Origin of the sequence: Methyloferula stellata AR4, from assembly GCF_000385335.1 — a bacterium.
GTDB classification, from domain to species: Bacteria; Pseudomonadota; Alphaproteobacteria; order Rhizobiales; family Beijerinckiaceae; genus Methyloferula; species Methyloferula stellata.
Genome location: NZ_ARWA01000001.1, coordinates 1,388,826 through 1,445,739, shown reverse-complemented (window position 1 = coordinate 1,445,739; position 56,914 = coordinate 1,388,826). Strand labels below are relative to the sequence as shown.

At 59.9% G+C, this 56,914-nt stretch carries 52 protein-coding genes and 1 tRNA gene (2 of these 53 only partly in view); 26 read left to right on the top strand and 27 right to left on the bottom strand.

The window, feature by feature from the left end; genetic code table 11:
• The 5 genes from A3OQ_RS0107085 to A3OQ_RS0107065 all read right to left on the bottom strand — a co-directional run.
• A protein-coding gene (locus A3OQ_RS0107085) for a glutathione S-transferase (protein ID WP_020174675.1) crosses the window boundary here: on the bottom strand, positions 1–3 show its start. 603 nt of this gene lie to the left of the window's left edge; 3 of the gene's 606 nt are visible here — the first part of the coding sequence; it begins with the start codon at positions 1–3; its stop codon lies off the left edge, out of view.
• A 160-nt stretch (positions 4–163) separates the two neighbouring features.
• Positions 164–376, bottom strand: a complete 213-nt coding sequence (locus A3OQ_RS0107080; protein WP_020174674.1) for a cold-shock protein — start codon at positions 374–376, stop codon at positions 164–166.
• Between the two features lie 197 nt (positions 377–573).
• On the bottom strand, positions 574–1,428 hold the full coding sequence (locus A3OQ_RS0107075; RefSeq protein ID WP_026595593.1) for a 23S rRNA (adenine(2030)-N(6))-methyltransferase RlmJ: 855 nt from the start codon (positions 1,426–1,428) through the stop codon (positions 574–576).
• Positions 1,429–1,489: 61 nt separating this feature from the next.
• On the bottom strand, positions 1,490–2,341 hold the full coding sequence (locus A3OQ_RS25270) for a ribonuclease T2 family protein (RefSeq protein ID WP_020174672.1): 852 nt from the start codon (positions 2,339–2,341) through the stop codon (positions 1,490–1,492).
• 16 nt (positions 2,342–2,357) lie between these two features.
• Positions 2,358–2,831, bottom strand: a complete 474-nt coding sequence (locus A3OQ_RS0107065) for a hypothetical protein (protein WP_152428348.1) — start codon at positions 2,829–2,831, stop codon at positions 2,358–2,360.
• 71 nt (positions 2,832–2,902) lie between these two features.
• On the opposite strand from A3OQ_RS0107065, the gene A3OQ_RS23440 reads away from it, so the two are divergent.
• Positions 2,903–3,982, top strand: coding sequence for a glycosyltransferase (locus A3OQ_RS23440; protein WP_020174670.1), 1,080 nt, complete (start codon positions 2,903–2,905; stop codon positions 3,980–3,982).
• Here A3OQ_RS23440 and A3OQ_RS0107050 read toward each other — a convergent pair.
• The 3 genes from A3OQ_RS0107050 to A3OQ_RS0107040 all read right to left on the bottom strand — a co-directional run bounded on the left by A3OQ_RS0107050 (position 3,954) and on the right by A3OQ_RS0107040 (position 8,939).
• Positions 3,954–5,186: a glycosyltransferase gene (locus A3OQ_RS0107050; protein WP_020174669.1), complete on the bottom strand. Its 1,233-nt coding sequence runs from the start codon at positions 5,184–5,186 to the stop codon at positions 3,954–3,956. The genes A3OQ_RS23440 and A3OQ_RS0107050 overlap by 29 nt on opposite strands.
• Positions 5,186–6,658, bottom strand: coding sequence for a lipopolysaccharide biosynthesis protein (locus A3OQ_RS0107045; RefSeq protein WP_152428347.1), 1,473 nt, complete (start codon positions 6,656–6,658; stop codon positions 5,186–5,188). Before A3OQ_RS0107045 ends, A3OQ_RS0107050 begins: the two co-directional genes overlap by 1 nt.
• 259 nt (positions 6,659–6,917) lie before the next feature.
• The gene (locus A3OQ_RS0107040) at positions 6,918–8,939 is read right to left on the bottom strand and encodes a GumC domain-containing protein (RefSeq protein ID WP_020174667.1); all 2,022 of its coding nucleotides are present in this window, start codon (positions 8,937–8,939) and stop codon (positions 6,918–6,920) included.
• 405 nt (positions 8,940–9,344) lie between these two features.
• Here A3OQ_RS0107040 and A3OQ_RS0107035 point away from each other — a divergent pair, with 405 nt between their 5' ends.
• The gene (locus A3OQ_RS0107035; protein ID WP_152428346.1) at positions 9,345–10,808 is read left to right on the top strand and encodes an exopolysaccharide biosynthesis polyprenyl glycosylphosphotransferase; all 1,464 of its coding nucleotides are present in this window, start codon (positions 9,345–9,347) and stop codon (positions 10,806–10,808) included.
• A gap of 131 nt (positions 10,809–10,939) precedes the next feature.
• Here the strand turns inward: A3OQ_RS0107035 and A3OQ_RS0107030 are convergent, their stop codons facing one another.
• Positions 10,940–12,352: a mannose-1-phosphate guanylyltransferase/mannose-6-phosphate isomerase gene (locus A3OQ_RS0107030; RefSeq protein WP_020174665.1), complete on the bottom strand. Its 1,413-nt coding sequence runs from the start codon at positions 12,350–12,352 to the stop codon at positions 10,940–10,942.
• 718 nt (positions 12,353–13,070) lie between these two features.
• On the opposite strand from A3OQ_RS0107030, the gene A3OQ_RS0107020 reads away from it, so the two are divergent.
• Both A3OQ_RS0107020 and A3OQ_RS0107015 read left to right on the top strand, forming a co-directional pair.
• Positions 13,071–14,498, top strand: coding sequence for a VpsF family polysaccharide biosynthesis protein (locus tag A3OQ_RS0107020; RefSeq protein WP_020174663.1), 1,428 nt, complete (start codon positions 13,071–13,073; stop codon positions 14,496–14,498).
• A gap of 46 nt (positions 14,499–14,544) precedes the next feature.
• Positions 14,545–16,065: a GumC family protein gene (locus tag A3OQ_RS0107015; protein ID WP_020174662.1), complete on the top strand. Its 1,521-nt coding sequence runs from the start codon at positions 14,545–14,547 to the stop codon at positions 16,063–16,065.
• 123 nt (positions 16,066–16,188) lie between these two features.
• Here A3OQ_RS0107015 and A3OQ_RS0107010 read toward each other — a convergent pair whose 3' ends face one another.
• On the bottom strand, positions 16,189–17,475 hold the full coding sequence (locus tag A3OQ_RS0107010) for an energy transducer TonB (RefSeq protein ID WP_210162190.1): 1,287 nt from the start codon (positions 17,473–17,475) through the stop codon (positions 16,189–16,191).
• A 299-nt stretch (positions 17,476–17,774) separates the two neighbouring features.
• On the opposite strand from A3OQ_RS0107010, the gene A3OQ_RS0107005 reads away from it, so the two are divergent.
• The 7 genes from A3OQ_RS0107005 to A3OQ_RS0106975 all read left to right on the top strand — a co-directional run bounded on the left by A3OQ_RS0107005 (position 17,775) and on the right by A3OQ_RS0106975 (position 27,525).
• Positions 17,775–18,668, top strand: coding sequence for a LysR family transcriptional regulator (locus A3OQ_RS0107005; protein WP_026595589.1), 894 nt, complete (start codon positions 17,775–17,777; stop codon positions 18,666–18,668).
• A gap of 322 nt (positions 18,669–18,990) precedes the next feature.
• Positions 18,991–19,464, top strand: coding sequence for a formate dehydrogenase subunit gamma (locus A3OQ_RS0107000; RefSeq protein ID WP_020174658.1), 474 nt, complete (start codon positions 18,991–18,993; stop codon positions 19,462–19,464).
• Positions 19,461–21,023, top strand: a complete 1,563-nt coding sequence (locus A3OQ_RS0106995) for a formate dehydrogenase beta subunit (RefSeq protein ID WP_020174657.1) — start codon at positions 19,461–19,463, stop codon at positions 21,021–21,023. Before A3OQ_RS0107000 ends, A3OQ_RS0106995 begins: the two co-directional genes overlap by 4 nt.
• A 12-nt stretch (positions 21,024–21,035) precedes the next feature.
• On the top strand, positions 21,036–23,894 hold the full coding sequence (fdhF, locus tag A3OQ_RS0106990) for a formate dehydrogenase subunit alpha (protein WP_020174656.1): 2,859 nt from the start codon (positions 21,036–21,038) through the stop codon (positions 23,892–23,894).
• Between the two features lie 12 nt (positions 23,895–23,906).
• A complete protein-coding gene (gene fdhD, locus A3OQ_RS0106985; protein ID WP_020174655.1) occupies positions 23,907–24,776 on the top strand; it encodes a formate dehydrogenase accessory sulfurtransferase FdhD in 870 nt (289 codons plus the stop codon).
• A complete protein-coding gene (locus A3OQ_RS0106980) occupies positions 24,763–24,987 on the top strand; it encodes a formate dehydrogenase subunit delta (protein ID WP_020174654.1) in 225 nt (74 codons plus the stop codon). The genes fdhD and A3OQ_RS0106980 overlap by 14 nt, the downstream gene beginning before the upstream one ends.
• A 216-nt stretch (positions 24,988–25,203) precedes the next feature.
• Positions 25,204–27,525, top strand: coding sequence for an efflux RND transporter permease subunit (locus tag A3OQ_RS0106975; protein WP_425280302.1), 2,322 nt, complete (start codon positions 25,204–25,206; stop codon positions 27,523–27,525).
• A gap of 51 nt (positions 27,526–27,576) precedes the next feature.
• On the opposite strand, the gene A3OQ_RS0106970 is transcribed toward A3OQ_RS0106975, so the two are convergent.
• The 3 genes from A3OQ_RS0106970 to aroA form a co-directional block, all read right to left on the bottom strand.
• The gene (locus tag A3OQ_RS0106970) at positions 27,577–28,074 is read right to left on the bottom strand and encodes a hypothetical protein (RefSeq protein ID WP_026595588.1); all 498 of its coding nucleotides are present in this window, start codon (positions 28,072–28,074) and stop codon (positions 27,577–27,579) included.
• A 461-nt stretch (positions 28,075–28,535) separates the two neighbouring features.
• On the bottom strand, positions 28,536–29,165 hold the full coding sequence (gene cmk / locus A3OQ_RS0106965; protein WP_020174651.1) for a (d)CMP kinase: 630 nt from the start codon (positions 29,163–29,165) through the stop codon (positions 28,536–28,538).
• A complete protein-coding gene (aroA, locus tag A3OQ_RS0106960) occupies positions 29,162–30,451 on the bottom strand; it encodes a 3-phosphoshikimate 1-carboxyvinyltransferase (RefSeq protein WP_425280301.1) in 1,290 nt (429 codons plus the stop codon). The genes cmk and aroA overlap by 4 nt, the downstream gene beginning before the upstream one ends.
• Before the next feature lie 217 nt (positions 30,452–30,668).
• On the opposite strand from aroA, the gene A3OQ_RS0106955 reads away from it, so the two are divergent.
• The 3 genes from A3OQ_RS0106955 (at position 30,669) to A3OQ_RS0106945 (ending at position 31,712) form a co-directional block, all read left to right on the top strand.
• Positions 30,669–31,070: a TIGR02300 family protein gene (locus A3OQ_RS0106955; RefSeq protein ID WP_020174649.1), complete on the top strand. Its 402-nt coding sequence runs from the start codon at positions 30,669–30,671 to the stop codon at positions 31,068–31,070.
• Positions 31,071–31,283: 213 nt separating this feature from the next.
• A tRNA-Ala gene (locus tag A3OQ_RS0106950) sits at positions 31,284–31,359 on the top strand.
• A 47-nt stretch (positions 31,360–31,406) separates the two neighbouring features.
• Positions 31,407–31,712, top strand: coding sequence for a hypothetical protein (locus tag A3OQ_RS0106945; protein WP_020174648.1), 306 nt, complete (start codon positions 31,407–31,409; stop codon positions 31,710–31,712).
• Positions 31,713–31,721: 9 nt separating this feature from the next.
• On the opposite strand, the gene A3OQ_RS0106940 is transcribed toward A3OQ_RS0106945, so the two are convergent.
• The 8 genes from A3OQ_RS0106940 to A3OQ_RS0106905 form a co-directional block, all read right to left on the bottom strand.
• Entirely contained in the window at positions 31,722–32,072 is a 351-nt protein-coding gene (locus A3OQ_RS0106940) for a hypothetical protein (protein WP_020174647.1), read from the bottom strand.
• Between the two features lie 77 nt (positions 32,073–32,149).
• Positions 32,150–33,547, bottom strand: coding sequence for a multicopper oxidase family protein (locus A3OQ_RS0106935; RefSeq protein WP_020174646.1), 1,398 nt, complete (start codon positions 33,545–33,547; stop codon positions 32,150–32,152).
• Between the two features lie 10 nt (positions 33,548–33,557).
• Positions 33,558–35,021 carry a TolC family protein gene (locus A3OQ_RS21580; RefSeq protein WP_152428345.1) on the bottom strand — a complete coding sequence of 488 codons (1,464 nt, stop codon included), beginning with the start codon at positions 35,019–35,021 and terminating at the stop codon, positions 33,558–33,560.
• Positions 35,018–35,254 (bottom strand): hypothetical protein, encoded by a 237-nt coding sequence (locus A3OQ_RS0106925; RefSeq protein ID WP_020174644.1) that lies wholly within the window; start codon positions 35,252–35,254, stop codon positions 35,018–35,020. The genes A3OQ_RS21580 and A3OQ_RS0106925 overlap by 4 nt, the downstream gene beginning before the upstream one ends.
• Before the next feature lie 61 nt (positions 35,255–35,315).
• Positions 35,316–35,699, bottom strand: a complete 384-nt coding sequence (locus A3OQ_RS0106920) for a hypothetical protein (protein WP_020174643.1) — start codon at positions 35,697–35,699, stop codon at positions 35,316–35,318.
• A 102-nt stretch (positions 35,700–35,801) separates the two neighbouring features.
• Positions 35,802–37,319, bottom strand: coding sequence for a CYTH and CHAD domain-containing protein (locus tag A3OQ_RS21575; RefSeq protein ID WP_210162189.1), 1,518 nt, complete (start codon positions 37,317–37,319; stop codon positions 35,802–35,804).
• Between the two features lie 75 nt (positions 37,320–37,394).
• Complete coding sequence (locus tag A3OQ_RS0106910; RefSeq protein WP_026595584.1) at positions 37,395–37,892, bottom strand: hypothetical protein; 498 nt, start codon at positions 37,890–37,892, stop codon at positions 37,395–37,397.
• Positions 37,893–37,954: 62 nt separating this feature from the next.
• Positions 37,955–38,854, bottom strand: a complete 900-nt coding sequence (locus tag A3OQ_RS0106905) for a LysR family transcriptional regulator (RefSeq protein WP_040580710.1) — start codon at positions 38,852–38,854, stop codon at positions 37,955–37,957.
• A gap of 114 nt (positions 38,855–38,968) precedes the next feature.
• Here A3OQ_RS0106905 and A3OQ_RS0106900 point away from each other — a divergent pair, with 114 nt between their 5' ends.
• A complete protein-coding gene (locus tag A3OQ_RS0106900; RefSeq protein ID WP_020174639.1) occupies positions 38,969–39,520 on the top strand; it encodes a carboxymuconolactone decarboxylase family protein in 552 nt (183 codons plus the stop codon).
• 68 nt (positions 39,521–39,588) lie between these two features.
• Positions 39,589–40,233: a pyridoxamine 5'-phosphate oxidase family protein gene (locus A3OQ_RS0106895; RefSeq protein WP_020174638.1), complete on the top strand. Its 645-nt coding sequence runs from the start codon at positions 39,589–39,591 to the stop codon at positions 40,231–40,233.
• An 8-nt stretch (positions 40,234–40,241) separates the two neighbouring features.
• On the opposite strand, the gene A3OQ_RS0106890 is transcribed toward A3OQ_RS0106895, so the two are convergent.
• Together A3OQ_RS0106890 and A3OQ_RS0106885 are read right to left on the bottom strand one after the other, a co-directional pair.
• Positions 40,242–40,403, bottom strand: a complete 162-nt coding sequence (locus A3OQ_RS0106890) for a hypothetical protein (protein WP_020174637.1) — start codon at positions 40,401–40,403, stop codon at positions 40,242–40,244.
• Between the two features lie 142 nt (positions 40,404–40,545).
• Positions 40,546–43,551, bottom strand: a complete 3,006-nt coding sequence (locus A3OQ_RS0106885; protein WP_244427104.1) for an autotransporter outer membrane beta-barrel domain-containing protein — start codon at positions 43,549–43,551, stop codon at positions 40,546–40,548.
• A 434-nt stretch (positions 43,552–43,985) separates the two neighbouring features.
• Between A3OQ_RS0106885 and ku (A3OQ_RS0106880) the strand changes: the two genes are divergently transcribed.
• Both ku (A3OQ_RS0106880) and ligD read left to right on the top strand, forming a co-directional pair.
• Positions 43,986–44,849 (top strand): non-homologous end joining protein Ku, encoded by an 864-nt coding sequence (ku, locus tag A3OQ_RS0106880; RefSeq protein ID WP_026595582.1) that lies wholly within the window; start codon positions 43,986–43,988, stop codon positions 44,847–44,849.
• Between the two features lie 3 nt (positions 44,850–44,852).
• A complete protein-coding gene (gene ligD, locus A3OQ_RS0106875) occupies positions 44,853–47,405 on the top strand; it encodes a DNA ligase D (protein ID WP_020174634.1) in 2,553 nt (850 codons plus the stop codon).
• A gap of 219 nt (positions 47,406–47,624) precedes the next feature.
• Here the strand turns inward: ligD and ku (A3OQ_RS0106870) are convergent, their stop codons facing one another.
• The 3 genes from ku (A3OQ_RS0106870) to A3OQ_RS0106860 all read right to left on the bottom strand — a co-directional run bounded on the left by ku (A3OQ_RS0106870) (position 47,625) and on the right by A3OQ_RS0106860 (position 49,192).
• Positions 47,625–48,425, bottom strand: a complete 801-nt coding sequence (gene ku / locus A3OQ_RS0106870) for a non-homologous end joining protein Ku (protein ID WP_020174633.1) — start codon at positions 48,423–48,425, stop codon at positions 47,625–47,627.
• A 42-nt stretch (positions 48,426–48,467) separates the two neighbouring features.
• Positions 48,468–48,785, bottom strand: a complete 318-nt coding sequence (locus tag A3OQ_RS0106865; RefSeq protein WP_026595581.1) for a hypothetical protein — start codon at positions 48,783–48,785, stop codon at positions 48,468–48,470.
• A gap of 119 nt (positions 48,786–48,904) precedes the next feature.
• Positions 48,905–49,192, bottom strand: coding sequence for a hypothetical protein (locus A3OQ_RS0106860; protein WP_020174631.1), 288 nt, complete (start codon positions 49,190–49,192; stop codon positions 48,905–48,907).
• A gap of 303 nt (positions 49,193–49,495) precedes the next feature.
• On the opposite strand from A3OQ_RS0106860, the gene A3OQ_RS0106855 reads away from it, so the two are divergent.
• The 4 genes from A3OQ_RS0106855 (at position 49,496) to A3OQ_RS0106840 (ending at position 51,922) form a co-directional block, all read left to right on the top strand.
• Complete coding sequence (locus A3OQ_RS0106855) at positions 49,496–49,741, top strand: DUF2188 domain-containing protein (protein WP_020174630.1); 246 nt, start codon at positions 49,496–49,498, stop codon at positions 49,739–49,741.
• 23 nt (positions 49,742–49,764) lie between these two features.
• Entirely contained in the window at positions 49,765–50,673 is a 909-nt protein-coding gene (locus A3OQ_RS0106850; RefSeq protein WP_020174629.1) for a DUF72 domain-containing protein, read from the top strand.
• 81 nt (positions 50,674–50,754) lie between these two features.
• Positions 50,755–51,318, top strand: coding sequence for a type 1 glutamine amidotransferase domain-containing protein (locus A3OQ_RS25005; protein ID WP_026595580.1), 564 nt, complete (start codon positions 50,755–50,757; stop codon positions 51,316–51,318).
• Positions 51,319–51,325: 7 nt separating this feature from the next.
• Positions 51,326–51,922: a UdgX family uracil-DNA binding protein gene (locus A3OQ_RS0106840; protein ID WP_244427103.1), complete on the top strand. Its 597-nt coding sequence runs from the start codon at positions 51,326–51,328 to the stop codon at positions 51,920–51,922.
• Between the two features lie 10 nt (positions 51,923–51,932).
• Here the strand turns inward: A3OQ_RS0106840 and A3OQ_RS0106835 are convergent, their stop codons facing one another.
• A complete protein-coding gene (locus A3OQ_RS0106835) occupies positions 51,933–52,808 on the bottom strand; it encodes a dienelactone hydrolase family protein (RefSeq protein WP_020174626.1) in 876 nt (291 codons plus the stop codon).
• Positions 52,809–52,908: 100 nt separating this feature from the next.
• On the opposite strand from A3OQ_RS0106835, the gene A3OQ_RS0106830 reads away from it, so the two are divergent.
• The 4 genes from A3OQ_RS0106830 to A3OQ_RS0106810 all read left to right on the top strand — a co-directional run.
• A complete protein-coding gene (locus A3OQ_RS0106830) occupies positions 52,909–53,556 on the top strand; it encodes a 50S ribosomal protein L11 methyltransferase (protein ID WP_020174625.1) in 648 nt (215 codons plus the stop codon).
• Positions 53,557–54,084: 528 nt separating this feature from the next.
• Positions 54,085–54,807, top strand: coding sequence for a response regulator transcription factor (locus A3OQ_RS0106820; protein ID WP_020174623.1), 723 nt, complete (start codon positions 54,085–54,087; stop codon positions 54,805–54,807).
• On the top strand, positions 54,794–56,260 hold the full coding sequence (locus tag A3OQ_RS0106815; protein WP_020174622.1) for a sensor histidine kinase: 1,467 nt from the start codon (positions 54,794–54,796) through the stop codon (positions 56,258–56,260). Before A3OQ_RS0106820 ends, A3OQ_RS0106815 begins: the two co-directional genes overlap by 14 nt.
• Positions 56,261–56,353: 93 nt before the next feature.
• A protein-coding gene (locus A3OQ_RS0106810) for a putative 2OG-Fe(II) oxygenase (protein WP_020174621.1) crosses the window boundary here: on the top strand, positions 56,354–56,914 show its 5' portion. 99 nt of this gene lie beyond the right edge of the window; the window shows 561 of its 660 coding nt (coding positions 1–561); the start codon lies at positions 56,354–56,356; its stop codon lies beyond the right edge, outside the window.

The following is a 56,914-nucleotide window of genomic DNA, read 5'->3' as shown; positions in this document are numbered from 1 at the left end:
CATGAGCGACGAATTGTCCGGGAGAGCGGGGCAAAGACATCGCCATGATAACGAAGATTCAATTCCCTGAGGAGTCTAACGAGCGGCCGCTCATTTGCGCATCGGATGATCCAAAAGCCGCGAAGTGCCAGCTTCGGGGCCGATGCTCCGGCCGCAGCGTCCCTCAGTCGGCTTTGAGATCGACGGCCTTCGGGCCTTTCCCCTTTTTATCGGGCTCGATCTCGAAAGTGATGCGCTGGCCTTCGTTCAAGGAGCGCAATCCGGCCTGTTCAACGGCCGTGATATGGACGAAAATGTCCCTTCCACCGTCATCCGGCTTGATAAACCCATAGCCTTTGTCGGCGTTGAAAAACTTCACTACACCCTGTTGCGGCATCCAAGTCGTCCCTGCAAATTCCCTTTCGGCGAAGTCTGATGGCTCCGGTGACGTTTACCGGAGACGAACAAACCCGCGACGCTGAGTTCATCAAAGAGCATTCATGATTAACTAAGCGCTTTGGACAAACTGGGGCAGAGACAAGCTTTGACAAGCTCCAATGGCACAGATTGAAGACCGGTCTTTTCCGGGCTTTGTCATTCGCCCGCCAGCCATTCGATGCGATGGCCCGCCCCGGCATCTTCACCCATCGCCTGGCTGAGAAACGGCAGGATGATTTCGGCCTCGCCTGCGAGCGGAAATGGCGGATTGACGATCAGGAGCCCGTTCGCGGCCAATGGCCCGACCGGCGTCGGCTCGGAGATCTGCAACTCAAGCCGCAAAATACGTTTGATCTTACCGTCGCTGAGCCGTTTAAGCGACGATTCGACCTCTCTTCGATCCTTGATCGGATACCAGAGAAGAAAAATACCGGTACCCCATTTCCGCCAGGCGGATTCAAGCACATCAAGGCTGCGATCAAGATCGTCTCTCGCCTCGAAGGCCGGGTCGATCAAAGCCACGCCACGGCGTTCGACTGGCGGGACAAAAGCATTCAGGCCGGTAAATCCGTCGATCTCGATGATTTTAGCACGCCGGTCGCGGCCAAGGTAGCTTTGCAGCTCTTGCGCGGCTTTCGGATGCAATTCGCAGCAGATCATCCGGTCTTGCCGGCGCAAAAGCGCCGCGGCAATCGCCGGCGAGCCCGGATAAAAGTGCCGCGGATCCGCGGCCTCTTCAACCGCGGGCGCCGCCAATCGCAGATAGGGATCAATCAGTTCGCGCGCGGAAGCTGACGCTTCGGCAGCTATCACCTTGCCAAGCCCGGCGCGCCACTCCGCGGTTTTCCCGGCTTCCACTCCGAAGAGATCGTAAAAGCCGCTGCCGGCATGGGTATCGATATACCGAAACGCTGTCTCCTTCCTCAGGAGATGAAGCAGAATGCGGGTCAAGATGATGTGTTTGAAAACGTCGGCGAAATTGCCGGCGTGAAAATCGTGCCGATAATTCATTGTGACCACGTCAAGAGCGCGATAGCCGGTCCCATCTTCGAGCAACGGCCCGGCCGGCGCTCTACCTCATCGGCGGTACGGCGATATTCGATCCGTGGCAATCATGGCTCACGACTTCCGGACAGGCTTGAAACTCGCGCAGATCCTTGGAGAAGCAGATCCGCACTTCCTCCAGCGTGCCGCGCCGGCAGGCGACCGCCAGCATGCCGGGCCTCAGGCGCGGATTGGCGGCGATGAAGGCCCGCTCGATATCGACCGGCACCCAGGATTGCTGTTGGCTGGCGGTTTGGAACGCCGGCGGGATCGTGATCGCCTCGCGGGCGCGCCGCACATCGGCGAAATAATCGGTCGGACTTTTGCCCGAACAGGTCCCGTGCCTGCGCCATTCATAGCGGGCCAGCCCATCGTCCGGATAAAGGCCGTGCGTGGATTCAACCGCGGCCCGCGATGGAAATTGCGCCGACGTGCGGCAATCCGACGGAAATCCATGCTCATATTGCGGCCAAAGGCCATGGACGACGAAACCGAGATTGGCGCCGCTCTCGCACTGCGTATAGCTGCGCCCGCTACTGGTCGCGCAAAACCCGGGCGACCAGGAGAGCGACAGCACATAGAAGTCGAAACTGCCGGGCCGGCTCGGGCCGCGCGGCTGCGCCGAATCCGGCTCGGCCGCCGTCTGCTGCGGCTCGATGTCATTCACCGGATCCGGCTTGGCCGCAACGGGCTTTTGCTCGTTGGGCTTTGGTTGCGGAACGGGTTTGGGGCCCGGTTCCTTCTGATCGGCGCAATGATCGAGGATGCAATCCTCATCCTCGGCGCTCAGCGCCGCATCATTGATGCAAACCGAGACTCCAAAGGCAAGAACAGCGCCTGCCGTGGCGGCTAAGACTCGTCGGCAACCGGCAAGGCGCATTCCAAACTCCGATCGGTCAGGGCCGCGCCATCTTGCAATTCGGCGCATAGGCTTTCTCGCGATCGAGACCGGCGACGCACCATTCGACACCGAAGCCGAACCAGCCGATAATGCCGAGATCTTGTCCGATCGAGTAAGACACGGTGCGCAATTTCTGATCGTTCATGACGGCCTGTGCCACGCAATAGCGCCTTGGGATATAATCCACGCCGTTGCTGCGGTAGCCGATTTCATCGACCTGGTCGAAGCCGAGGATCGCTAGTCCGGAATGCCAATATTCGTCTTCGGCCTGACTGAATGTCGATTGAATGCGCGAAACGACGTTGGGATCGCCGCAATCCGGCAGGTTCGCAGCATAGGGATAACGGCGCGCCTCCGCGGGAGTCAGCGGGCGCGCCTGAACGGCCGCGAGGCCGATCACGTTCACTGTGAGGAGAGCGGCGAAGCTCAATATCGAAAACCGCTTCACTCGGTCACATAAAACTTGCATTCATAAACATCCTGCTGATGGCTCGAGCCGACGATGCTTCGGACAGGCGGAAGCGTCAAGAGGGGTCATCCATGACGCCAAGAAAACTCCTGTTCTATACGCATGCCTTGGCGGGCGGTGGCGCCGAGCGGGTTTTTGCCTCTTTGGCGAGCGGTATGGCCGCACGCGGTCACGACGTGTTGTTCGCCGTCGATTTCGAGGCGGAAGAGAATAGGCCCTATCTGTCGCCGGAGGTCCGGCTTGTTGTGCTAGGCCGCAATCATGCAAAGGCCGTGACGGGCTTGGCCAGGCTTCTGCGTCAGGAAAAGCCGGATGTCTCGCTTTCCGCCCTCAGTATTTCCAACCTGAAACATGTGCTGGCCGCGCTTCTCACCGGACGCCTCAAACGCAGCATCCTCTCTTATCACGGCTATTGGGTCAGCGAACCGCAGTTTTTAAGCCGCGTGTCCTATGCTCTGACGCCGCTTCTGACATGGCTCGCGGCACGCACGGTCTGTGTCTCGGCCGGATTGAAGAACTATCTCATTTTCCATTTCGCCTCGGTGCCGAGCCGCACGGTCACGATTTACAATCCGGTGCTTACGGGTCCGTTGGCGCCGCCCTCAAGCGCGCGTGAACTTTTATCGCGACCGCCTGTCCTTCTGGCGAGCGGACGTATGGTGTCCTACAAGAACCTGCCGCTTCTCATCCGCGCCTTCGCGCGCATGAACCGGAGCGATGCCGAGCTTTTGATCCTCGGCGACGGCCCGGAACGGCCGGCCATCGAGGCTGAAATCGCCCGCCAGCATGTCGCCGATCGCGTCAAATTGCTCGGCTATATTGCCGAACCTTGGGCGATCTACGCGCGCGCCCGCTGCTTCGTGCTGTCGTCCGATAGCGAAGCCTTCGGCCTCGTCGTGGCCGAAGCTCTGGCCAATGGCCTCAGCGTGGTTTCAACCAATTGTGATGGGCCGCGCGAGATTCTGGATCGCGGCCGCTACGGCTGGCTCGTGCCGGCGGGCGACGAAAAGGCCCTGGCGGTCGCCCTCGAGGCCGCCCTCGACGATCCGGGCGAGCCCGGCCCCCGGATCGAGCGGGCCAAAAGCTTTTCGCTCGACAAGGCGCTGACCTCTTATGAAACGCTCATCGAAGAGGTGCTGGCGCGACCCTGATCCGCTCGTGCTGCAAGGCGCGATGGCAGGCAAAAAGCCGCGTCATTTGATTTTCGACCGAATAAGGCTCGACGCAGGCATGGATGCGGCTTGGATCCAACGTTCCGGCGCGGATCTTGTCCCAGAGCGCGGCGAAAGCATCGACCAATGCGCTCTTGCAGGCATCGGCCGGATCGGTGCGGGCGACAAGGCTTCCGCTGATCCCTTCGATGATCAAGGGCTCATATTGCGGCAGGCGGATCGCAGCCACGGGACGCCCGGTCGATAGACATTCCAGAAGATAACAGGGCATGCCTTCGAAATGGGATGTGAGAATGCCGGCATGGCATTGCGCCATGATCGAAGCCACTTCCGCGGATGTGCGCGAGCCATGCAGCACGCTGAAGGGTTCGATCGCCGCGAACTCCGCATAGCGGTGCGGATCGGTCGGGCCGACATAATGAAAGGCGAGCCGCCCATCGAGGCGCGCGTGAAGATCGCGCAGGACCGTAAACATCAAGGGCGGGTCCTTGAAGGCATCGAGGCGGCCGGCAAAGACGATCTTGAAAATGCCGTCGCTGCAATCGAAAGGGCGCGCCGCGAAACGCTGCGTATCGATTGAAACGGTCATCATCTCGATTTTCCGCGCCGCCGACGGATAGAGCCGCTTGATACGCTCGACGATATTCGGATTCACGCCAAAGATATGACCGGCCAATCTCACCGCTATGCGCTCATTCAACAGATGGATGAACCAATAGCGTTTGAGAAGACTGTCCATTGCATCGTTTTTCGACCCCTCATTATGGATCATCAAAACGAAAGGCAGGCCGAGCAGTTTCGCCAACACGGCAAATTCATAGCGTTGCAGGTCCGCCGACGCCGAGCTCCCCTTGAGCAAGCTTTTGATGCGCGGCAGATAACGCAAGACGCCGAGCGCATAGCGCAGCGTGAGCGAACCGAGGATCGTTTTGCTGGCAAGATTGATCTTGTCTTCGGACATATTGATCACCGGCAGGAAGGCGATTTTTCTGGTGCCGATCGTCAGTTCCGTCACTTCGCCAAGCCGGCAATCGCCGCGTTCATCGACACCGACGAAGAGGATCGAGAAATCGCCCGGGTGTGCCGACAGGATCAAACGGACATGGGTTTCGATCCCGCCGAGCTTCGTGCCGCGCGGATCCATCGGATGGAAAAGGCACGTCCGATAGGCGTGACTGCGCATCAGGTCACGGCGCCCCCAAAAACGCTCAGATGCCGCAATGAGCGTCTGAACGACGGATAAAGTACGAACAGAGTGACCGCATAGGCAATGATCCCATCCCCCACCTTTAGGACGAGGGGAAGGATGGACGCGTTGTCACGATCCGGCGTCAGCACAACAACGAGCGCCATGACGGCCGTCGCAATCGTGATACGGGCGACGTGGCCCCAGGGAATGATGAGACCGAAGCGAAGACGCGAAAGGCTCATGCCGGCGATCGCACCCAGAAACGAACCGGCGAGGCATCCCGCCGCCGCGCCGACAATGCCATCGACAGCCAGCCCGATTAGACAGAATAGGATCACGGCAACGGCTTCGAATCCATTGACCCAGGTGGCAAGATCGGTGCGCTCGAACAGGAGAAAAGCCTGATCGCTGAAATGCAGGCGCATATTGCGAAGCGACCCGGCGATGACCGCTATGGGCAAGACCGCCACAGTGACGGCCTGGAAGGGCTTCGCGATCGTCAGCGCGATCAGATGCGGCGTGACCAGCACGAGGCCGACCGAGGTCGGCAGCAAAAGCGCGAACAGAAGTGCGCCGGAATTCGCCAATTGCCGCAGCGATTCTTCGCGCGATCCGTCATGCAGATGCTTGACTGCGAGCGGGAACGCCGCGGCCGTCACAAGCATCGCCATGGTCACCGCCAATCGCTGCCCGAGGCTCCAGCCGACGGAAACAAGACCCATGGCTTCCGCGCCTCTCGTCTCATTGATGATCACGCGAATGCCGTTCACGCTGATCCAGCCGACCACGCCTGCGATCACAAGCGGGATACCGAAACGCAGCGCCCGTTCCAGGGTTTCGCGGTCGAGCGTTCTGCTGCCGAACGAGAGATGCATCGCTCGTCCGAGAAAGAGCAGCGAAATCGCCTGTGCGATGGCAAAACCGAACAGCGCGTTTTCCGCTGTGGGTGCGATGAAGACAATGGCCGAGAAGGCCAATACGAAGCCGAGCGCCGGCCCCGCTGTTTGCGCAAAAGTGTAAAGCTCGATGCGGCTGCTGGCCCGGGCCCGTTCGCTCAGATGAGCGATCGCGGAACGCGTCAACGTGTAGAGAACAGTCGCCGCGATCAGTTCCGGCGTCACTTTGATGGATAGAGTCGCGAGGACCAGCACAGCCAGGATCGTTTGAACGATCGAGGTCATGGCGAGAACCGAGCCTTCCGAGGCGAGATAGCGGCGTTGCCCTTCGGCATCGCCGACGGCGCCGAGATAGCGCAACGTATAATACGACCACCAGGAAAGGCAGATCACGGAGATGAGTTCCTGGCCTGCGATCAGGAACAGCAAGGCGCCATAGGCATCCGGCGTCAGCCAATGCGTCCATATAACCGCCGCGAAGAGTTGCAGCGCGGGCCCTATCAATTGCGCCGGCAAATAAAGGAGGGTTTGACGGATCAGCATGGGATCGGCGGACCATCTTGACGACATGAACCGGCGATCAAGCCAAAGAGGATCGAGACGCTTCGCCGAGAGATTATATAGAGCCAAGGGAACATATAAGAGAGCATGCGGGTAGCTCTCTCACATCGCCAAAAGGGCAACAATCCGCTTCCTTGCCGCATCGTAAAAAAACTCATGCAAAATAGCCGGAGTTTTCGCGGCTTTTCGAGCTAGAGCCTTGCGTCTCGTCGAGAGGCATTGCATCCGCGGCGCCCCATAAAGCTTGAACGAAGCCGAGACGGATGTCTCAGACCCTTGATCCGAAAGCCTTCCCGCCCGGCTTGCATTCGATCCCCTGGGGCGTGAGAAGAAAAACGCGGTTAACGGCCCCGGCCATATCCATCATCTCGTCATCGTCTTGAACAAACCGGCCGCCATCGAGAATGACGACATCGAAATGCCCGCCTATGCCCTTGATGATGTGATGCGCGCGCGCCTTCAGAAGGCTTTCGGTCTCCTCGTCGAAAAGCGGAATAACCGAAAGCCTCGGGCGCAATTGGCAGATGATGCGCTTCGCTCCATTGAGTTCGATTAAATTCACACGAACGTTGGGGCTTATCAATGAGGCCAAAACGGGGCGCCGCCGATTGGCCTCGATCAACAAGACGCGCCGGCCAGCCTTCGCCGCCACATGGGCAAAGTTCACCGCGATGGTCGTCGCGCCCAATTTGTCTTCTTTCGAGACACATAGAACCTTCATCGTGCGGCTCGAGACGGCATTCGTTTCAAGCTCGAACAAATGTTCGATCGCGCGGCTGAAATCCGACCGGGGCCGGTCCATGACTTCCTGGCAGGCGGCATCGAGCGGCGGCTTCAGTTTCAGCCTCTCCCAAATCCACTCGCGCCTGATGCGCGGGATAGGAAAGACGCCGGGAGCGGCGTCCGGCGCTTTCTTCTTATCTGCCTTCTTATCTGTCTCCTTGACCGCCGGCTGACGCGGCCTGCTGAGCCAGCCCTTCGCCAATGTACGTCCGGCGCCGAACATGGAGCCAAGCATCAGCACGGCGCCCAAGGCAAAGCCGCGCGGATCATGCGTCGTGGATTGCGGAACTTGCGCCCGCATCATGCTCCAATTCGGCTGACTCTCCGCAGACCTTTCCGCTTTGGCTTGCAGCTCCAAGGTATGTTCGTAATCGCCGCGCGCCAGATCCACGTCCGTCTGCAGTTTTTCGATCGGTGCCTGAAGGGCATTGGGTCCGGTGTCGGAGGCCGCCCGCGTCTCGCGGCCGAAAGCCAGCAGACGGGCCTGCGCCAAGCGATAGTTGCGGTTCGCGCTATCGGCAGCCTTCTGCCATTGGCCATGAATCTCCTTTTGCAAAGCGCGAAGCTGGCCTTCGAGCGCGACGAGTTCCGGGTGCTTGTCACCCAAGGTCAATTTGCGTTTTTCGAATTGCTGCCGGAGTTCGTCATATTGAGCCGCCAAGCGATCGAGGTCCGGCGTCGGAAAATGGAGGTCGTTGAGGCCCGCGGTTTGCCCTGTCGCCAGCGCGTGCGCAATTCTATCGACGTCACCTTTTGCCTCAGCGACGACCGCCGCCGCATCGCCCGGCGCGCGGGTGCCAATCGATGCGGTCATATCGCCGTCTTGATCTTGCTGGCTTTGGGCATTCGCCAGCCTCTGTTGGGCCGTTTGCAGACGGGTCCCAAAATCGGCCACTGCATCGGCCACGGCCTTTCGGCTTTGCGTTGCTTTTTCAGCCGCCTGCTCTTTTTGGTCTTCGACCAGAGCCTCGGCCAAGGAATCTGCGATACGCGCGGCCTTGCCGGCCTCGATCGAGGCGACGGCAACTTCCAGCCCCTCTTGCGGCAGCGGCTTCAAACTGACGGCGCGTTCCAAGGACGATACGGCATGGCCCAGATTGGCATCGTTGCCAGAAGTGAAATTGTTCCATCCGAAAACAAGTCCAGCGCGCGCGATCCATTTCCATTGCTGCGGGACAAATTCCGGGTCGTCGGCGAGGCCTTCCGCCTCAACGACCCTCTGCAAAACCAGCTCCGGCACTTTTGAAAGAAATGGCGGTGCGCCAGGATGGGATTGCGCTGCATCGGGTGCGAGGATGATCGCCTTGGCGACGAACCTATCCTCTCGCATGGCGGCTGCGACGCTCAAAACGCCGAGGCAGAAAAAGCCCGCAGAGGCGATATAAATCCAGGACCGGCGGGATCGCTCGAGACGCCGGTTGCGAAACGCCCGTATTCCTTCGCTATCGGGAACCAGACGCTGAAGGTCTATTCGGCCGAAGTCCATGTCGATGCAGCTATTTGCCATGCGCTTACCCTGGCAAGAGCGGGATGAGGAAAAGCGGAAAGCGGTTTCCGCCCGCATTCCCCTCTGAATCTTTAGAATCGATCACTTCATGAAGTGATCCGGGACGCATGGTTCTTTAGCTAGACGCGGTTCGACGCGTGACCGTCATTCCCGCACGTCCGCTCGAAACACGATTGAAGAACCGAGGCGCCCCTAACCCGTGCCGCCGCCAGCGTTGCAAGAGCGCGGCATATCGGTCGTTCAGGCAAACTACCAAGGAGAGATTAAGCAAATCTTTACTATGAAAATCGCCGCCGTAATAAAGTTACATAGGCACGCGGGTTGCTCCACCTCCCCGAGAGGAGCTGATCGCCCCGGCAAGACGCTTCTTTTGCAACACCTCTGTTTCAAATCGAGACCTAACGCTTGTCCAGCCGCCATCAAACGATGGGCTTCTCGTCTCGTCAGGGCTTCGGGCCGCTGCCGCGTCTCGGCTGGGCTCTGAATCCCCGGATCAATACCAGTTTGATCCGAGGCGGTTTCGCACTGCTCGCCGTCCTGAGCGATCTCGGCGCGATCGGCGTCGCCGCGATGGCGACACGGCTTTTATGTTCCCCGGGGTCTGAGGCCGCAGGCGCGGCGCACTCCGGCCTGCCGCTGACATTGATCGTCACCATATTCTTCCTCGCCTCGAACATGATGCGAAGCGAATATAAAATCGTGCATTACCTGGCCTATAAGGACTGCACGCAGCGCGTCTTCCTGCCTTGGAACATCGCGTTTCTATGTGTCTTCGCGATCAGTTTCTGGACGCGCACGGCCCTCGACCATTCGCTTTTTCAAGCCGCCGTCTTTTACGGCGCCAGCCTGTTCCACCTCATTCTCGCCCGCGCGCTGCTCGTCAAATGGGTGCGCTGGCGCGCCGAAGCGGGCAGTATCGCGACAAGGCGCGTGCTGCTCGTCGGCTTCGAAGATGAGGTCACGCAATTCTCGGAAGATTACGAACCCTGGCGCCTCGGCATGCATGTCAGCGCCGCGTCGGTCCTGCGCGGCCGGGAGCATTTGAAGGAAGATTTGGCGCTCGCAAGCGCCTATGCGCGCATTTTGCGGCCTGACGATATTTTCATCCTGGTTCCTTGGTCGCATAAGGAAACGATCGATGAATGCATCAATGCCTTTTTGCGCATACCGGCCTCGATCCACCTCGGCCCGGAGCGCGTGCTCGATCGTTTCATGGATGCACAGGTGTGCAAGATCGGGCAGATGGTCAGTCTCAATCTCGTCCACCGCCCGCTGTCGCCGGCCGAGGTGTTCGTCAAACGCGCCCTCGATGTGACGCTGGCCGGCATGGCATGTCTCGCTCTCTTGCCGTTTTTTTTGGCCGTCGCGATCGCCATTAAATGCGATAGTCCCGGCCCCGTCATTTTCCGGCAGCGCCGTTACGGCTTCAATCAGGAGCCGTTTCGCATCTTCAAGTTTCGCTCGATGACCACGCTCGAAGACGGCGCCAATGTGAAACAGGCGACGCAAAACGATAGTCGCGTGACGCGCCTCGGACGTTTCATGCGCCGCTTCAATATCGATGAACTGCCGCAATTATTGAACGTGCTGCGCGGTGAAATGTCCCTCGTCGGCCCGCGCCCTCACGCGCTGGCGCATGACCAGCTTTTCGAGCCCTTCATCGGGCTTTATGCCAGACGCCACAATGTGAAGCCCGGCATCACGGGATGGGCGCAGGTGAATGGATTTCGCGGCGCCTTCACGGACGAAAAAATCCGGCAGAGAATAGCCTACGATCTCTACTATATCGACAATTGGTCTTTGCTGTTCGACATCCAGATTCTCTGGCTGACCGTTACGTCGAAAAAGGCCTATAGCAACGCCTATTGAGGTCAGAACCCAATTATTTCGACGTCATTGCGAGCGAAGCGAAGCAATCCAGAACCGGCTCCTTCACCCCTGGATTGCTTCGTCGCTTTGCTCCTCGCAATGACGGGCCGACGGTAGGTTCTGACCCTCATTCAACCGCGATTATAAACATCCTCGATGCGGATGATATCGTCTTCGCCAAGGTAGGACCCGGTCTGAACCTCGATCAGTTCGAGATCGATCTTGCCGGGATTGGCCATGCGATGCGTCGAGCCGATCGGCAGATAGATCGATTCATTCTCATGCACGAGATGCAGCTCGTTGTTGCGGGTCACCTCGGCGATGCCCTTGACGACGATCCAATGTTCGGCGCGATGGAAATGCTTTTGCAGGGATAGACGCTCGCCGGGCTTCACGACGATCCGCTTGACCTGGTAGCGCGCGCCTTCATCGACCGATTGATAATAGCCCCATGGCCGGTAGGAGCGCTTATGCTCGAAAACCTCGCGGCGGTTCTCGCATTTCAACTGGTCGACAAGCTGTTTGACCTCATTGGCGCGGTCCTTGTCGAGAACGAGCACGGCATCCTGCGTCGTCACCACGATAATATTATCGACGCCGACGACGGTCGTCAGAAGCTCTTCGGAGCGAATATGCACATTGTTCGCGTTCATGACGACGCCGCGGCCACGGATCGAATTGCCGATTTCATTGCGTTCCGAAAGCTCCCAAACGGCCGACCATGTGCCGACATCCGACCAGCCGATATCGGCCGGGATGACTGCGGCCTTATCGGTATGTTCCATGACGGCATAATCGATCGATTTCTGCGTCGCCTGGGCGAAGGCGCCCAAGTCGAGAACCGTGAAATCGAGATCTCTTTGCGCCTTGTCCACCGCCTCGGCGGCCGCCTCGATCATCCGCGGCTCGTAATGCTGCAGTTCGGCTTGCATGACATCGGCGCGGAAAAAGAAATTGCCGGAGTTCCAAAGGTAGTTCTCGTCGACATAGCGTTTTGCCGTGGCCGCATCCGGCTTTTCGACGAAGCCCTCAACCTTCAATACGCTGCCGTCGGCGAAAATCGGCTTGCCCGTCTTGATATAGCCATAGCCCGTCGCCGCTTCGCGCGGTTTGATCCCGAGCGTCACGATGAAGCCCGCGGCAGCCGCGACCGCCGCTTCTTTGCACAAAGCCACAAAGCCGGCGCGGTCCTGCACCACATGGTCGGCGGCTAAAACGGCGACGATCGTGTCGGGCGACATCCGCGCCGCGAGTTCCGCCGCGACGGCGACGGCTGGACCTGAATCACGGCGTACGGGCTCGAGAATGATTTGCGCGGACCGGCCGATGAGCTGCAATTGTTCGGCTGCGAGAAAGCGGTAATCGCGATTGGAAATCACGATCGGCGTTTCGAACACCGGATCGGCGAGATTTTCGACGCTCATCTGAAAGGTGGAGCTGCTGCCGACGAGCGGAATGAATTGCTTGGGCAGACTTTCGCGCGACTCCGGCCAAACCCTGGTTCCCGTTCCACCGCACATGATCACCGGAAGAATTTTAAGCACGTTCTCTTGACCTCGATAGGCATTGACGCGGGAATGCGTGCCTCAACCTGGATAAATCGGCAGTGCGCGCCGATCAGCGAGACGATCAACTCCCTGCATCGATATCACACCCTTTTTGCGAAGCGGGAATGCCTTTTTCCAAAGAGACCCGTCGGCTGATGCAATCTATCGCCGAAATCCTAAATGCCCTTTCAAAAAAGCGCGGAACGCCACGATCGACCCAAGTTCCATGCAGTCTGTTTAACGGATCGACGCCGTGCGGCTCCGCAAAACCCATGCGTAAGGGCGTCGGATCGGATCGCATCCGGCAGCAAGGCCAGCAAAGCTGCTCATCTTTGATAGGAACACTCAAATAAGCCTGCAAAACAGGACAATAAATAATGGCAAGTGGCTCAATGCCTTAGCAATAGAGGAAGGAGCCTTCCCGTCTAAGCTGGACCGATCAAGGACTCTATTTCCACAAATTAATTGGAAACAGTCAAACATTCGTGTCTGACTATCCAAAATAGCCATAATCACGCCTTCAGTCTTTGACTGTTACATCCTGAGCAAATTTCTGGATGGGCCTTAGACTGAGACGAACTTCCCCGCTTTCATCAAATCTTTTGAAAGCGGCTTAAAATAAAGTGATCGAAGCGATCCCCCTGATGGAAGCCGCCGCGCGGCTCTTCGCGGACGGATCGAGATGGTTGCGAGGCGTGTTGAAAGACCTGACGGCGTGAACATTCTCCAGGACAGCCATCTCGCGATCGCGCCGAGCGGCCGCCTGCCCTCGCTGAGGCAGCCCGTCGTCGCGCGCCTCCTGCGTCTTGGCGCCTATCTCATGACCATGCTGTCGATCGTCGTTTTCTTCACCATATCGCCGCTCGTTTTGGCCAAGTTCGGGATCAATTACGAGACGGCCGGCGGATCGCCGTTCGAAAAAATGCATCCGGGCACTCTCCTCGCCATGCTGGCCCTGGCGCTGCGTTTGGCCTCTTCCGGCGAGCCGCTCAAACTGCTTTGGCATTTGCTGACGAATCGGATGGGTCTTTTTCTGTTTGCCGGCTCCTATCTCGTCGCGACCGTCTATACCGTGCTGTTTCTCAAAGTGCCGTTCACGCCGATGGTCGACACGTTTCTTTTGCCGATCATCTTCGCGCTTCTTCTGCAGGATCTCGATGAACGCGCAGCCAGACTTCTGGCCTTGGTGCTCGGTCTCGTGCTTTGCGCCAACGCCTTCATTGCGCTTGCCGAATATCTCTTGAACTGGCGGCTGGTGGCGTTCAACCTGCCGGAAGGCGTGACCGGCGATCCGTCACGCACGGATCTCATCTTCGACTGGCGCGCGGCGCTCGAGTTGGAGTGGCGCGCCACGGCGCTGCTCGGCCATCCGCTGCAAAATGGTCTGATCATCGGTTCCTTCATTCTCATTCTCGCGTCGCCTGGGGCCGGCTGGATTCCCAATATCGTGCGGCTGCCTTTGCTGCTTATCGAACTCGCCTCCATGGTGACGTTCGGAAGCCGCGTTTCGCTGATTTTGACGATCCTCTTCGGCAGCCTGCTGCTCGTGCGTCGCTTTGCCGTCTTTTTGCTGCAGCGCGAACGCGTGAGCCGCAATGCTGCGATCGCCGCGGTCTTATGCGTACCGGTCTTCGCCGGCTTTTGCGCCTACCTTGCTGAGGCCGGGTTTTTCGATCGCCTGATCGAGCGTTTCAGCAGCGACGCAGGCAGCGCGGCGACGCGCGTGACGATGTTTGAAATGTTTCGCCCCATCTCCTTCTACGATCTGCTGTTCGGACCGGATCAGGCTCTGACCGCAACTTGGCAAAGGATGGAAGGACTGGAATTCGGCATCGAAAGCTTCTGGGTCGGCATGCCTTTGATCTATGGCGCACTCATCAGCGCCGTCATCTTCATCGGCCTCGCTTGCTTCTGTCATGCCATGGTCAAAATGAGTGGGCGCGGTACAGCCTTGATCCTACTAACCTTTTTCCTCACGGCCAGCACCTCCGCTTCGCTGGCAGGTAAGACGCCAGCGCTCGGCATGGAAACCGTCATGATCCTGCTCTTCCTGCGCAAGGACAGGTCGGGTGCAACTGGCGGCCCCGGTCGCCGGTCCCAACCGGTAAAAGAATTTGGTAAACAATCGCGTGCGATAAGTTAAAATGCACCCGATATCGCACCACGCCACGTTGCGGGCGGATTAACCAATGGCGGCGCAGAGCTTCGGCCTCAGCGAATTTTCCGAAAAACACCTTCCCTCCAAAGCCTGGGAAGACGATCACGCGTCGAATGATTTCGATCTCCGCGCGTTTTTCAGGACCCTTCGCCGGCGCAAATTGACGATGCTGATCGCGTTCCTCGCTATCATTGGCTTGGCGCTTCTTTATCTCGTAATCGCACCCTCGCATTATTATGCTTCGGCATCGATCCTCATCGATCCGCGCTTAGGGCGCGGGCTGAGCGTCGATCCGTCTCAGCCAAATACAAGCTCCACCGATGCGAGCACGATCGACAGCCAGGTCAAACTTCTGACCTCGCAGGAGGTCTTGCTCCGCGTGGTCAAATCGCAAAACCTCGAACATGATTCCGAATTCGGATTGAAGCCGCCGGGACTGCTGGCCAGGCTTTTCGGCCGCGCCAAGGATCCGTCGAAGGAGGATCTCACACCTGTCTTGAAGGCGCTCGACGAAGCCATCACCATCAAGCGCCCGGAGCGGACCTATCTCGTCGAAATCCAGGTCAGCTCGGTCGATCCCGTGAAGGCGGCGAATATCGCCAATGCCATCGCCCATGCCTATATCGACAACCAAGTCGAAAACCGCATCGAATCCGCCACAAGCGATTTGAAATGGGTGCGCGAGCGGATGGATACGCTGCAAACGCAGATCCAGGCCGCGAGCGACAAAGTCGAAGCCTATAAGAGCGAAAACCATATCGTCACGACCGAAGGTCTCGCTTCGAACGAACAGCAGATATCCGACCTCACGAAAGAATTGGGCTTTGCCCGCGGCCGGGAGTCCGAGGCCAAAGCCAAATTGGATCAGATCCGCCGCGCGGCGCGCTCCAATCAGCTCGATGCGCAATCTGGAGCTTTGAACTCGGCGACGATCGAAAGGCTGCGCTCCGAGCAAGCTATGGCGGAACGCGACGTCGCACGATTGTCGAACACGCTCGGGAGCCGCCATCCCGCCCTGTTGGAAGCCGAGGCCTCGGCGGCGAAAGTCAAGCAGCTCATCGCCAATGAGTTGCAGCGCATCCAAATCGGCGCCGCCGACGATTACGCCGCGGCTCACGCCAATGAAATTCAGCTCGAAGCGCGTATCGATCAATTGAAAGCGCAGTCGAACACGGAGAGCATGAACCTCGTTCCATTGCGTCAATTGGAACGCGAAGTCGATGCGCTGCGCGGTTCCTACGAACGCTTCGCCAAAATCAGAGACAATCTGAACGAACAGGAAGCCGAAAGCCCGCCGGCACGGATCGTCACCGTGGCGCGGCCGCCGCTCAACCCGTCGAGCCCGCGCAAGTCGATCATACTTTTTCTCGGCGTCGGTGGCGGCCTTTTCACCGCGATGGCTGCCGCTCTTATTCACGAAAACCTCGCTGGTGAAAGGCCGATCTCGGGTGCCCCGCCAATTCCGGCCAAAGCCGCGCCGCCGCGCAAGGGCTTTCGCAAACGCCGCTACCTTGATGAGACGAGCGACGATTTGGACGAGACCCGCTGGTGAGGCAAACACGCAGCGACTGTCTCGCGCTGCTTGGTGCCGGTCTTCTTCCTTTTAAAGCAGCCGCCGCCGCTGGGGGCGCCAGCCCTTCGCGAACGCGAGATCTGACAGGCGGGCCAGGCCGGTTTACGAGCCGCCAAATCCGACGTCGATGGCGAAGTCGCGTTGCGCCCCCGCCGGCGGAACCGGGTAAGGCGCGGCCCGAGCGACCATTGCAAGGCCTTCGGCATCGAGATCCGCCTCGCCGCTCGACCGGAGCATCTCGATAGATTGGGGCTGCCCATTGTCGTCGATCGAGAAGGAGATGACGACATGTCCCGTCGCGTGACGCGCGCGCGCGCTTTGCGGATATTCCTTGACGCGCTCGAGCATCCCGAAGACGACGAGCTTATAAGGCACCGCCTCCGAGTCTGCCTCGTCGGTCGGCATCGGCGCTGGAATGGCGAGAGAGAGCTTGTCCTCGGGCTGATAGAATTTCGGCATGGACGCGGCCTGCTGCTGTTGTTCGGCCGGTTGCGGCGCCGGTTGGCTTTGCGGCGGCTGTTCGGGAAGGATACCCGCGGCCTCCAAGGCCCGGCGCGCCTCCTCGCGTGATTGCATCGGAGCTTGCGCTTGCTGCGGCTGCGCGGGCTGCCGCTGCGGCTGAGGCGAGGGTTTCGGCGCGGCTGCTTGCGCCTTGGGTTCTGCCGGTTTCGGCGGCTCAGGCGCAGGCGCCGGCGGCTTTTGAGCAACGTCCTTCTGCGCCGGCTCGGGCTTGGTTTCGGCCGCCGTCGATTTACTTTCCGGCGATTTACTTTCGGGCGGCTTATTCTCCGCCGGCTTTTTCTCTTCCGGCTTTTTCTCTTCTGACTTTGATTCTTGCGGCTTCCGGTCTTCCGGCTTTTTGTCCTCTGCCTTATTTTCAGCCGGCTTGTCGTCAGGCGCCTTGGCCTGTTGCACTGGCGGCTCAGCCGGTTTTTCTGCCTGTGGCTGCTGAGGTTTTTCCGCCTGCGGTTGAGGCTTTTCAGTCTGGGGCTCTTGCGGCTTTGGCTCTTGCGGCTTGGCCTCAGCCCCACCGGGAGCCCCGCCCGGCTTGTCGTTGGAGGCCGCCTGCTTTGCCGGGTCGGGCTTCCCGGCGCCTTCCGGGGGTGAACCGCCGCCAGACTTTTGATCTTGCTGCGCAGGCGCCTTGGCCTCGGAGGCGGGCTGACCCGAACCGCCCTTCGGCCCGGTCTGATCCTCGCTCACGAGCTCGACGGGAATTTCGACGGCCTGCGTCGACAATTGCCGTGTCGGATCGAAAAGGACCACGAACGAGATCAAGCCAATGTGAAAAACCAGCGAACAGGCGATAAAAATGACAAAGAAGTGACGCTGACTCCAGGACCGCGCCGGCTGGGGCAGGCCTTCATCCTCGGCCAGAATCCGGGACATGTCGGGGTCTTCCGGATCCTTGGACTGAATTTCCTCGGACGGAAGATCTTTGGCCTGAAGATCTCGGGACTCGCGAACAGACGTCATGGAGAGACCGTATCGTCCTGCCTGCCTGATTTACTCACTCATCCTCCGATGACCCGGCAAGACGGCATCTTGTCATAGACCGGATGCCAAGCGAGGCAGAACAGCCTATCCCGAGTTTCGCCGCCAAACCATATTGCCTGTCGATCCTCGCGCGCATTTGCTTTTTTAGGCAGGATTTCGTCAATTCGGCATATGACGTTAAAATCGATTCTATGATCGACAAGCTTGAATTTCTTCTGGCCTTGGCGCGCGAGCGTCATTTCGGCCGCGCCGCGGAAGCCTGCGGCGTCACCCAGCCGACCATGTCCGCCGCCATAAAGCAGCTCGAGGAGAGCTTGGGCGTCCTTCTCGTGCAGCGAGGCTCGCGGTTTATCGGGCTGACGCCCGAGGGCGAACATGTGCTCGAATGGGCGAAGCGCATCGTCGGCGACACGCGGGCGATGCGCCAGGAGATCAGCTCGCTCAAACGCGGCCTCTCCGGCCATTTGCGGATCGCCTCCATTCCGACGGCGCTCGGCATGGTGGCGGCGTTGACCGCACCCTTTTGCGCGCGCCACCCGGACGTCAAATTCACGATCCTCTCGCGCCGGTCGCACGAGGTTTTGACCCTGCTCGACCAGCTCGAAATCCATGCCGGCATCACCTATCTCGACAATGAGCCGCTCGGCCATGTGAACACCGTGCCGCTTTATCACGAGCATTATTGCCTCTTCATCGCGCCAGATCAGCCTTTGGCGAAGAAGGAGCGGGTAACATGGGAGGAAATCGGCGCGCTGCAATTCTGCCTGCTGACGCCCGACATGCAGAATCGCCGCATCATCGACCGGCGTCTTGGACACGCCGGCTTCAAGGCGGTTTCGACGCTCGAATCGGATTCGATGCTTGCTCTTTACGCCCATGTGAAAACCGGCCATTGGGCGAGCATCATGCCGGCCAAGTTCGCCGAAACCATCGGCGTCACCGACTCGATCCGAGTGATTCCAATCGCCGAAACCGAAGCGGCCAACCTCGTCGGCCTCGTCGTGCCGCATCGCGAGCCCATGACGCCGCTGACCGCGGCCCTTGTCGAAACCGCCAAGAAAATAGGCCCCAATCTCGATGGCTGATTGGGCATGCCCGGCGTAGCTTTGCCATTTCCGGACGCCTCCGCCGCGCTCATCGCCCTGCGATCGAAAAAATCACAACGGGCAAAAAATTTTTCCCCGAAGACCTGAAGCGTTTCGGCTTTGGTCTCTGCTCGCCCCGTACGCCGGTGTCTACCGAGGTAACAGTGGCATACAAGCTATATTTCTTGATATATAGCTGGCCCTTATACTCAAAGTGCACATATCCTGAGCGATAGATGTTCGCTATTGCTCAACGGATTAGCTTTATTGATACGCCCGTGGGCAGCGGTCAGATTGCCGCAGCAAAAAAACGGGCAAACCCATGAATCCTTACGAACCTTGGAGCGAAACGCGGGCCTCGGCCATCATTGCCGGGCAATTGGGGCGCGAAGGCCCCATGCTGCCGATCCTCCACGCTTTACAACATGCTTTCGGTTATGTGCCGGACGAAGCCATTCCGCTGATCGCCACGGCGCTCAACGAAACCGGCGCCGAAGTCTATGGCGTCGTGACCTTCTATCATGATTTCAAACGCTCGATGCCGGGCCGTCATGTGCTGAAACTCTGTCAGGCCGAAGCCTGCCAGGCCTGCGGCAGCGACGAGCTCGCAGCGCGGGCCAAAGCGGCGCTCGGCATCGGCTTCGGCGAGACGACGCCCGACGGCCGTGTCACGCTCGAACCCATCTATTGCCTTGGTCTTTGCTCTCTGTCGCCCTCCGCCATGCTCGACGGCGAGATCGTGGCGCGGATCGACTCCGCAAGGCTCGACGAACTTCTCGCGGAGACAGATCAATGAGCATCCGCATTTATGTTCCGCGCGATGCGGCAGCTATCGCGGTCGGCGCCGAAAAACTCGTGGCGGCGATCGAGAAGGAAGCCGCCGCCCGCAAGATCGACGTCGAGATCGTCCGCAACGGCTCACGCGGCATGCATTGGCTCGAGCCTCTGGTCGAAGTCGTCACGCCGCAAGGCCGCGTCGGCTATGGCCCCGTCGCCGCGCGCGACGTGCCGGGCCTTTTCGACGCCAAATTCCATGAGGGCGCGGCGGCCCATGCCCTCCATCAAGGTCTCGTCGAACAGATCCCCTTTTTCGCCAAGCAGACGCGGCTCACTTTCGCGCGCTGCGGCCTCATCGATCCGCGTTCGCTCGACGATTATCGCGCGCATGGCGGCTATGTCGGGCTTGAAAAGGCTTTGACCGCGGGCCCCGTCTCGATCGTCGATCAGGTCTTCAAATCGGGCCTGCGCGGACGCGGCGGCGCCGGCTTTCCGACCGGAATCAAATGGAAAACCGTCGCGGAAGCCAAGGGCAGCCAAAAATATATCGTCTGCAACGCGGATGAAGGCGACAGCGGCACATTCGCCGACCGCATGATCATGGAAGGCGATCCCTTCCTCTTGGTCGAAGGCATGACGATCGCGGGTCTCGCGGTCGGCGCGACGCGCGGCTATATCTATCTGCGCTCCGAATATCCGCATGCGAAAGTCGCACTCGAAGCCGCGATCGAAGCGGCGAGCCGCGCAGGCTATCTCGGCGACACGATCCTGGGCTTTCCGCAAGCCTTCCATCTCGAAGTGCGCGTCGGCGCCGGGGCCTATGTCTGCGGCGAGGAAACCTCGCTGCTCGAAAGCCTCGAAGGCAAGCGCGGCCTCGTGCGCGCCAAGCCGCCCTTGCCCGCGCATGTCGGGCTTTTCGGCAAGCCGACCGTCATCAACAATGTCTTGTCGCTCGCGGCCGTGCCTTTCATTCTGGCGGAAGGGCCGGAGGCCTATGCGGCTTTCGGCATGGGGCGCTCGCGCGGCACCATGCCGATCCAGCTTGCCGGAAACCTGAAATATGGCGGGCTTTTCGAAGTCGCGTTCGGCATCACGCTCGGCGAACTTGTCGATGAGATCGGTGGCGGCCCGTTCACCGGACGGCCGGTGAAGGCCGTGCAGGTCGGTGGCCCGCTCGGAGCTTACTTCCCGCGCGCTTTGTTCGACACGCCCTTCGATTATGAATCCTTCGCCGCGAAGGACGGCCTCATCGGCCATGGCGGCGTCGTCGTCTTCGACGATTCAGCCGACATGCTGAAACAGGCGCGCTTTGCCTTCGAATTCTGCTCGCATGAAAGCTGCGGCAAGTGCACGCCCTGCCGGATCGGCTCGACGCGCGGCCATGAGGTTCTGGACAAGGTCATCGAGGGCAAGAGCCCCGAAAGCAACATGGCTCTGGTCGAAGACCTCTGCCAGACGATGAAGCTCGGCTCGCTCTGCGCGCTCGGCGGCTTCACGCCCTATCCCGTTTTGAGTGCGATCACCCATTTTCCCGAGGATTTCGCCCCTAAAAAGCGTCACCTCGAGCCAGCCGAATGAGGAAACGGTTCCATGGCCTATCACGCTGCAGATGATTTCGGGACGCCGGCGTCCAAATCCGAAAAGACGGTAACGCTCACCATCGACGGTCAGTCGATCACCGTGCCGGAAGGCACCTCCATCATGCGTGCCGCCGCCATGATGGATACGCAGATCCCGAAACTCTGCGCGACCGACTCTCTCGACAGCTATGGCTCCTGCCGCCTCTGCCTTGTCGAGATCGAAGGCCGCAACGGAACGCCCGCCTCCTGCACCACGCCCGTCGCGCCGAACATCGTCGTTCACACGCAGAGCCCGCGCCTGAAGCAGCTCCGCCGCGGCGTGATGGAACTCTATATTTCCGACCATCCGCTCGATTGCCTGACCTGCGCCGCCAATGGCGATTGCGAATTGCAGGATATGGCGGGCGCCGTCGGCCTGCGCGAAGTACGCTACGGCTATAATGGCGACAACCATTTCAAGCCGGACAGCCATTTGGCCCTGCCGAAGGACGAGTCGAACCCCTATTTCACCTATGATCCGGCGAAATGCATCGTCTGCTCGCGCTGCGTGCGCGCCTGCGAGGAAGTGCAAGGCACTTTCGCTCTGACGATCGAGGGCCGCGGCTTCGACAGCCGCGTCTCCGTCGGCCAGACGGGCGAATTCCTGACCTCCTCCTGCGTCTCCTGCGGTGCCTGCGTGCAGGCCTGCCCGACCGCGACCTTGTCGGAAAAGGCGCTGATCGAAATCGGCACGCCGGAACATTCGAAAGTCACGACCTGCGCCTATTGCGGCGTCGGCTGCACCTTCAACGCCGAGATGCGCGGCGAAGAACTGGTCCGCATGGTGCCCTATAAGGACGGCAAGGCCAATCACGGCCATTCCTGCGTCAAGGGCCGCTTCGCCTGGGGTTATGCGACCCACAGAGACCGCATTACCCAGCCGATGATCCGCGAATCGATCCATGAACCCTGGCGCGAAGTCTCCTGGGAAGAGGCCATCGGCCGCGTGGTTTCGGAGTTTTCCCGCATCCAGAAGGCCTATGGCGCGCGCTCCGTCGGCGGCATCACCTCGTCGCGCTGCACCAATGAAGAGAGCTTTCTGGTCCAGAAGCTGATCCGCGCCGGCTTTGGGGTGAATAATGTCGACACTTGCGCCCGCGTCTGCCATTCGCCCACGGGCTATGGCTTGAAGACCGCTTTTGGCGAGTCGGCAGGAACGCAGGATTTCGACTCGGTCGAACATTCGGACGTGATCATGGTCGTCGGCGCCAATCCGACGGACGGTCATCCGGTCTTCGGCTCACGCATGAAGAAGCGCCTGCGCGAAGGCGCCAAGCTCATCGTACTCGATCCGCGCCGCATCGATCTCGTCCGCTCGCCCCATATCGAGGCGGCCTATCATCTGCCCTTGAAGCCCGGCACCAATGTCGCCGTCTTGACCTCGATCGCGCATGTGATCGTCACCGAAGGCCTCACCAACGAGGACTTCGTGAAGACCCGCTGCGATGTGCATGAATTCGAGGATTGGAAGGCTTTCGTCTCCGAGCCGCGCCATGCCCCGGAAGAGGTCGAGAAGGTCTCCGGCGTTCCGGCGCATCTGATCTATGAGGCAGCACGCCTCTTTGCGACGGGCGGCAACGCGGCGATCTATTATGGCCTCGGCGTCACCGAACATAGCCAGGGTTCGACCACCGTCATGGCGATTGCCAATCTCGCCATGGCGACCGGAAATCTCGGGCGCCCCGGCGTCGGCGTGAACCCGCTGCGCGGCCAGAACAATGTGCAAGGCGCCTGCGACATGGGCTCCTTCCCGCATGAGCTTCCGGGCTATCGGCACATCTCCGATGCGGTCACCCGCGCCTTGTTCGAGTCCGCCTGGGGCCGTCCGCTCGACAGCGAACCCGGCCTGCGCATCCCGAACATGCTCGATGCCGCCGTCGAAGGCACGTTCAAGGCGATCTATATCCAGGGCGAAGATATTCTGCAGTCGGACCCAGACACGCATCACGTCTCGTCCGGCCTTGCTGCCATGGAATGCGTCGTCGTGCAGGATCTCTTCCTGAACGAGACCGCCAATTACGCGCATGTGTTCCTGCCGGGCTGCACCTTCCTCGAAAAGGACGGCACCTTCACCAATGCCGAGCGCCGCATTCAACCGGTCCGGAAAGTGATGGCGCCGAAGAACGGCTATGGCGACTGGGAAATCACACAGTTGATCGCCAGAGGGCTCGGTCTCGATTGGCATTACAATCATCCGAGCGAGATCATGGACGAGATCGCGCGGCTGACGCCGACCTTCACCGGCGTCTCCTATGCCAAACTCGATGAACTCGGCTCCGTGCAATGGCCCTGCAATGACGAGGCGCCGGAAGGCACCCCGATCATGCACATCGAAGAGTTCACCCGCGGCAAGGGCAAGTTCGTCATCACCGAATATATCGCGACGGACGAGAAGAGCGGCCCGCGCTTCCCGCTTCTGCTGACGACCGGGCGCATCCTGTCGCATTACAATGTCGGCGCGCAGACAAGGCGCACCGAAAACGTCGCCTGGCATCATGAGGACCGGCTCGAAATCCATCCGCACGATGCCGAACAGCGCGGCGTCAAGGATGGCGATTGGGTCAAGATCGCGAGCCGCGCGGGCGAGACGACGCTGCGCGCGCTCGTCACCGACCGCGTCGCGCCGGGCGTCGTCTATACGACGTTCCATCATCCTTCGACGCAGGTGAATGTCGTGACCACCGACTTCTCGGACTGGGCAACGAACTGCCCCGAGTTCAAGGTGACGGCCGTACAGATCTCGGCCTCGAACGGGCCGACCGAATGGCAGGAGGAATATGAGGCTCTGTCGCGCGAAAGCCGCCGCATTGCCGCCGTGGCCGCGGAGTAATAGATATCGTTCATGAACGATGATCTGCCCGCGGATGACCTGCCTCCGCCCGCGCCTGCGTGCCCTGTCGCGACCCTTGCCTTTCGAGGCGGGGCCGTGGAGGAGCGCGTGCGGGTGGCGCCGGAGGAAACCGCGCTTGCGCTCACCTATGAAGGCGGGTCCTACGCGGTGATGATGGGGACGCCCTCCGACTTGGAGGATTTCGCGGTCGGCTTCAGCCTCAACGAAGGCATTATCGCCAAGCCTGCCGACATCACGAGCTTCGAAGTCATCACTCATGCGGAAGGGCTTGAGCTTCGCATGTGGCTCGGCCCGGTCGAGGGCGATGCTTTGAAGCGCCGGCGGCGGCAGAAGGCAGGCCCGGTCGGCTGCGGACTTTGCGGAATCGAAAGCCTGGAAGAGGCCGTCGCGCCGCCGAAACCTGTTTTGGGCGATCTGCACATCGACGCCGCCACCGTTCATGCGGCGATCGACGCCTTGGCCGGCGCACAAGTCCTGAACCGCGAGACGCGCGCCGTGCATGCGGCCGGCTTCTACGTTCCAGGGCAAGGCCTAATCGCGGCGAAGGAAGATGTCGGGCGCCATAATGCGCTCGATAAGCTCGCAGGCGCGCTCGCCCGCGCCGATGTGCCGGGGGCCAGTGGCGTCGTTGCCGTGACGAGCCGCCTCTCCGTCGAGATGGTTCAAAAGGCGGCCGTGATCGGTTCGCCCATCCTCGTTGCCGTCTCGGCGCCGACGGCGCTCGCCATCCGCATGGCTGAAGCCGCGGGCATCACGCTTGCCGGTATCGTGCGCGGCGACGGATTTGAAGTTTTCACGCATAGGCACCGGATCACATCCGGCGCGGACATACCCAAGGAAGTACGCCATGTCATCGCCTGACAAGTTGGTCTATATGGCCAACCAAATCGGCAGTTTCTTCGCGACCCAGCGTTCGGAAGACCCAAGAGCCGGGATTGCCAATCACATCCAGAAATTCTGGGAACCGCGCATGCGCGAGGCGATCTTCGCCTATATCGACCATGGCGGCACGGGCCTGCAGGAGATCGTGCGCGACGCGCTTATCGATCTCAAAGCCAAGCAGCAGGCCTGATTTTAGCGAGGCTTCGCCGTTTGCGCGGTGGAATTGCGTCTTTTTTGCGTTATCCTGCTACAAATGACGTGAAAACCGTGCCGTCCCTTCCCTGCCCTCCCGCTCTAGGCTAGACCCTGCGGCGGGGATGAGAACAGTCAGGCGGAGAACGGCGTGGCGAGAAGCCCATTCGATCAAAAACCGAACAGCCTTACCGGCGATCAAGCCCTAAAGCGCCTGAGTTTCAAGCTGGCGCTCGGGGCTGAAAGATTCGGCCTCGTCTCGCTGCGTTTCCCCCGGGTCATGCTGGCCGTCTTCATCGCTTTGGCGATCACCGCCGCCTTCGGCGTCGGCCGCATCAAGGTCGACGACTCGCTCAGCCAATTGTTCCGCTCGGACACCCCGCAGTTCAAGCAATATGAAGAGGTGACGAAGCGTTTTCCCTCGAGCGAATTCGACGTGCTCGTGGTTGTCGAAGGCCCCAATCTTCTTGAACGCTCCTCGCTCGAGAAGATGCGCGATCTCGTCACCGACCTGCAGCTCGTCGATGGGACGCGCGGCATCATCTCTCTGTTTTCGGCGCGCGAGGCGCCGGTCGGCGATCATTTGCCGGCACCTTTGTTTCCGGAACCGTTGCCGGAAGGCGACGCCTATAAAAAGCTGATCGACCGTGTGATGAGCAATGACATCATCCACGGCAAGCTTCTCTCCGACGACGGTACGCTCGCGCTGATCGTCCTGGCGCTCGATCCAAAAGTGGTCGAAAGTAAAAGCCTCAGTCAGGTGGTCGGCGAAGTCCGAAAGACCATGGACGAGGATCTCGCCGGCACAGGGCTCATCGCGCAGCTCTCCGGCGTGCCGGTGATGCAGCTTGAAATCCGCAATGCCGTCGAGAAGGATGCCCTCGTCTATAACGCGATCGGATTTATCGCTGGCTGCGCCATCGCCATTCTCTTCTTCCGCCGCGTCTCCTTCATGATCATCGCGGCCGGGCCGCCGCTCGTCGCCATTCTTCTGGTGCTTGGCTGTCTCGGCTGGGCCGATTTCCGGCTGAACATGTTCCTCAACGTGATGACCCCGCTCATCATGGTCATCAGCTTTTCGGATTCGATGCAGCTCACCTTTGCCGCGCGGGACCGCCTCATAGCAGGCGAAAGCAAGGCGACGGCCCTGCGCGAGGCGATTCTGATCGTCGGCCCGGCCTGCGTTCTGACCCATGCGACGGCAGGGCTCTCCTTCGTCGCGCTGATGTTCACGCAGTCGGACCTGATTCGAAGCTTCGGCGAGGCGGGGCTCATCGCGACGGTGATCGCACTCGCCACAGTGCTGACGCTTGTGCCCTTGTTCGGCATGTTGCTTCTGCGCAAGGAAGCGGCTTTCGCGGCCAAGTTCCAGGGCGGCGACTTCGCGGTCGATCTTTTGCGCCGCTTCTGCGGCTGGATCGCGGGCGCCATGGTGAAACGCCCCGGCATCTACAGCCTGATCGGCGTCGCCGTCGTTGCGAGTCTCGCCTTCGTCTACAGCAATCTCGAACCGCGCTACCGTCTCGCCGATCAGGTGCCGGACAAGGAACAGGCGGTCGAGGCGAGCGGACGGCTCGATGCCAAGCTCACCGGCGCCAACCCGGTCGATGTTCTCATTCAATTCCCCAAGGGCGCCTCGCTTTATGCGCCGGAGACGCTCGATACGATCGCCGAAGTCCATCAGGTCGTCGAGGACACGGCGGGCCTCGGCAATGTATGGTCGGTCGAAACCTTGCGCCGCTGGCTCGCGACGAAACTCGGCAAATCCGATGTCACGACCCTCAAACAATATGTCGATGTTCTGCCAGCCTATCTGACCCGCCGCTTCATCTCGGCCGATCAGGATGCCGTCATCGTCAATGGCCGCATCCCGGATAAGGACGCGAGCCAATTGCTGCCGATCGTCGATAGGCTCGACGCGGCGCTCAATGCGGTCAGGGCCAAGCATCCGCAATATCAGATCGCCGTCACCGGGCTTGCCGTGATCGCCGCGCGTAACAGCGCCGATATGATCAACAAGCTCAATCGCGGGCTGACGATCGAGATCGTCTTCGTCGCGGCCTTCATCGGCCTCGCCTTTCGGTCCTTCATCGTGATGCTGGTCGCGATCCCGCCAGGCATTTTTCCGGTCGTCGCCTCCGGCACTTTGCTCTGGTTCATGGGACAAGGCTTGCAATTTTCGAGCGTCGTCGCGCTCACGGTCTCATTCGGGCTGGGCTTAAGTGCCACGATCCATTTCTTGAACCGCATGCGGCTTGAGGAAAATCCAGATGAAGATCCGGGCGAGAGCGTTCAGCGGGCGACGATTCTCGTCGGACCGGCCTTGATCCTGACCTCGGTGGTGCTTGCCTGCGGATTGGCCGTCACGGTCTTCTCGGACCTGCCGTCGCTGCGGCTCTTCGGCTGGCTCTGCGCCTTTGCCATGCTCGCGGCGCTCGTCGCCGATCTTTTGATCCTGCGCCCGACGGTGATGTTTCTGCGCCGCCTCACCTACCGGCCGAAGGCCACCCAGCCAAAACCGCAGCCCGCGGATTGAAATCGTCTCGCCACGCAAGAGCACATGGCGAGACGCATGTTGAAAAACCGATCAGCTCTTGCGCATCGTGATCGTCACATCGCGAATGTCGGTGCCGCCTGTCGGCCGGATCGTAACCGACTGCGTTCTACCGTGAGTCGTGAGCGAAAGTCCGGCAGTAAAGCCAACACCGACGATCGTGCCGCTGACCCGGCCGTCACTGATGCGGCCCTGAATATTGCCGGTAGCGTTGCGCGTAGCTTCGCTCCATGAACCGGAAACCGTGCCGCCGGACACCATGACATTGCTGGAGATTTCGAGCTTATAGCTGTCGCTGGCGCAGCGCAGGGTTTGGTTGAGCGCGTTACCGCTCGCGTCGACGGCGTAGGTCGCCTTGCAGCGGATGCGTTCGTTGGCGCCGTTTGCCACGGCGATCGTGCCTTCACCGGACCAATAGCCGGCATAGTCCGCAAAAGGTCCGCCAGCGGCCGAGGCCGTGCAGGTGAGACCGGCGAGGACCACGAGCGGTCCCAATACGGAAATAGTGGATTTAGAGTTCAAAATAGACATGGGACCCTCGTAAATGTCGGCATTCCTCGTCGCCCGCATTGGTCAAGGTGTAAGACCAATGCGGATAGTTTCGAACCGGCCTAGCTGCAAGCCGGTGGCGGCTTTTCGATTAAAACTCACAATTTTGCCGTGCCTCATGGCACATGTTAGCGCATTTTGAGCTGTGTGGGGCATCGCGCAGTCCCGATCTTGGCATAGCCGCGACCGGTCCCAGCGATGATCAAATCGAGCCAGCCCGGTTTGATGCGCCAAACGCTTTTGCTATTTGGTGGTTGGACGCCGGATATACCCGGTGCCTCATGACAATTTGATTTCACCTCTTAGATCCACCCGCGAGAACCTGCGCTGCGTGGCAAGACGCATGGCTTTTGCGGCCGGTTCCTTCCAAGATCGCTGGAGATTTGTAAAGGCCTCGCGGCCTTGCGGGAGCGCTTTCGCCGGGAAAATAGGTTGAAGAATGCCTATTTTGCGCCGACATGGCTTTCCACGATGGCCAAGGCCGCGGCGAAAGCGGCGTCGACATCGAGCTTCGACGTGTCGAGACGATATGCGTCTTCGGCCTGTTTCAAGGGTGCGATCGGCCGGCTCGCGTCCAAGGCGTCGCGCTGGCGGATATCGGCCAGAATGCTCTCGTAATCGACCTTCTCGCCGCGCTCCTTGAGCTCCAAAGCCCGGCGCGTCGCGCGCGTCTCGGGATTGGCCGTCACGAAAATCTTCACATCGGCTTCAGGGCAGATCACCGTGCCTATGTCGCGGCCGTCGAGAACGGCGCCACCGGGACGATGAGCGAAAGCCCTCTGCATCTCGAAGAGCGCCGCGCGGACTTCCGGGATGGCCCCGACGAGGGAGGCACCGGCGCCGACGTCGCGGCCCCGCAAAGTCTCTTCCTTGAAATCGGTCAGCGCCAGACCGCGCGCAGCGGAAATGGCCGCCGCCGTGTCGGAGAGATTATATCCTTGATCGATCAAGGCCCGCGCGGTTGCGCGATAAAGCAAGCCGGTGTCCAGATGCGGAAGGCCGTAATGCGTGGCAAGCCGGCGCGCCAACGTGCCCTTGCCGGAGGCCGCGGGACCGTCAAGCGCGATGATCATGAAAATCGCGCTCCGAGATTTTCCATCAGAGCACGGAAGCCTGGAAAGCTCGTCATGATCATCCTGTCGTCGTCGACCGCCATCGGGGCTTCCGCCGCCAGCCCAAGGCACAGAAAACTCATCGCGATGCGGTGATCGAGATGGGTCTCGACGAGGCCGCCGCCGCGCACAAGGCCTGCCTGTCCTTGGACGATCAGATCGTCGCCTTCTATCGCCACCTCGACGCCTGCCTGACGTAGACCTTCGGCCACGGCGGCGAGGCGATCCGATTCCTTGACGCGCAGCTCATGCAGCCCGCGCATGCGCGTCTCGCCTTCTGCAAAAGCCGCGGCGACGGCCAGAATCGGATATTCGTCGATCATGGACGGGGCGCGGGCGGCAGGCACATCGACGCCGCGCAGCGCGGAGGCGCGCACGCGCAGATCCGCTACCTCTTCGCCGCCCTCGATTCGGCGGTCGAGGACCTCGATATCGGCGCCCATTTCGCACAATGTCGTGAGGAGACCGGTCCGTAAAGGGTTCATCATCATGGCTTCAATGATGATTTCGGATTCGGGCACGATCAGAGCGGCCACGAGCGGAAAGGCCGCCGAGGACGGATCGGCGGGAATGATCACCTCCGCCGGCATGAGCTTCGGCCGGCCTTTCAGGATGATTTTGCGGCCATGCTTGCCGTAAGCCTCGCTTTGCACCTCGGCACCGAAATGCAGCAGCATTTTTTCGGTGTGATCGCGGCTGGCTTCCTGTTCGATCACCGTCGTGGAGCCCGGCGAATTCAGGCCGGCCAGCAGAACGGCCGATTTGATTTGAGCCGAAGCAACGGGCGTTTGATAGGTGATCGGGCTCGGCTCATTCGTGCCGGCGAGTTCGATCGGGCAACAGCCGCCCGGAGCTTCCGAAACGACATTTGCCCCCATCAGCGTGAGCGGATCGAGAATCCGCCGCATCGGGCGTTTGCGGAGCGACGAATCACCATCGAATCGCGCAAATATGCCGTGGCCGCCGACAACCCCCATCATCAGCCGGGACCCAGTGCCGGCATTGCCGAAGTCGAGCGTATCGCGCGGCGCGAGCAATGAGCCGAGCCCGGCGCCCCAGACCGTCCATTGGCCGGGGGCCAGCCTTTCGACCTTGGCACCCAGCGCCCGGCAGGCCGCGGCCGTGTGTAAAACATCTTCCCCTTCGAGCAGTCCTTCTATATGGGTCCGGCCGATGCAAAGAAGCCCGAAAATCAAAGCACGGTGGGACATGGATTTGTCCCCAGGCGGTTTCAGGCTGCCGCGCAGAGGGCCGCACGGCAGAGCCGTAAGCTTAGCTGGAACAGAGGCGAGAGACGTGCTTTGAGATGGAGACAAATCGAGCTTAGCCTTTCCCAGGATCTTTGCGCTGGTAACATGCCGAAGAAAAGGTTGTCATCAAAGACAGCCTCGCCTGCAACTTCCATTTGACAGCGGGGCCCGGCATCACTAACCGAGCCCGGATGTTTTTCAAGAAAGGCGCCATATGGCACGCCCTCAGCCGATTCTAGAGGCCAATACCGTGACGAAACCCGAGCTCGGCAACAAGCATCAATGTCAAAACTGCGGCACTAAATTTTTCGATTTGAATAAAAACCCGATTACCTGCCCCAAATGCGGAACGGTCTTCCATGCTGTCGCACTGTCACGCGTGGTTCAACGCGCCACAGTCGTCGACGACGACGAGGTCGATCCGGAGGCAGCAGCCGATATCGTGTCCTTGCAGGACGTCGAGGCCGGCGAAGACAAGGTCGCGGCAGACGTTGATGACGAAGTCGAACTCGAGGATGAGGAAGCCGATGAGACCTTCCTCGCCGAGGAAGAGGAAGACAATGACGATGTCTCGGACCTCATCGACGGCGATCTAGAGGACGACGAAGACCGCTGATCGCCAGCTTGAGCGGGCACGCTGCGAGGTGGTGCTTGTGAAGCGCCGCCGTTGCGGTTATATCACGCCCGAATGACGGTCGCGCTCGGGCAGAAACCTGCGGGCGATGTTGTCTGGGCATGGGTCACGGATAGTTTAGGTCCGAGACGGGTGCCGTCTGAAATGAAGACGTCAGGTTCCACCCAAAGAACCTGACCGGCGGAAAATGAGTTCGGGGTCATAGCTCAGTTGGGAGAGCGCTTCAATGGCATTGAAGAGGTCGGCGGTTCGATTCCGCCTGGCTCCACCACCCACTCGATTTCTCCCGTCAGGGAAGCTAGCGATTGGCTGAACGCCATGATTTCACCGCATACGCCGCCCGGCACGAAAATCGTCTGCATCAACGACAAGCGTGCGATCGCGCCGATTAAAAAGAACGCGGTCTATACGGTCGCCGAAATCGTTCCGGTCGAGAAATCGCCAAGCAAGTTTCACGTCATTCTGGTCGAGATCGATATCGACATCACCTGGCAGACGATGACCGATGCCAAGGGGTTTTCGCTTCACCGCTTCCGCTATCTCGATTTGCCGCGCAGCATCACGGATCTTTTGAACGTTCAGCCGGTGAAGGACGATGCCGACCTGGAAGAAACCATCGTTTAAAATGCCGATCTACAGATAATCATTATCCTGATCTTCTTCTTCATCATCGACGTCGACCTGGGCGGCTGGATCGCCCTTCAGACTTTCCTCCAAGGCCAGGCAACGATCGAAGTATTCTTCGTTCTCGTCCTCTGTGACGGCGCCCTGCTCATCCGGTTTCATCGCGGCGCGAATGGCATAGGCAAGACAAGCTCCATTGCTCGCGAGGGCGCCATTTTCAATGATCGCCATGCTCCAGACCTGGGTCTTGAGATTGAGGAGGCTGAGGACGGCGCGCTCGCCATCGCTCAGGACTTCCGCGTGAAATCCAACTTCCTCCGCCTGCTTAGGGCCTGTCGCCCCCTTAAACGTGTCCGCCATCGATCCAATCCGAGACTATCCCATTTTCTGGTGACATATCACGATGGTTGCATCCGGTGAACCGGGCAATCATCGCCTCACTCATGGCCAAAATGGCGCCGGGCACGGCGGGGATCGACCGCTTGATAATCGGCATGTTGCGCCCCTGGCGGCTTGCCGGTCGCGGGCTCGGGCAATGCGGCCTCTTTCCACTCATAGGCGACGGTGCCTTGCGGATGCTGGTACCAGCCGGGATCGGCGTAATCGCCTTTCGCGAGACCCTGCCTGATCTTCAAGACGGTGAACATGCCGCCCATTTCGATCGCGCCGAACGGCCCGTCGCCCGACATCATCGGCAAAGTATTTTCGGGCAATCGCATCTGCATATCGGCCATGGCGCTGCCGGTCCCCATCGGCATATAGCCCGGCACATACTTTTGGATGCTCTTCGCCGTGCGATTGAGATCGACGCCGATATAATTTCTGACCTGATGCCCCATCGCATTCATCGTGTGATGCGACTTGTGGCAATGCACCGCCCAATCGCCCGGCGCCTCCGCCACAAATTCGATGGCGCGCATCTGACCGACCGCGCAATCGACCGCGACTTCCGGCCAGGAGGCCGCCGGATCGACCCAGCCGCCATCCGTGCCGGTGACACGGAAACTCGTGCCATGAATATGGATCGGATGGTTGGTCATCGTGAGATTGCCATAGCGCAGGCGGACCTTGTCGCCTTGCGCGGCAACGAGCGGATCGATGCCCGGAAACACCCGCGCATTGAAGGTCCAGATGTTGAAATCCGTCATCTCATTGACCTTTGGCGTATAGGCGCCAGGCTCTATATCATAGGCGCTCATGAGGAAGACGAAATCGCGATCCACCCGGCGGAACTCCGGGTCGCGCGGATGCACGATGAAAGATCCCATCATGCCCATCGCCATCTGGACCATCTCGTCCGAATGCGGGTGATACATGAAGGTGCCGGAGCGCTTCAGCACGAATTCATAGACGAAGGTCTTGCCCGGCGGCACGGCTGGCTGCGTGAGGCCGGCGACTCCATCCATGCCATTCGGCAGGACCTGTCCGTGCCAGTGAATGGTCGTTGCCTCCGGCAGATGATTGGTGAGGAAGATGCGCACCTTCTCGCCTTCGACCGCCTCGATGGTCGGGCCTGGGCTTTGGCCATTATAGCCCCAAAGATGCGCGCTCATGCCGGGCGCGATCTCGCGCACCACCGGCTCGGCAAGAAGATGGAACTCCTTCCAATCGCCATTCATCCGGAACGGCAGAGCCCAGCCGTTGAGCGTTGCGACGGGATGATAGTCGGGCCCGCTCGACGGCGCGACGGGCGGCTGCATCTTGGCGTCGCGCATGATCGGCGCCTCCGGCAGAGCCGCCGCCTGCGCGCGGCCGCTGATCATCGCCGCCTGTGCCAGCACAAGGCCGCCGGTGCCAAGAAGGCCGCGTCGCGTGGGTTGTTCGAAGAGCGCCATGGTTTTCCTCCTAATTCGCCGCGTCGGCGACCGCCGGTACCGGCGCGCCTTCGGACTGAGGCGCCGCATCCGGCCCATTGCCGACGAGCGCCGCTTTGAGTTCTGCTTCCGCGATGAAGAAATCGCGCCGCGCATTGAGCGCATTGATGCTGCTCGCGATGCGGTCGCGCGCGTCGATGATGAGCTGCGGAATATCCACCAGCATCCCGTTATATTGCAGCGACGATTGGTCGAGTATCGTCTGGCGCAAAGGCAGCACGCGCTCCGCGTAATAGCGCGCGAGATCATATTTGCCGCGCGCGCGCATGTAGGCTTCGCGCGCTTGCGAACGGACGTCGATCGCGCGCTGCGCCAGCCGGTTCGCGGCGGCGAGATAGGTCGCGCGCGCGTCGCGGACCTTGCTCTCACCGAAATCATAGATCGGAATCGTGAAATTGACGGTGAAGCTGCCGCGATCGAGCTTGCTGTTCGGCGGGGTTCCGAGCTTCGATCCGCCATTAGGGCCGGCCCATTCCACATCGTCGCCGGCCGCGAGGCTGACATCACTGACATAACGCGTCGCGCGCGTCAGCCCCAACCTGCCCGCGAGCGCATCGAGATCGTGACGGGCGGCCTTGAGATCGACGCGCTCGGCCAAAGCCGTCGCCTCGACATCGTGTTCCGTCACGATGCGCTTCGGCAAAGGCGGAAGATCCTTGGCCAATCTGAATGAAATATCCTGGCCCCAAAGACCCATGAGCCGCGTAAGCTTTTCACGCTCGGCTTGCGCGGTCAGCCGCGCGTCCGCGAGCTTCGCGCCGAGCTCGGTGTAGAAAGCATCCTCGCGCGCTTGTTCGAGCTTGTTCAGATTGCCGGCTTCACCAAGCTGCTTTCCAAGCTCGGCCGAGGCTTGCGCCGCGGCGACCGATTTTTCGAGGAGCGCGGCTTCGTTCCGCGCCGCGACAGTCATGAAATATTGACGGTTGACCTGCCGCGCCAAAGTCATGACTTGGCCCGCGGCCCGCCATTGCGCCGATCTGAAGCGCTCCGTCGCGATCTCCTGACGTTCCGGCAATGTCGCCAAGGCATAAAGGCTGATCATGATCTGCCGCACGACTTCGACATCGCCCTCGCCGGCGAGCCGTTCGATCGAGACCTGCGGTTCGGGCGGCAGGCTTGCCGCGACGAAACGGGCCTCGGAGACGCCGAGATCGTTGAAAGCAGCTTGCAGGTCCTTGTTGCGCAAAAGCGCGACCTCGACGGCCGCGTCGACCGTGAGCGGCCTGCCCAAGAGCTTGGCGACCCGCGCCTGTGCATTCGCTTCGTCTTCGTCCGAACCGATCTTGACGATGGTCTTGCCCAGCCTTTCGGCGGCGACATCGGCCGCGGGCGCGAGGCCGCCGTCCGGCGAAAAGCCGACGCAGCCGCCAAGCGAGAGCATGGAGATCGCAATGCTCGCACTATGAAGGCAGCGCATGAACGAGCGGCACCTCATTTTTCGCCTCCCATTCCATTCATGCCGCCGCCCGGCATCGCGTCACGGTTCAAGCCGCGCCAATCCTTCGGATCGACGGGTGCGAGCCGTTTCAATCCCGCTACCGGGGACGGCGGCGGCCGCCAGCCTGTCGCAATACGCGGATCGTCCGGCGCAAGCAGCAAGGAGGGCCCATCCGGCGCACAGCCGGACGCGGCAAGCCCGATGAGGGCGGCCAAAGTAACGGGGCACATGTCAGCCTCGGTAAAATGATGTGAATAAAGCTTCGGCGAAGCGGATCTTGCCCGCGGCGGCTCAAAGCAAACGCGGCGGCCGCTCGAGCAGGCCGGCGCGGCTTTCGCCGGCCTTCGCATCCAAAGGCAAAGGAAGCGCTGTCTGGTGCAGAGAGACGCGCAGCGGCAATCCATAGGCGCGCGCATCGAGGAACCCGGAGCAACAGGCGCCAAGGCAGCCGTCGGCGCATCCATGACCGGCCTGATGGCCGTGCCGATCGGCATGGGAGATAGGGCCAGCCATCGCAGGATGACCAGCATTCGCAGTCACCATGGCATGGTGATGGTCGTGATGATCTTGCACCGCTTGGCCGGACCCATGACAGGCTGATGCGGAAACGGCGGCCGGAACGGCGGCCATCGCCAAGATCAGAATGATTGCAATGAGATCGCGAAGGGCTCGCAAGATCCGAAGACTCCGCCAGGATCGACAGGTTCGATTATAGAGATCGGCCTTGGATTCCGCAATCTAACGCGGTCAAGCTGTCAACCGCATCCTTTTGGCCCGTCAGCTCCAAAATCGCTTTTGCTTCAAGAGTTGCGTCTGCGCGGTCTCCGCCGTTTTGATCAAATCCCCTTCCGACGCCTCCGCCTCTGCCAGCCGCGCGGCATCTGGGTCATGCGTCACGCCGGTCCATTGGGCGAGCTTCTGCTGCATGAACACACGATCATTGAGCTGGCCCAGCGCGTCCTGGAGATCTTCGGTCAGCTTGGACATATCGCGTTTGCGATGCCGCGCCTTAGGGCCATTGAAAAGATCGCCAAAGAATTCGCAGGCATAACGAAGTTTCTTCGCCTGGATGCGAAGCTTATGGCGTTTCTCCGCTTCGAGATGCGACGCCGCGTTGAATTTGCGCATCTTCTTGCGTTGGCGTTTCAAGATAAGAGCGGCGTGCGAGCTCAGCTTTTCGGCGCCGCGCGTCTTTCGACCGGCCTTCATCCAAGAGCCACATTCGACAAAGTTCAGAAGGTCGAGCATGGTCAGACAAAAGGGCTGCGACCGCAGCAAGGCCATCAAACGCTCATAGGCCGCGTCGCGCTCCTGCTGGATTTGCGTCAGAATGGCCGCCGACGCATGCAGGCCTTCGTCCGTCCGCAAAGCCGCCAGGAGGACATCGAGATCGCGCGCCGTGCCAAGGCTTTTGAAGAGCCGGCCTATCTCGACGCGAAGCGGGCCGATCTCTTCGGCAGGCAGCATATCGTCGAAAAAAGACATCAGCGAACGCAGCCTGCGAATGGCAACGCGCATCTGATGCAGGGCTTCAGGCATGCCTGTCGCGAGAAAGACCCTTTCATTCGCAGCGAAGTGGTGAATGCAAAGCGAAGCGACCGTCTGAAATCCGGTCGCCGCCGAAGCCTTGCGATCGAGCTTGATCGCGCCGGCTTTTTCGATCTGCGGACCGTCGCCCTCAATGAGATGATAGCCGCGAGCCGCCTTGGTCATGACTTCGAGCCGCAAGGGCACGGTCGCTGCCAATTGCCGCGCGAGGCCGAAGGCATCTTCGATCCGGCCGCGCCCCAATTCGATTTCGATCTCTTCGATGGGCTCGCCACGGGACTCGGTCTTGATCAAACCTTCGTCGAGCGCGACGCTCAGCGTGCTCTCTTCCCATCGGGCGAGCCATTCTGTTCTTTGCACTTCGACGCGGAAGACAGGCACCAGAGGGAATTGAAGCTTTTCATATAGGCTCGGCGGGCAATGCAGGCGCAGATGATCGAGGTCGGGCGTATCGCCTGCAACCTCGGTTTCATATTCGCCGCGCGCGAACAATCCGTCCGAGCGCCCGTCCGGAAATTTCAGCGTCTGGACCGTATGATCTTTGAAAGCGCGCAGGCGCAGCGAAAATCGGGCTTTGCTAAGTACATGATCTGGCGTGTCGAAATAGGTTGAAACGAAGGGTTTGACGTCAGGCTTGATCGAAGCCAGCAAGGGATGCGCCTTGAGCCGCGCGGCGTCGCCGGGCTCCAAGGCAAATTTCAATTCGCGTTCCAATGCATCGGAACTCTGATGCGAAATGGCGTCCATCATCACTCAACCACTTGACTTAACCACTCGGGACCAAAAGCGTTCGCAAACTTAGCCGCTCGATCGGCGCGACATTTACGCCGGCTTGATTGGCGGGTGAAACCGCCGCAAGGCGAGAAAGCCGAGAAGCACGAATAAGATCAGCACCGCGCCTTGCGCTATGGCAAAGGGCGGCTCGGATTGGGTCGGTGCCAACGGCTTTAGAAACGCCAGTTTCTGAAAGCTTTGCACCACGCCGACGAAGGCATTGAGATAAAGCGCCATGACGGCCGCAACGACATAGACCGGACGCCAGATGCCGGCCAAACGCAAGGCGTAAAGCGACAGAACCGCGATCACCAGCAGCACAAGCGAGATGGTACCGACGACAAGCGCCGGATCGAACGTCTTGAACGGAAAGAGAAACCCCGTGACGCTGGTTGCAATCGTCGTGACAAGAAACAGAGCGGTCCAGGCTGGGGCGCGTTTGTTATCTATCATGGCAGCCAAAACGATGAGGCCCGATGCGATGCCGATCAGGCTTAAGACGACATGAAATGTGGTAAAGGCTGAAAGCGACATCCCCAAGATCATGACGGTCTCCACCCGGCTTTTTTATCGCTGTCGCGACGATCTTCGGCCAATCCGGTGTCAGGTCAAGCTGCCGGTGGCAGTCTTGTTTTGAGACGCGGCACGGCAAAATCGAGGAATGCGCGTAGTTTCAACGGCAGAAGGCCCTGCGCCGCGTAGACGAGACTGACCGGCCGCGGTTCGGGCTCGAAACCTTTGAGTACGACGACGAGTTCGCCGGCCGCGATCGCTTGCGCCGCCTGATAGGAGAGGACACGCGTCAGGCCGATACCTGCAATGGCCGCATCTATGGCCGCCTCGCCGGTATTGATGCTCAATCGGGGACGGGTTTGGATCGCGATTTCGGATTTGCCCGAACCGAACGTCCAGATGGATGACGCCAAACCTTCACGGGTCACGCAATCGTGACGCGTGAGGTCGGCCGGCGTTTTGGGCGTACCCCGCTCTGCGAGATAGGCGGGGCTCGCGCAGATGATATGCCGGATGAAGCCGATCCGCGTTGCGAGAAGGCCGCTGTCTGGAAGCGGAGCGATCCTGACGGCGAGATCGATATGATCTTCCAGAAGCTGAACCAGATGATCGGCCAGGACCAGCCTGACATTGATCTCGGGATAGGCACTGAGAAATTCCGAAACGACCGGCAAGACGTGGAGCCGCCCGAACACGATCGGCGCCGTTATGATGAGGTCGCCCTTCGGCGCGCTATATTCGCCGGTCGCAGCACGTTCGGCTTCGTCCACCTCCTCAAGAATGCGCTTGCAGGCCGCGACATAAGAGCGTCCCGCATCGGTAAGGCTGAGCTGCCGCGTCGTGCGCGTCAGCAGCTTCGTTTTGAGATGCGCCTCAAGGTCCGACACTTTCCGGCTGATGGTCGCGAGCGGCATGCCGAGGCGCCGGCCGGCTGCCGAGAGGCTGCCCGCCTCGACCGCCGCCACAAGGAGGGACATGGCCTCGAACCGATCCATCGATCCTTCCATAATTTGAGAGGATATATATCAAATATGCCACCTACTGCCTCTTAATGGAAGAACATAAATCCCCCGCGCAGGCCGATCCGGCCGCGATCCGAGGGAGAGCCAATGTCACGTATCGAAATCCCTGCCACCGTCGAGGCCGCCCCGGCCAAGTCCCAGGCGATGCTGGAGGCCGTGAAGAAAATGCTCGGCAGCGTGCCGAATCTATTTCGCCTTGTATCGGTGAGCCCCGCCGCGCTCGAAGGCTATCTCGGCCTCTTCGGCGCATTGAACAAAGGCGCCTTGCCCGCGCCGACGCGCGAGCGCATCGCGCTCGCAATCGCCGAGATCAATGGCTGCGACTATTGCCTGTCGGCCCACACCTATCTCGGCAAGAACCTCGCGAAGCTTGACGATGCCGAGATCACCGCCAATCGCAGCGGTTTTTCCAATGATCCGAAAGCCGATGCGGCCGTGCGTTTCGCGGTCAAGGTCGCGAAGGCACATGGTCACGTCAGCGACGAAGACGTCCAAGCCGTCAAGGGCGCGGGCTATGACGACGCGCAAGTGATCGAGATCGTGCAGCACGTCGCCCTGAACGTCTGGACCAATTATGTCAACGAGGTCGCCAAGACCGATATCGATTTCCCGGTCATCACCGCGCGTAAGGCCGCGTGAAGAACTCGGCCGCCGCCCGGAGGATCATCCGGGCTTGAACGATGTCGGACTCTAGAAGGAACAGGCTCATGGAAACAATTCGGACCTATCCAAGGCAAGTCTACCCGAGCGACGTCGCTTTCACGCCTACCGTCAAATCGGTGCAGACCCGAAAGGGCACGCGTCACGGTTACGAGGCCATGGAAACAATGCGAGGCTGGGAGACCAGCATTACGCCGGATCTCGCCGACTTCATCGCCGATCAGACGAGCGTTTTTCTCGCCACGGCAAATGATGAAGAGCAGCCCTATATTCAGCATCGCGGCGGGCCGCCCGGTTTCCTGCGCGTGCTCGACGACAAAACGATCGCCTTTGCCGATTTCGCCGGCAACGGGCAATATATCACGCAGGGCAATCTCTCAGACAATGCGAAGGCGTTTCTGTTTCTGATCGATTATGAACATCGCCGCCGCGTCAAAATCTGGGGCGAGGCGCGTGTCGTCGAAAACGATCCCGCGCTTATGTCAAAGCTCATGCCGCGCGGCTACAGAGCCCGCCCCGAGCAAGTGATCCTGTTCACGGTCGGTGCCTGGGACACGAATTGTCCGCAGCATATTCCGCAGCTTCTCGCGGCGACCGATGTTGCCGCGGCGCTTGCGGAACGTGACAAGCGCATCGAAGCGCTCGAAGCGGAGGTGAGGCAGTTGCGCGAAGCCGCCAAAGTTTCGGCCTGACGGGCGCCTCAGGATAGATGGACGAATTGCAGCAGGGCGCCGAAAACCACAATGGCGACGAGGCCGCCGAAAAAAATGATCCGCTGCGTCCGCGTCCGCAGAATAATTTCGCCCTGCCGCGCTTTTTCGGCCGAAACGGTCGGCTGCGTGGAATAGTTTCTGTCGGTCATGGCTCTCCTCCATTTTAGGAGGAAAACCCAGGTTCGGCGCGAATGTTCCGAACCTCTGCTTGTGCAAATGGTCGAAAGGCGAGCCGGGAGCTTCCGAGGGCCGCAAGGAAGCTCCCAGCTCTTTCTGAGGTTCGGTGGCGCCTCAGAAATCCACTCTGGCGCGCAGCATCCCCACTTGTTCGACATAGCTCTGCCGCACGATCGCATTGTAGCTTACCGAGAGAGAGTCGCCGATGCGGGGCAGAGACAGGCGCAAGGCCGCGCCGAGATCGGCCATGTCGCGGGTCGGCGTCGGTCCGGTGGTAAGGAAGCTGCCGTCGCCGCCGACAAATCCAGCCGAGATGCTCTGCGCCGTATTTTCGAATTCATGCTGCCAGACGGCGCGGGTCTCGAGCGCGGCGCCGAACGTCGCCGAAGCATAGAAAGGAAAGATCGCCTTGAGGCCAAGGCCCGAGCGGACGGAGTCCGTCGATTGCTTGGCGATCGTGAGGCCAGAGCCTGCAGCGCTCAATTCCGTGTAGGCGTCCTGATCGACATGCGCATAAGTGACCGCGGCGACGGGAACGAAAATGCCGAGCGAGGTGACCACCGGATAGCCGGCATCGAGCCGTCCCGAATAGATCATACCGCCATAGGAGGCTGAGGCCACATCGGCGAAGCCGGGGAAATTGATGGTTCTCTTCGTGTTATATTCCAAGTTGCCCACACCGAAGGAACCGTTGACATAGCCCTGCGGCAGCACGAGCTGGCCGTAGACCAGCCCCTGATAGGTTTGCAGGGACTCGCGGTTGCCGAGCAATACACTATTGTTGATTTCACTGGTCGCATAGCCGAAGGCACCCCCAAGCCGGATGGTGTTTTGGAAAAGCCTGTCATAGCCGGCAATGAAGCCGCCCGTATCCGCCCTATATCCGGCGACAGCATCGACCGTGTGCTGCTGCGTGTTCGCGCCGAGGCCGTTCACCCATACGCCATTGTAAGGCTCGATGATCACCGGCGCGCGCGGCGGCGAATAATCGGCCGAACGGCCCTGCTGCGCCGCGAGCGCGCCGAAGAAGAGCGAATCGAGACGGCTGCCGATCTGCGATTGAAACGCATAGGTAATGTCGATCGGCACCTGGATCGTGGCACCGCTGACATCCGGACGCAATTGTTCGCCGGCGTTGCGGACATCATTCAGCGAGGTGAGGCTTTCGACCGCGCCGCCGAGCGCCTGCAAGGCCGGATTGCTGCCGGAAGAGCCCAAGAGATTGGCCAGCGTCGCGCCACCCGCTTTGGAAATGCCGGGCACGGCAGCGGGATTCATGACCGAGGCGTCGAGCAGCAGGGCGCCGGTCGATGTGTCTGCCCTCATGTTCACCAAGGCGCTCGTGTTCTGCACAGTGATCGGCCCGGCGGAATCGACGGAGGACGCGAGTTGATAGACGTCACCGTTGCGCGCTATGCCCGCGAAGGTCGGGACAATCGTCGTCGCGCCTTGCAAGGTGAGCGTGTTGGAGGCGTTGCCTCCGACAAAGGCCAGCGACCCGAGATTGGTCGAGGGCGCCGCGGTCGTGCCGCCCGCGCCGAAGATCGTCGTTCCCAAAGTGGCGCCGTCGACAAGCGAAACACCTTGCGTGACGGTGGTCGCGTTCGGGGTGACGGTCACCTGCGAGGTGGTCAGATCGAGGAAGCTGAAATTATTGACGCTGGCGAGATTGCTCACGCCACTCAAGACAAGCGAATTGGAGCCGGTACCGTTCAGCGCGATGATATTGCCGCTGAACCCGGTGTCCGTCAGCGTGATGGAATTCACCGAGGTTGGCTGATCATTGATTATAATGTCGCCGTTCAGCGTGCCTTCATTGGTCAAGGTAAAGGATTGCCCGCCGACGAAGGTTGCGAGCACATTATGCGTCCCCGCGCAGCCTGGATTCGTTGTGTCCTGGCCGGCCGTCGGACAGGCATTGCCGTTGAAATCGGTCCCTCCTTGGCTGAGGTAGGTTCCTGCGGCGCTGCCCGCGTTCGGCGTCGCAAAGGACGCCTGACTGGCGCGCTGGTCGACATTGAAATTGCCGTTGATCGTGGCGCCCTGCGCATTGTCGATGACATGAGTGCCCGAGCCGAGATAAAAATTGCCGTCGATCTCGCCGAAGTTTTGGATATTGGTGTCGCGCGGACCGGCATTGCTGCCGCTGATCGCGAGCGGGAAAGTCGCGCCGCTCGCGATGCCTGCCGCGTAGACCGTAGGCGTGATGTCGAGCGCGAGAATGTCGCCCTTGATGACGCCGGTTTTATTGTTCGTGATGGTCGTCGCGGACGTATCCTGGATCGTGACGCTTCCATCGCTGTTCAAGAGAACGACGGTGCTGTCCGGGTTCGTGTTGGGCGCGGTTACGTAATCGGTGCCAGCCCAGGTGGCGATGGCCCAATGGCCGGTTCCGATCGTGTCGCTCGGCGTCCAGGACGTATTGGCGATCGTTCCCGAATTGGTGATCGTCGTATCGGCACGGCCGTAATAGACCGTGGCGTAATTGCCCGTTGCGAGCAGCTGGCCCGAGGCTGCGTTATTGATCACGAATTCGCTGGTATTATCATCGCTGTAGAGCGCCGCCATGTCGTTTAGCGTGGCGCCGCTGTATTTCGCTGCATAGGTCGCAGGCGAACCGCTCGACGTCACCGACAAATTGGAGGTGTTGAAGGTCCCGAAGAAATTCTGTGTGACGGAAATAGTGCCCGTATTGTTGACGGTAAAGGTATTGACTTGACTGTCGGCTACGATCGTTTCCAACCGGCTCGATGAGATCTGCGAGGTCGTAAGGCCGATCGATCCCGCGTTGTTGAGCACGACATTATTGACCGCTGGATTTTCCGTATTCGAAAAATTCGCTGCGACCATGCCGCGGTCGGCGAGCGAAGCGCTGGAATTCGTCGTGATGTTGAAGACAGTCGTATTGTCGAAATTGAGCGTGACCGTCGGCGGGTTCGGATCGTAGCCCGGGTTATTCGGGTTGCTGGCGGCGGGAAAAGCCGGGTTTACCGGCGTATAACTATTGCTGCCATTAACCGGCTGAAACGCTGCGGCCGGATCATAGACTGTAATAGGCGTCGTCAGCGTTCCGCTGCAATTCAGAGTCAGCAGATCGGCTGAAGATGTGCAAGCCGCCATGGCGTCGTCCGCAAGCACCGCGCACCAGACTGGCACGCTCAGCATCAAAGACAAACGCAACGGCAAAGATGGAGAGATTCCCCGATAAACTGAAAAACGCATTGCAAGCCCCCCGGCCACTCTTTTTCTTAGGATTTGATAATATATATTTGCGAAATAGCCGCACAAGGTAAGTACTTCATCTAGTCATTAGAATATATCTTACTTATACTTGGAAAAATTCCTGGTTTCTTTCCTTGTCGCCTCTCGATTCATGCTGACGAGAAGTTGAGGGTCGAAGGTGGGCTATTACCGTTTCGCGGATGACTGTGATCTTAAAGACACAAACTCCCCCGCCATTTCATGTCGCCTTCGCCCCCCGTTTTCGTTTGATCGCCTGTCTGGAACGCTTCAGACTTGGCTGGCGTTATCGGGAGCCGGAATGGAGTTTGAGCGTGGCGCCGCGTGCGATTTGGAAGGGCTATCTGAAGGTCGGCGAGCTCGTCTGCCCCGTGGCACTTCACACCGCGGTCTCGGCTTCCGAGCGCGTTTCCCTACACATGCTGAATCGCGAGACCGGCCATCGGCTCCAGCGGCAATTCGTCGATCGCGATACCGGCAAGGAGGTCGAGCGCGACGAACAGGTAAAGGGCTATGAGGTCGGCCCGGAGGATTACGTCACCCTCGAACCCGACGAGATCGCCGCCGCCATTCCCGAAAGCGACAAGACGCTTGCCGTCGATTCCTTTATCCCTTGCGATCAGGTCGACGATCTTTATTTCGACCGGCCCTATTATCTGAGCCCGTCCGGCGCGGGCGCCGACAAAGCCTATGCGGTCCTGCGCGAGGGCTTGCGCAAGAAGAAAGTCGTGGCTCTTGCGAGCGCCATTCTCTTCCGCCGCGTCCGCACCGTGCTCATCCGTGCTCATGATCAGGGCCTTGTCGCGACCACGCTGAATTTCGATTATGAAGTGCGATCGGCGGCGGAGGCCTTCGACACCGTTCCTGCGATCAAGATCAAGAAAGACATGCTCGATCTCGCGCGCCATATTATCGAAACCAAGAAGGGCACATTCGATCCCTCAACCTTCGACGACAAATACGAGGTCGCTTTGGTTGAGCTCGTGCATGCCAAAATGGAAGGCCGCGAGATCAAGGCACCGAAGGCACCGCCGCGCGGCAAAGTAATCGACCTCATGGAAGCTTTGCGCCAAAGCGCCGGAGCGAAAGCCAAGACCAGCACGAAGACGGCGGCAAAGAAAAAGACGGCGCAACGCAAGACCGCCACGCGGAAAGCGGCGCAGCGCAAGGCAAGCTGACACATGGCGCTCGAAACCTATCGCAAGAAGCGCAATTTCGAGGTGACCAGCGAGCCGCGCGGCCACAAGGCGCGGGCTGCCGGTCATCACTATCTCATTCAAAAACACGCGGCGCGCAGGCTTCACTATGATCTGCGCCTTGAAATGGATGGCGTGTTGAAGAGCTGGGCCGTCACGCGCGGCCCAAGCCTCGTGCCGGGCGAAAAGCGGCTCGCCGTGCATGTCGAAGATCATCCGCTAGACTATGGCAGCTTCGAAGGCACGATCCCGAAAGGCGAATATGGCGGCGGCACGGTGCTGCTCTGGGACAAGGGAAGCTGGACGCCGATCGGCGACGAACATAAAGCCTATCAGAAGGGCCATCTCGAATTCGAACTCCACGGCGAAAAACTGCATGGCCGTTGGCATCTCGTGCGCATGCATGGCAAGCCGGGCGAGAAGCACGAGAACTGGCTCTTGATCAAAGGCGAGGATGCCGAGGCGCGGACCGAGAAGGACCCGGATATTCTGGAAGAGCATCCGGAATCGGTGAAGACCGGCCGCGATCTCGCCGACATTTCGACAGAAGCGCCCGGCTGGTCGTCGAAGACTGGCAAGATCGCGAAGCCGCGTGCCCGCAAGCCGGCGCAGGCGAAAGCCGCCGCGGCTGCTCCCGCGAAGCGAACGCGTAAAGCGGCTGAGCCCATGGAGGGTGCAAGGCCCGCCCCCCTGCCCGAATTCGTCGAGCCTGCGCTCGCGACGCTCGTCGGCAAGGCGCCGGCCGGCAAACGCTATGTGCATGAGATCAAATTCGACGGCTATCGTCTTCAGGTGCGGATCGACAAAGGCAAGGTGAAACTTCTGACCCGCAGCGGGCTCGATTGGACCACGCGTTTTGGCAAAAAGCTGCTCGACGCTTTCAAGGCATTGCCTGTCTCCACTGCCTTGATCGACGGCGAGCTTGTCGTCGAAAACGACTCCGGCGCTTCGAGCTTTTCCTTGCTGCAGGCCGATCTCGCCGACAAGAAATCCGATCGCTTCATCTTCTATGCCTTCGATCTTCTCTATCTCGATGGGCAGGATCTGCGCGCCGCGCCGCTCATCGCGCGCAAAGAGGCTCTGCAAACAATCATCGCCAGCGGCTCTGACCCTTTGCGCTTCAGCGAGAATTTCGAAGCCGAAGGCGAGACGATTCTGCGCCACGCCTGCCGGCTCAGTCTCGAAGGCCTCGTCTCGAAATTACGCGATGCGCCCTATCATTCCGGCCGCTCGAAGGATTGGCTGAAATCCAAATGCACGGCGCGGCAGGAATTCGTCATCGGCGGCTATGTGGTCTCGACCACTTCGTCAAAGGCCATCGGCTCGCTGGTCCTCGGGCTTTTCGAGGACGGCAAACTGCGGCATGTCGGGCGTGTCGGCACGGGTTTTTCGGCGCGCGTCGCGGCCGATCTCTTTAAAAAACTCGCCGCTTTGAAGCAGGATAAAAGCCCCTTTGCCGGAAAGCTTTCCGCGGATGCGGTGCGTGGCGTGCAATTCGTTAAGCCCACTTTGGTCGCCGAAATCGAATTCCGTGCCTGGACGGGCGACGGCAATCTACGTCACGCTTCGTTCCGAGGCCTGCGCGAGGATAAGCCCGCCACCGAAGTGGTGAAAGAAGATGCGGCGCAGGCAACGCCGCCGCCGCGCCGGAACAGCAGCGTGGTACTGACCCATCCTGACCGGCTCTATTGGCCCGAGGAGGGCATCACCAAGGAAGGGCTCGCGAACTATTATTCCGAAGTCTGGCCGCGCATCGCACCCTTTATCGCAGCGCGACCGCTTTCTTTGCTGCGCTGTCCGGATGGCGTCGGCAAGGCCTGTTTCTTTCAAAAGCACGCGTGGCGCGGCATCAACAAATCGATCAAGCTGATGCAGGACCCGATGGACGCCAAGGCCGAACCCTTTCTCGTCATCGACGATCTCGACGGATTGATCGCGCTCGTGCAAGCCGGCGTGCTCGAAATTCATCCTTGGGGCGCGCCGCTGGCCGCGCTCGAGACGCCCGACACGATGATCTTCGATCTCGATCCGGCCGAAGGTGTCTCTTGGGAAGACATCATCGCCGCCGCGCGCGAGATCAAGGATCGATTGGCAACGGTTGGCCTGCCCTCTTTCGTCAAAACTTCCGGCGGCAAGGGCCTGCATGTCTATGTCCCTTTAAAGCCAAAGGCGGGTTGGGACGAGATGAAAGGCTTCGCCAAAGCGCTGGCCGAATCAATGGCGAGAGACGATCCAGACAAATTCATCTCTGTTGCGACCAAGGCGAAGCGCAAGGGGCTGATCTTCGTCGATTATCTGCGCAATGGGCGGGGCTCGACCGCGGTCGCGCCTTATTCGACGCGCGCGCGTCCCGGTGCCGCGGTCTCCATGCCGCTTGCCTGGACCGAGCTCAGTGAGACGATCGGTCCGGCCTATTTCACCATTGAAAACGCGCCGGTGCGTCTTGCCAATCTGAAGAGCGATCCGTGGGGCGGATTTCGCGCGGCCGAAATGCCGCTGCCGGTGGCGCCGAAGGCCAAGGGAAAACGGGCGGCTTAAGCATCCTCCGTCCCGTGCTTACGCCCAACTGTCAAAACAGGTCGCCCTCGTCCTTCGAGACGCGGGCTGCGCCCGCTCCTCAGGATGAGGGCTAAAGGCCATATCTTCAATCCCCTCATCCTGAGGAGCTTGCATCCATTTTCGGTTTACCAAAATGGATGCAAGCGTCTCGAAGGACGAGGGATCGTATCCGGTTAATCCCACGTCCCGTAAACGCTGCTAATGCCGCTTCGCCTTTTCGGCCGCCATGCTTTTCTTCAAAGCATCCATGATGTTGATGATATTGCTCGCGGGCACCGGCTCCTTGGCCTTTTTCTTCGGCGCCGCTTTGCCTTTCTTTTTCGCCGCGATGATGGCTTGCAGATTTTCCTGCACCGGATCGCGGACCAATTCCGGGCTCCAATCTTGCGTACGTTTGTCGATCAGAGCCGTCACCAGCGACAGAAGTTCAGGCTCGACTTTTTCGGGCTTGATATCGGCGAAATAATTTTCGGGGTCACGGACCTCGTCGCCATAGCGCAAAGTCCATAGAACGATGCCCCGGTCGCGCGGCTGCAGCATCACCGCGCGCTCGCGCCGGTAGAGCACAAGGCGCGACAGACCAACCATGCCGGTCGCAGCCATCGCCTCGCGGATCACCGTGAAAGCCTCCTCGCCGACAGGATCGTCCGGCACGAGATAATGCGGCTTGTCGTACCAAAGCCAGGAGATCGAATCCTTCGGCACGAACATGTCGATATCGATGGTGCGGGTGCTTTCAAGCGCGACGGCGCGCAGCTCGTCATCTTCGAGCATCACGTAATGCTCGGCGTCTTGCTGGTAGCCCTTGACCTCGTCGTCGTCTTCGACCGGCTCGCCTGTCTCAGCGTCCACATAACGCGCCTCGATCCGATTGCCGGTCGCGCGGTTCAACGTGTGGAAGCGGATCTTCTCCGAGTCGGAAGTCGCAGGCATCATGGCGACCGGACAGGTGACCAGCGACAGCTTCAGATAGCCTTTCCAGAAGCTGCGCTGCGCCACCTGCTCGTCTCCTGTTCAGGATGCAATTTCTCAGGAATGATATCAGTGCGCGTGATGTTCGGCATTACGCTTGCGCGTCGCAGCCGCCTTTTTCGCGGCGGCGGAGCGCGCGGCTGCCGGACGGGCCGCCGCGGCCTTGCCGCCAATCGCACCGCCGCGATGGGCTGCCGGATGGCTGGTCGACTTGCCCCGGCCTGAGCCGCCCTCTTTCTTGCCGCCGCCATCGTCCTTGTTGACGGTCGCCCAGGCACGCCGCTCGGCTTCCTTCTCGGACAGGCCGTGCTTCTCATAGCCCTCGGCGATATGGTCGGCCTTGCGTTCCTGCTTGCCGGTATATTTGGACTTGTCCCCGCGTGGCATGGCATCCTCCATCTTACCTTTGCCGCCTCAACGACAAGCGCGGCACGCCGGTTCCTTGGAGGATTGATTTGTGAGCGGTATCCGCGCCGGACTCGCCAGCGCGGATTTTTGCAGCAGCCCTAGTGGGCGTAATAATGGCCCCAGTGCGCCTGCGCCCGAGCCGAGCACTCGATGCCGCAGGGCGTGCCATTAACGTCGCGCGTGAAATCGGAGAGGGAATCATAGGTTCCATCCGGCTCCTGATAGGAGCTGCCCAGAAAGCGAATGTCCGGCGCGGCATAGCCATAAAACTGCGATGGCCCGACCGCTTCCGGGACAGGCGCACCGCGCGCCGCAGACGGTTCGACCGCCGCGGCAAGGAAACCGCCCGCGATCGCGAGCAGAGCAAGTGTTTTTCGAACGTTCATTGGAAACACTCCTTTTGGATTTTTTTCGGCACATGCTGCTGGAGCATGTTCGCTTTCAAAACCCGCATGGAGCGCAACTGGTTTCGTATATCTCGTCTTTGTGAAAGTATATGAAATGCGCTTTATTGTTCTTGAGCTTAATTGCGTTGCCAAGAACCACGATAATCACTGCATCAATATTTCATTTGTACAGTCGATTATTTCAATCGTCATATTCGAACGATAAATCTCGTTACTCCGGCGAGACTGCCACCCAGGAACCTTCGCCTGCGGCAACGGTTAAGGACCAACGGGAGAAATGCCATGACACATGTCCACTATCACATCGTCCAACATGCCGAAGGCTGGGCCTATAAACTCGGCGATGTCTTCTCGGAAACCTTCCCATCGCATGAGGCGGCGTTGAACGCCGCGCGCGCCGTGGCGGCCCGCCAGGAGATCGGTGGCACGACGCAAGTCATCACCTATGAAGACAAAGACGGTGTGTGGCACGAGGAAATTGCCTCGGGCGGAGACCGGCCGGAAGCCGACGTGATCGATACGCCTTAAGGACGGCCTGCCCTACCGACCCCATGAAACAGTCTGGCTCGATCAGCATCGGGATTTCCGGCTGGACCTATGCGCCCTGGCGCGGCTCGTTTTACCCGAAAGGTCTGCCGCAAAGCCAAGAGCTTGCCTATGCGAGCCGGCTGTTTCGCGCTATCGAGATCAATGGGACATTTTACGGCCTGCAAACGCCGGAGGCTTTTCACCGCTGGGCCGAAGAAACACCGGAGGATTTCACCTTCGCGGTGAAGGCGCCGCGCTTCATTACCCATATCCGCCGCTTGAACGAACCAGCCGTGCCGCTCGCAAATTTCATGGCGTCGGGCATTTTGCGGCCCGGTCCGAAGCTCGGACCGATCCTCTGGCAATTTCCGCCGAACTTCCGTTTCGATGCGGAGAAGCTTGAGGCTTTCCTCAAGCTTTTGCCGCACGACTCCGAAGCAGCCGCGGCTTGCGCCAAGCGCCATGACAATAGACTCAAGGCCCGGGCCTTTGCGCGCATCGATGCCAAAAGGCGGCTGCGTCATGCGATCGAAATCCGCCACGAGAGTTTCCGCGACAAGGCCTTCATAAATCTGCTGCGCCAATATGATGTTGCGCTTGTTTGCGCCGATACAGTCGAATGGCCGCGTTTGATGGATCTCACATCAGATTTCGTCCATTGCCGCCTGCATGGATCGCAGGAGCTTTATCGCAGCGGTTATGGCGATAAGGCGCTCGATGATTGGGCCGCGCGTGTCCGCGCCTGGTCGCAAGGCAAGCCTATGCATGACGGTTGTTTCGCCGAAACCAAGCGGGTCAAGGCCATGAAGCGCGACCTGTATCTCTTCTTCGACAATACCGACAAATTGCGCGCGACGCGCGACGCGAAAACCTTGATGAAGAAGCTCGACCTTTTCGAAGAAGATGAAAAGCGTCACGCGCATGCGATTTGATCAAGCTGCTCGGAACTCCATCTGAAGCAAGGGCGTTCGCAGGTGGGGCTGTCCTTGCATCATTTCAAATGGAGCACGACCATGCCGAATATCCGTGACGCACGTTTTCTCATCCTCGCCGCCAATGGCTTCGAACAAAGCGAATTGATGACCCCGCGCGACGAATTGCGCAAGGCTGGCGCGAAAGTCGATGTCGCAACGCCTGACGGCAAGAAGATCCGCGGCTGGAAGATGACGGACTGGGGCGATATGGTGGACGCCGATCTCAAGATCGCCGATGCGAAGCCCGCCGATTACGACATGCTGGTTCTGCCCGGCGGGCAGATCAACCCGGATCTTTTGCGCGTCAATCCCGACGCGATGAAGATCGTGCGCACCTTCGTCGAAAGCGGCAAGCCGATCGCCGCCATCTGCCACGGGCCTTGGCTGCTCGTCGAAGCCGATGCTTTGCGCGGTAAGACGGTCACGTCCTATAAATCGATCAAAACCGACGTCAAAAACGCCGGCGCGAATTGGGTCGATCAAGACGTTGTCTTCGATGGCGGCATCATCACCAGCCGCAATCCGGACGATCTCAAGGCCTTCGTCGGCAAGATCAAGGAAGTGGTCGAGAGCGGGCAATCCCCGCAACGCCGCGTCGCCTAAGGCGCGCGTGAAGACCAACGCAGCTTTGACGCAGCTCGCCGCGGAGGCGGCGGGCTGCGAGCGTTGCCCGCTTTATAAAGATGCCACACAAACGGTTTTCGGCGAAGGTCCGGCATCGGCATCGATCATGATGGTCGGCGAACAGCCGGGCGATCAGGAAGACCGCACTGGGCATCCTTTTGTCGGGCCCGCCGGTCAAATCCTCGACCGTGCGCTCGGCGAAGCAGGCCTTGCACGCGAGACGATCTATGTCACCAATGTCTTGAAGCACTTCAAGCACGAAATGCGCGGCAAACGCCGACTGCACAAACGGCCAAACCAGGACGAGATCAAGAAATGCCGCTGGTGGCTCGACAAGGAAATCGCCATCGTCCAGCTGAAATTGATTGTCGCGCTCGGCGTAACGGCCGCGCAGGCCTTGACCGGCCGCAAGCTGACGCTGACACGCGAACGCGGCAAGACTTTGGATCTCTGGGACGGCCAACAAGGCATGCTGACCGTGCATCCCTCATCGATCCTTCGAATGCCGGACGAGAGCGCGCGGCACGAGGCTTTTGCGGGACTCGTCGCCGATCTTGCGCGGGTCTCCGAGATTGCCGGGTAGGCCAATCGATCTAACGCGCCAAAAATCCCAAGACCTGCTCGATCGCATCCTTCCGCGCCGCCTCATTGGTGCCGGTATGCGCCGAGCCGCCGCCCGACGCGGTGAAAGCGAGATGTTCGACGACGTGCACCGGCAGGTTCGGGTGGTCGAAATCGTGATAGGCGTCGGGATAGGTCTTGATTTGCACCTTTTCGCCTTGCGCCGCGGCCTCTTCCGCCAATGTCTTGCAAGGCGCGACGGGCGTCCAATCGTCCGCTTCGCCCATCAGAATCAAGAGCGGCAGCCGCGCATGCCAGCGGCCATTCTCGAGCGGAACGCGGCAGCCGGGATAAAAGGCGATCGCACGCGCGAAATCGCCCTTCGCCGGCACATTCTTGGGGGCAATCGCATAAAGCACGGTCGAGCCCCCGTTCGACCAGCCGAGCAAATTGATGGCGCTCGGTTTCACTTGCGCCAGACCGGCGACATAATCGAAAGCAGCCTTGACATCGGCGACGCGCTCGCGCGACGGGCGGACTTCGCGTTCGCTGTTCCTGCATTGCGGTCCAAGCCCGCGCGATGCAAAACTATCGGGTAGAAGCACGATAAATCCTTGCGCGGAGAGCCGCTCGGCCCAATCGCGATGGCGCTCGCTCAACGCGCCAGTCTTGTCGCGCAAGCCGGAACACCCATGCATGGCGATGACGGCCGGAAAAGGCCCGGTGCCCTTCGGCATATAAAGCGCGGCCTGCAGCACCACGTCGTCGGTGCCTGGAAATTGCACGGATGTCGGCGTCTGCGCCGCGACGGAAGAGACGAGAGCAGCGGCAAACAACACGATCGCGACGGCGATGGCGCGCCGCCAAATTTCTTTTGCGAAGACATCGGCTTCAAAAACATAGGGCATGTTCAATCCTTAAGCGTCGGCGCCGTCTCAATATGTTTCATTGACAAGGCCAATAAATAACAGCGTATCGGGGACAATATATTTTCGTTTGATTGGATCTGTGTTGATCGAAGATTGCAATGCTTTCATCCGCGCCAATACGAGGCTTTCGCAGGTCTCTTCGCTCTCGTGCATAAAACTCTATCTTGCTGCTGAGGGAACTGCGTTCTGGCAAGAGATCGAGGATGAAATGGAACGCGGGCTTGGCGCGCCACCGTTTTGGGCCTTTGCCTGGGCAGGAGGCCAAGCCCTCGCGCGATATATCGGCGAACATCCCATAGAGGTCAGCGGCAAAAAAGTGCTCGACTTCGCGGCCGGCTGCGGGCTGGCCGGCATTGCCGCCGCGCGCGCCGGCGCAAGCCATGTCGAAGCCAGCGATCTCGATCGCTTCGCCGAAGCGGCGATCGCGCTCAATGCCATCGAAAACGCAGTCATCGTCAAAACGCGGCTCGATGATCTGGTTGGCTCCGACGAACCCTTTGATGTGATTTTGGCGGGAGATGTCGCTTACCAAGGCGGCATGGCGCCCCGCATAACGGACTGGCTCGAGGCCCGCGCGAAGGCTGGCGCTCTCGTCCTGATCGGCGATCCTGGGCGCGGCCACCTGCCACGCGAAAAGCTGCGCTCGCTTGCGTCTTATGACGTCGCGGTGCCGCTGATGCTCGAAGCGGTCACGATGAAGCGAACGGATGTCTGGCGCTTCATTTGAAAGCTTGAAACATGCGCCGCGGCGACCGACCTGCCGATGCCAGGATCGACTTGCGGTTCGGCCTCATTCCGGTTCGGCAGAATGTTTCTCTCTCCCGAAACTATTTCGGCAGGACGATTTTCCTGACAAAACCATTTCAATAGGACATGTTATTCCCACAGTAATATAGTTCAGATGCGAAGTTTGCTTCGCTGCTATTTGGAATATTGTGTACCATTACAGCGTAGCTACAAAAGCCAATAGTCAAATGTTATTGTAAGTAGTGGTTCTTGAATGAAATATAGATCGTAAAAAATTATTCATTGAAACTAATTTCACAAATTAAATGTAGATTTAATGCCTTCAAACTGCTTACTCTCACACCATGTTGGCTTGCTACCGGAAGATAAATTTCAGGCAAGGTGCAACCGGGTTTCAATAGTCTTTGCAATTTAGATGGCGGCAAGTGCCAGAACCCTCGCCGAATCTCAGGCAAATCCGCGTACGCCCTAGACTCAAAAAGCAGGATTAAGCGGAAACGTGTTGGCGATGCTAGACAAGGCGGAACACGAGAAATCCCTAAATGCCGGGAAGCAACGCATCCTGCTCATCGAAGACGAGCCGGATATGGCGCGGGAAATCGCCAGTGAACTCGACCGGCTCGGATATGGCGTGGAGATCGCGGATAATACCGCCGCGAGCCTCGAAGCCGCACGCTCGGAACCTGCGTCTCTCTTGATCGTCGATCGCATGCTGCACGGCGAAGACAGCCTGCCGATGGTTGAAACTTTGCGCAGCGAAGGGCTTCATGTGCCCGTGCTGTTCGTCAGCGCCCTGGCATCGGTCGATGAACGCATCCGAGGTTTGCGGGCCGGTGGAGACGATTACGTCACCAAACCCTTTGCCATGGGCGAGCTCGTCGCGCGGATCGAGGCCATGTTGCGCCGCTCGCAGGACAGCCAAATAACCACATTGCGCGTCGGGCCGCTCAAGCTCGATCTCATCGAACGACGGGCCTGGCGCGCCGGACGCGAGTTCTTCTTGCTGCCGCGTGAATTCAAGCTGCTTGAATATTTGATGCGGCATCCGAATCAGGTGGTCACGCGCAGCATGCTGTTTGAAGACGTGTGGAACTATCACTTCCCGCCGCAGACGCAGAATCTGGTTGATGTCCATATCGGTAAAGTCAGACGAAAAGTGGATGGGCCCGGCGAAACGCCTCTGATCCAGAGCGTGCGCGGCAAAGGCTTCAAGCTTCATGCGGCTGACTGAACTTCTCAGGGCCGGGACATTTCGCGTTGCGATTTTCTTTGCGCTGGCCGTAACGCTCTCGACTTCGGTCGTCTTCCTTTTCATTTATTGGCAAGTGGCAACTTTCGATATCAAGCGTATCGAAGTGCGGCTGCCTGCCGAGGTTGCAAAGGCCCTCACGGAACCGGAGGACAGGCTTAAACAAGCGCTCGACTTGCGCCTGACCAGGGACTTGCGGCTGATCGATTATGCCGGGCTTTTCGACGCGCAGGGCAGATTCATCTACGGCAATATCGCCATGCTGCCGGATAATCTGCCGATCGACGGCGCATCTCATGCCGTCGAAGCAACGCTTGTCGGTGCTCCGGCCGGAACCACAGAGCCCGGCCTGTTCGTCGCCGGCAAGCGGCCGGACGGCAGTATCGTGCTGCTCGGCCGCAGCCTTTACGAAGTCTATGCGCTACGCCAGCTCGTCGTGCATGCGCTGCTGATCGGTATCGTCCCCGCGATCGTCCTCGCCTTGCTGACCGGCCTCATTTTCAGCTGGCGCAGCGCGCAGCGCCTGCTGGCCATAAATCAAACGATCGTGCGCATCATGCACGGCGATCTCTACGAGCGCCTGCCGACGCGCGGCAATCGGGACGATATCGATTATGTCGCCGCTGCCGTGAACCTCATGCTGGATGAGATCGTCCGGCTTCTCGATCAGATCAAAAGCGTGGGCGACAATATCGCACATGATCTGCGCACGCCGCTCGCGGTCGCACGGATCAAGCTCGAACGCGCTCTCGAATCGGATGAGGACGATGGTCTCCGCGTCACGGCGCAGCACATCCTGTCCGATCTCGATCACGCGATGACCACGGTCACGGCTTTGCTTCGCATTTCAGAAGTCGAGTCGGGACGCAGGCGAAGCCATTTCAAACTCGTCGATCTGGCCGAAATCTGCGCCGATGTCTTCGATCTCTACGAGCCTCTGGCGGAAGCGAAATCGATCGTCATGAGCTTGGACGCTCCGGCCCCGGTGCAGGTCATGGGCGATTTCGATCTTTTGATCGAAGCGGTCGCCAATCTTGTCGACAATGCGATTAAATTCGCGCCGCGCGGGAGCGAGGTGAGCATCGTCGCAAAAATGATCGATCATAAGCCCGTCGTCCGCATCGCGGATCGCGGCCCCGGTATCGCACCGGAAGATCGCGACAATATTTTCAAGCGCTTTTACCGGTCGAATCAAAACAGCGACCTACCGGGCAATGGTCTAGGATTGAGTATGGCGGCAACCATTGTCGAACAGCATGGGCTTTCGCTGCGCGCCAAAGACAACGGACCGGGTGCGCTGTTTGAGATAGCAAAGCGCGAGGAAAGCGAACTTTCGACAGTTGGCGCGGAAGCAAAACCTTTACGCAAAAACTGGTGGCCACTCGCTGGATTGACGAATTTCTACGGCTCTCCCTCGGATTGCATTCATAATTGAGCACGACGTCAAAAATTGTGCGATAATTTATGGCATGGCGATCGGGGTGATTTTCCTGTCGCGCATCGTTCAAAACCAGGGCCAATCACCGCCATGTCGGATCAGGAACGGCGGATCGCGACCAAAACACGCTCCCTGCGCAAATATGAAGGCGATCCGCAAGCCTTCGTACCAGTAGAGGGCGCACCAGCGATCGACCTCTTATCGCCGTTTGGGCCGACGATTGCGCGCACCAGCGTGCCGCAAGCGCTCACCGACGATCTGAACCGTTTCGCCGATACGATGCAGCGTCCGGGGGAATTCCTGGTTCCTCCAGATATCTTGACGGCTGGCGGCAAGGCATCGCTGCAGCACCTCATCGAAACGGCTGTGAGTCGTTACGCAGAGATCCACGAAGGCAAAAAGCCGGCGCGCGTTCACGTCGATGTCGCTTGGATCGTCTGCCAACCCGCCGAGACATCGAGCCCCGCGCACTTCCACTCGTGCGACGTATCGGGGGTTCTTTATCTGGGGCTACCGCCGGGCATAGACGACGAAGCGCAAACCGCGAGGACATATATATCGGGCCGAAAGGCCGGCTATATCAACTTTATCCATGGAGATCGGCAGCGATTTTCACGCTCGCTCGTCAGCTTCCGGCCGAGCATCGGCGTT

Excerpts from the sequence above, each read along its gene's own strand:
- A3OQ_RS0107080 (WP_020174674.1), bottom strand. The coding sequence starts at position 376 with ATGCCGCAACAGGGTGTAGTGAAGTTTTTCAACGCCGACAAAGGCTAT.
- A3OQ_RS0107075 (WP_026595593.1), bottom strand. The coding sequence starts at position 1,428 with ATGAATTATCGGCACGATTTTCACGCCGGCAATTTCGCCGACGTTTTC.
- A3OQ_RS25270 (WP_020174672.1), bottom strand. The coding sequence starts at position 2,341 with ATGCGCCTTGCCGGTTGCCGACGAGTCTTAGCCGCCACGGCAGGCGCT.
- A3OQ_RS0107065 (WP_152428348.1), bottom strand. The coding sequence starts at position 2,831 with ATGCAAGTTTTATGTGACCGAGTGAAGCGGTTTTCGATATTGAGCTTC.
- A3OQ_RS23440 (WP_020174670.1), top strand. The coding sequence starts at position 2,903 with ATGACGCCAAGAAAACTCCTGTTCTATACGCATGCCTTGGCGGGCGGT.
- A3OQ_RS0107050 (WP_020174669.1), bottom strand. The coding sequence starts at position 5,186 with ATGCGCAGTCACGCCTATCGGACGTGCCTTTTCCATCCGATGGATCCG.
- A3OQ_RS0107045 (WP_152428347.1), bottom strand. The coding sequence starts at position 6,658 with ATGTCGTCAAGATGGTCCGCCGATCCCATGCTGATCCGTCAAACCCTC.
- A3OQ_RS0107040 (WP_020174667.1), bottom strand. The coding sequence starts at position 8,939 with ATGGCAAATAGCTGCATCGACATGGACTTCGGCCGAATAGACCTTCAG.
- A3OQ_RS0107015 (WP_020174662.1), top strand. The coding sequence starts at position 14,545 with ATGGCGGCGCAGAGCTTCGGCCTCAGCGAATTTTCCGAAAAACACCTT.
- A3OQ_RS0107010 (WP_210162190.1), bottom strand. The coding sequence starts at position 17,475 with ATGTCCCGGATTCTGGCCGAGGATGAAGGCCTGCCCCAGCCGGCGCGG.
- A3OQ_RS0107005 (WP_026595589.1), top strand. The coding sequence starts at position 17,775 with ATGATCGACAAGCTTGAATTTCTTCTGGCCTTGGCGCGCGAGCGTCAT.
- A3OQ_RS0107000 (WP_020174658.1), top strand. The coding sequence starts at position 18,991 with ATGAATCCTTACGAACCTTGGAGCGAAACGCGGGCCTCGGCCATCATT.
- A3OQ_RS0106995 (WP_020174657.1), top strand. The coding sequence starts at position 19,461 with ATGAGCATCCGCATTTATGTTCCGCGCGATGCGGCAGCTATCGCGGTC.
- fdhF (WP_020174656.1), top strand. The coding sequence starts at position 21,036 with ATGGCCTATCACGCTGCAGATGATTTCGGGACGCCGGCGTCCAAATCC.
- fdhD (WP_020174655.1), top strand. The coding sequence starts at position 23,907 with ATGAACGATGATCTGCCCGCGGATGACCTGCCTCCGCCCGCGCCTGCG.
- A3OQ_RS0106980 (WP_020174654.1), top strand. The coding sequence starts at position 24,763 with ATGTCATCGCCTGACAAGTTGGTCTATATGGCCAACCAAATCGGCAGT.
- A3OQ_RS0106970 (WP_026595588.1), bottom strand. The coding sequence starts at position 28,074 with ATGTCTATTTTGAACTCTAAATCCACTATTTCCGTATTGGGACCGCTC.
- cmk (WP_020174651.1), bottom strand. The coding sequence starts at position 29,165 with ATGATCATCGCGCTTGACGGTCCCGCGGCCTCCGGCAAGGGCACGTTG.
- A3OQ_RS0106955 (WP_020174649.1), top strand. The coding sequence starts at position 30,669 with ATGGCACGCCCTCAGCCGATTCTAGAGGCCAATACCGTGACGAAACCC.
- A3OQ_RS0106945 (WP_020174648.1), top strand. The coding sequence starts at position 31,407 with ATGATTTCACCGCATACGCCGCCCGGCACGAAAATCGTCTGCATCAAC.
- A3OQ_RS0106940 (WP_020174647.1), bottom strand. The coding sequence starts at position 32,072 with ATGGCGGACACGTTTAAGGGGGCGACAGGCCCTAAGCAGGCGGAGGAA.
- A3OQ_RS0106935 (WP_020174646.1), bottom strand. The coding sequence starts at position 33,547 with ATGGCGCTCTTCGAACAACCCACGCGACGCGGCCTTCTTGGCACCGGC.
- A3OQ_RS21580 (WP_152428345.1), bottom strand. The coding sequence starts at position 35,021 with ATGAGGTGCCGCTCGTTCATGCGCTGCCTTCATAGTGCGAGCATTGCG.
- A3OQ_RS0106925 (WP_020174644.1), bottom strand. The coding sequence starts at position 35,254 with ATGTGCCCCGTTACTTTGGCCGCCCTCATCGGGCTTGCCGCGTCCGGC.
- A3OQ_RS21575 (WP_210162189.1), bottom strand. The coding sequence starts at position 37,319 with ATGGACGCCATTTCGCATCAGAGTTCCGATGCATTGGAACGCGAATTG.
- A3OQ_RS0106910 (WP_026595584.1), bottom strand. The coding sequence starts at position 37,892 with ATGATCTTGGGGATGTCGCTTTCAGCCTTTACCACATTTCATGTCGTC.
- A3OQ_RS0106905 (WP_040580710.1), bottom strand. The coding sequence starts at position 38,854 with ATGGATCGGTTCGAGGCCATGTCCCTCCTTGTGGCGGCGGTCGAGGCG.
- A3OQ_RS0106900 (WP_020174639.1), top strand. The coding sequence starts at position 38,969 with ATGTCACGTATCGAAATCCCTGCCACCGTCGAGGCCGCCCCGGCCAAG.
- A3OQ_RS0106895 (WP_020174638.1), top strand. The coding sequence starts at position 39,589 with ATGGAAACAATTCGGACCTATCCAAGGCAAGTCTACCCGAGCGACGTC.
- A3OQ_RS0106890 (WP_020174637.1), bottom strand. The coding sequence starts at position 40,403 with ATGACCGACAGAAACTATTCCACGCAGCCGACCGTTTCGGCCGAAAAA.
- A3OQ_RS0106885 (WP_244427104.1), bottom strand. The coding sequence starts at position 43,551 with ATGGCGGCTTGCACATCTTCAGCCGATCTGCTGACTCTGAATTGCAGC.
- ligD (WP_020174634.1), top strand. The coding sequence starts at position 44,853 with ATGGCGCTCGAAACCTATCGCAAGAAGCGCAATTTCGAGGTGACCAGC.
- A3OQ_RS0106865 (WP_026595581.1), bottom strand. The coding sequence starts at position 48,785 with ATGCCACGCGGGGACAAGTCCAAATATACCGGCAAGCAGGAACGCAAG.
- A3OQ_RS0106860 (WP_020174631.1), bottom strand. The coding sequence starts at position 49,192 with ATGAACGTTCGAAAAACACTTGCTCTGCTCGCGATCGCGGGCGGTTTC.
- A3OQ_RS0106855 (WP_020174630.1), top strand. The coding sequence starts at position 49,496 with ATGACACATGTCCACTATCACATCGTCCAACATGCCGAAGGCTGGGCC.
- A3OQ_RS0106850 (WP_020174629.1), top strand. The coding sequence starts at position 49,765 with ATGAAACAGTCTGGCTCGATCAGCATCGGGATTTCCGGCTGGACCTAT.
- A3OQ_RS25005 (WP_026595580.1), top strand. The coding sequence starts at position 50,755 with ATGCCGAATATCCGTGACGCACGTTTTCTCATCCTCGCCGCCAATGGC.
- A3OQ_RS0106835 (WP_020174626.1), bottom strand. The coding sequence starts at position 52,808 with ATGCCCTATGTTTTTGAAGCCGATGTCTTCGCAAAAGAAATTTGGCGG.
- A3OQ_RS0106820 (WP_020174623.1), top strand. The coding sequence starts at position 54,085 with ATGCTAGACAAGGCGGAACACGAGAAATCCCTAAATGCCGGGAAGCAA.
- A3OQ_RS0106815 (WP_020174622.1), top strand. The coding sequence starts at position 54,794 with ATGCGGCTGACTGAACTTCTCAGGGCCGGGACATTTCGCGTTGCGATT.